A 57283-nucleotide genomic window follows, 5' to 3' on the forward strand; every position below is an offset into this window, starting at 1 on the left:
GGCGACCGCCGCACCGCCATGTATGGCGTGGCCGGTCCCGTGGAACCGGCGCGCAAGGATTTGAACGTGTTCATGGCGTCCGGCATGGCGCCCACCGGCGATTTCTTCGCCATGTTCGACGTGCCCTTCCTGCATGGCCAGGGCTGGACCGAAGCGCATGACGCGGCCGGCGCCGACGTCGTGGTGTTGAGCCGCAAACTGTCGGAAAAACTGTATGGCAACGACAATCCCGTCGGCCGGCGCATTACCCTGATGGGCTATGAATACCAGGTCACGGGCGTGATCGACCGCTGGGATCCGATTCCCCGCTTCCACCGCATCATCGGCAGCAATGGCGGCGCGTTCGGCAGCGAAGATGAATTCTTCATCCCGTTCTCCACCGCGATCCGCCACCAGTACACGCACAACGGCAGCATGAATTGCACGGCGGACCGCGATCCCGGATTCGACGCGCTGCTGAAATCCGAATGCACGTGGATCCAGTTCTGGTTCGAACTGCACTCGTCGGCCGACCGCCCGGCCCTGCACAGCTGGCTGAACGCCTACGCCGCCGAGCAGAATAAACTGGGCCGCATGAAGCGCAACGCGCCGACGCAGATGTACAACCTGATGGAATGGCTGGAATTCCTGAAAGTGGTCGGCAACGACAACAAGCTGTCCGCATGGCTGGCATTCGGTTTCCTGCTGCTGTGCCTGGTCAACACCATCGGCCTGCTGCTGGCGAAGTTTTCCGTGCGGGCGCCGGAAATCGGCGTGCGCCGCGCACTGGGCGCCTCGCGCAAGGAAATCTTCTCGCAATTCCTGATCGAGACCACGGTGGTCGGCCTGGCCGGCGGCGTGCTTGGCTTGCTGCTGGCCTTCGGTGCGCTGGCGCTGATCGCCATGCAATCGAAACAGTTGACGGTGGTGGCGCAAATGGACTGGTTCATGCTGCTGATGACGTTCGTGATGGCCGTGCTGTCCGCCATCCTGGCCGGCCTGCTGCCGACGTGGCGCGCGTGCCAGGTGACGCCGGCCCTGCAATTGAAATCGCAATAAGGAGAGTCGCACCATGGAATTCCGTCCCATTTTGTCCGCACTGCTGCGCAACAAGACCGGCCCCGTGCTGGTGGCGATCCAGGTGGCATTGAGCCTGGCGATCCTGGCCAATGCACTGCATATCGTGAACATCCGCCAGGCCGTGGCCAACCGTTCGACCGGCATCGAACAGGAACACGATATCTTCCACGTGCAGGTCAGCCCGTTGCGCGAACTGTCGCATGAAGAACAGCTGGCCCGCATCAAGTCCGATACCGCCGTATTGCGCGCGGTGCCGGGTGTGCTGTCGGTGGCCAATACCAGCCAGACGCCGTTGTCCCGTTCCGGCAGCTACAACAGCGTGTCGGCCGACCTGAAGCAGGACAAGGAATCGGGCGTGGCCGCGTTTTATATCTCGGCCGACTCGCTGGTGAAGACGTGGGGCCTGAAGCTGATCGAAGGCCGCGACTTCAATGAAGCCGACGTCGTGGAAATCGACCAGAAAACCAGCAAGGAATTCCCGAAAACCATCCAGATCACCAAGGCCATGGGCGAAAAAGTGTGGCCCGGCGCCACGTCGTTCCTCGGCAAGACCCTGTACATGGGTGTCGGACCGGAAGCGCGTCCCGTGCGCGTGATCGGCGTGATCGACACCTTGCAATCGCCCGGCGGCCAGGTGGGCGCCGATGGCGAAACCAGCACTATCGTGGCCGTGCGCCTGACGGGCGACCGCAATGCGCAATACACGGTGCGGGCGGAACCGGGCCAGCGCGACCGCGTCATGAAGGAAGCGGAAGAAGCGCTGCGCCGCGCCGCCAACAACCAGGTGGTGTTGAAACTCAAGACCCTCGATGAAGACCGCAAGGAACGCTACCGCGCCGACGTGGGCCTGTCGTGGATGCTGGTCACGGTCAGCGCCCTGCTGCTCTTGGTCACGGCCAGCGGCATTGTCGGCATGGCCAGCCTGTGGGTGACGCAGCGCCGCAAGCAGATCGGGGTCCGCCGCGCACTGGGCGCGCGCCGCATCGACATCCTGCGCTACTTCATCACGGAAAACATCATGATCACCAGCATCGGCGTCTTCACGGGCGTGCTGCTGGCGTTGGGACTGAATCAGTTGCTGGTCAGCGCGCTGGAAATGGCGCGGCTGCCGGCCACTTACATGCTGGGCGGCGCGGCGATCTTCTGGGCGCTCGGTATCGGAGCCGTGTATGGCCCCGCGTGGCGCGCGGCGTCGATCTCGCCGGCGATGGCGACCCGCAGCGCGTAACCCGCGCAGTACGCCCTGAATGTGGCATCCGCGCCATGTAACCGTATCCGGATTTCGGTTATGCTGGCGGGATGCCTACCGTACTGATCATCGATGACAACGCCGCTATCGCGGTTGCCCTGGACGTCCTGTTTTCCCTGCACGATATCGACACCTTGAGCGCCGCGTCGCCGGAAGAAGGCCTGGCGCTGCTGGCGCGCCAGGGCGCTGGCATTGACCTGGTGATCCAGGACATGAATTTCACGGCCGACACCACGTCCGGTGCGGAAGGCGTGGCGCTGTTCCGTGAAATCCGCCGGCGCCATCCCGACCTGCCCGTGATCCTGCTGACGGCATGGACGCACCTCGATGCCGCCGTCAACCTCGTCAAGGCGGGCGCCGCCGATTACCTGGCCAAGCCGTGGGATGACCAGCGCCTGCTGGCCACCGTCACCAACCTGATCGAACTGGGCCAGGCCAACCGCGCGCTGGCGCAGCGCATGCACAGTGACATCCGCCAGCGCCGCGACCTGGAGCGCCACGATTTGCGCGGCATGATCTGGCAAGACCCCGCCACCGAACGCGTGATCCACCTGGCGTGCCAGGTGGCGAAATCCGATGTCCCCGTGCTGATCACGGGCCCGAACGGGTCCGGCAAGGAACGCATCGCGGAAATCATCCAGGCCAACTCATCCGTACGGGAAGGCCCGTTTGTCGTCCTCAATTGCGGCGCGCTGCCTTCGGAACTGATCGAGGCGGAATTGTTCGGCGCCGATGCGGGCGCGTACACGGGCGCGTCGAAAGCCCGCGAAGGCAAATTCGAAGCCGCCGATGGCGGCACGCTGTTCCTCGATGAAATCGGCAACCTGCCGCTGGCGGGCCAGATGAAGTTGTTGCGCGTATTGGAAACGGGCCGCTTCGAACGGCTGGGTTCCAACCGCGAACGGCAGGTGCGCGTGCGCGTCATCAGCGCCACCAATGCCGACCTGCAAGCCATGATCCGCGCCGGCACCTTCCGCGAAGACTTGTTTTACCGCCTGAACGTGATTGAACTGGCGCTGCCGCCGCTGGCGGGCCGTCCCGCCGATATCCTGCCGCTGGCCCACCACTTCCTCGATGGCCGCAAGACGCTGGACGCCGGCGCGCAAGCCACGTTGCAAGCCCACACATGGCCGGGCAACGTGCGGGAATTGAAAAACGTCATGGCGCGTGCCTGCCTGCTGGCGGCCGGCGACGTGATCAAGGCGTCCGACCTGGGCTTGCCGGTGGCGGCCGCGCCCGTTGCCGCCGATGCGGAACCCGACCGCGACGCCATCACGCAGGCGCTGCGGCGCGCGCACGGCGTAGTGGCGCAGGCCGCCGCCGAGCTGGGCTTGTCGCGCCAGGCGCTGTACCGGCGCATGGAACGGCTGGGCATCGCCCGCTGATGGCCGGGCGCGTGCGGCACCCGAAGGGCGTGCGCCTTTCCCTGCTGACCCGCTGGTCGGCGCTGCTGGCCACGCTGCTGACCCTGGGCATCCTGATTGCGCTGGCGCTGACGCGGCTGTTGCCGGACCAGCCGGTGCTGGTGGTGGCGATCTGTCTGCTGGCGGTGATTCCCCTGGCGATGATCACGATCCGCGCCCAACTCGAACACATCCTGTCGCTGTTCCGCGCTCTGACGGGCACCGTTACCAGCTACAAGGACGGCGATTTTTCATTCAGCCTGCACTGGCCGCAAAACGATGAATTGAGCGACCTGGTGGCCGCGCACAATGAACTGGGCCGCGTATTGCGCGAACAGCGGCTGGGCCTGGTGCAACGCGAACTGCTGCTCGATACCATGGTGCAAAACACGCCGGTCGCCATGCTGCTGGCCAGCGAGGGCGGCCATATCGTGTATGCGAATATCGCGGCGCGCCAGTTGCTGAACCAGGGGCGCAAGCTGGAGGGAAACCGGCTCAACGATGTGCTGGACCAGTCCGCGCCCGCGCTGCGCGAAGCGCTGGCCCGGGGCGGCGACGGCTTGTTTACCGTGGACAGCAGCGATACCGCCGAAGGGGAAGGCGAGGATGTCTACCATCTGGCGCGCAGCAGTTTCAACCTCAACGGCCGCAAGCATGAATTGCTGTTGCTGCGCCAACTGACGCAGGAATTGCGGCGGCAGGAAGTGCAGACGTGGAAAAAAGTCATCCGCGTCATCAGCCATGAATTGAACAATTCGCTGGCGCCGCTGACGTCGCTGGCGCACTCGGGCGCGGAGCTGGTGCGGCGGGGCCAGACCGAGCGCCTGCCGCAAATCCTCGCCACCATCGAAGAACGCACACGCCACCTGGAAAGCTTCATTCTCGGCTATGCGCGCTTTGCCAAGCTGCCATCGCCCCGGCTGGAACAGCATGACTGGCCCGCGTTTATTGCGCGGCTGGGGGACCAGGTGGCTTTCACGCTGACGGGGGAATTGCCGGCCGAGCCGGCGTGTTTCGATGGCGCGCAAATGGAGCAGGCGCTGTTGAACTTGCTGAAGAATGCGCATGAATCCGGCTCGCAGGCCGATGGGGTGTCGCTGGACGTGCAGCGGGTGCAGGGCATGGTCCGGATTGCCGTGCAAGACCGCGGGCCCGGCATGAGCGACACGGTGCTGGCCAACGCGCTGGTGCCGTTTTACTCCACCAAGCGCAGCGGCACCGGCCTGGGCCTGGCCCTGGCCCGCGAAATCGCCGAAGCCCACGGCGGCCGCATCCTGCTGGCCAACCGCGACGGCGGCGGCCTGGCCGTCACAATGATCCTGCCCCTGCTCACCACTTGCTGATGTTGATTGGGGCCTGCCCCTTTGTTGATTGGGGCCTGGCCCCTTTAGCACTATCGTTCGCACTGCAAACGATAGTGCTAAAGGGGCCAGGCACCGAAATGTCGACTTGATGGGCTGGCTGGTAAACTGGCGGCATGAAACCGACTTCTTCCCGCTTTGACCTCCCCGGCCACCCGCCCGCCACCATCACTGAATTCGAGGGCGTCCGTTCGCTGCACCTGGGCACGTCCTGGGTGCAGGGCGCCATGCGTCTTGCCAAGCCCGATGCGATCGAGCTGGAATATGTGCAAATGATGATGATGTGGATGCTGTTCATGGAAAAGCCCCGCCACATCGTCCAGCTGGGCCTGGGCAGCGCGGCGCTGACCAAGTTTTGCTACCAGCGCTTCCCCGATGCGAAAGTCACCGCCGTCGACCTGAACCCGAACGTCATCGCCATTTGCCACGCCCTGTTCGGCCTGCCGCCGAACGATGCGCGCCTGAACGTGGTGGAAATGAATGCACTGGATTTCGTCATGAATCCCGCCAACCACGGCAAGGTCGACGTGCTGCAAGTGGATTTGTACGACGAGGAAGCGCGCGGCCCCGTACTCGATACGCCCGAGTTTTACCAGGCTTGCGCCGATTGCCTGACCGACAAGGGCATCATGACTGTCAACGTGTTCGGCGATTACATGAACTACGACAAGAACTTCCAGCACATGGAACTGGCGTTCGACGCCGTGGTTTGGCTGCCGGAAGTGCATGACGCCAACATCATTGCGGTGGCGTTCAAGCAATCGCCGGCCATCGACTTTTCCGACCTGTACGAGCGGGCCGCCACCATCAAAAAGCAAATGAATTTGCGCGCGAAAGGCTGGGTCGACGGCCTGAAGTCATGGATGCATGACCATGCGTGAAACAATCGCCAAGCAATTGCTTTTTTAATATGTATTAGCAACCAACCGGCAAGAATACGATATCTCACCACAGAAATCACTAGTGATTCACAAATAAAGTATCGTTTATTCAGCGAAAACACTTTATTACAACACTGAACAACTTAGAGGAAAGATAATGCTTTCACGCTCCAAGCGTGCGGAGTAGTATTTTTGCGCCAATGTTTACCCAACGTCATTGCGCACACAATACGTCACTAAAAATGGACTCCCCATGCAAAGAGCAACCAAGCCCGCCTTCCCTCCCCTGTTCCAACGCACGCTGATCGCCAGCGCCATCCTGCTGGCCGCTTCCCAGGCTTCCGCACAGACTGCTCCCGCCGCTTCCGGCGAAGAGCAGACCGTGGTCGTGCTGGGTTCGCGTTCGACGGCCAAGACCGCCCTGGACACGTCCGCGCCCGTCGGCCTGATTAACCTGAAAGACATGCAGAATGCCGGCCCGCTGGAACTGGGCAAGCTGCTGCAGACGCTGGACCCATCGTTCAACTTCTCCAGCACCTTCATCAGTGACGGCACCGACATCATCCGTCCCGCCACCCTGCGCTCGCTGGGCCCGGACCAGTTGCTGGTCCTGGTGAACGGCAAGCGCCGCCACCAGCAGGCGCTGGTCAACGTGCAGCAAACCGTGGGCCGCGGCTCCGCCGGCACCGACATCAACGCGATCCCGATGTCCGCGATCCACCATATCGAAGTGCTGCGCGATGGCGCCGCGGCCCAATATGGTTCCGACGCGATTGCCGGCGTGATCAACATCGTCCTGAAGAGCAACGTCAATGAGACGGCCTTCAGCGGCACCCTGGGCACCACGTCCAAGGGCGACGGCGACCTGTACTCGGCCAGCGTCAACCGCGGCTTCGCACTGGGTGAAAACGGCGGTTTCATCAACCTGACCGCCGAAGCGCGCGTGCGCGGCGAAACCAACCGCGCCGGTCCGGACACGCTGCGCGTGAGCCCTGCCCGCGTAACGCAGCGTATCGGCGACTCCGATGCGAAAGATGCGTACTTGTGGTGGAATGGCGCGCTGCCGATCGACAAGGACAGCGAATTCTATGCCTTCGGCGGCGTGTCGAAGCGTACCGGCGATTCGTCCGGCTTCTACCGTTCGCCAGGCGACGGCCGCACCGTGCCGGCCGTGTACCCGAACGGCTTCCTGCCGAACATCCGCACCACCGTGAAAGACTTGTCGTACGCGTTCGGCTACCGCCGCGACCTGGCCAACGAATGGAAGTTCGACATGTCGATCAACCATGGCGCCAGCGAACTGGACTTCCACGAAAAGCAAACCATCAACGTCTCGTACTGGTACGAGCCGAAACCAGGTGGCGGCATCTATGCGGAATCGCCGCTGGAAGCGGACACCGGCAAGCTGAAGTTCAACCAGACCACCATCAACGCCGACATCAAGGGCCCGGTGAAACTGGGCGGCGCGGAAATCTTCCTGGCCTCGGGCTTCGAATGGCGCCGCGACAACTATGAAATCGTCGCCGGCGACCCGGTGTCGTACCAGTATGGCCGCACCAACAATCCGAAGATCGTCATCAAGGACCAGACCGGCGGCGTCGCGGCGTCCGGCACCCAGGGCTTCCCGGGCTACACCCCGGCCACCGCCGTGGATTCCGGCCGCCACAACATCGCGCTGTACCTGGACGCGGAACACCGTCCTGTGAAGGAATTGCTGCTGGCCGGCGCCGTGCGCTACGAAGACTATTCGGACTTCGGCAGCACCGTCACTGGCAAGATCAGCGCGCGCTGGGACCCGTCCAAGCAGTTCGGCCTGCGCGGCTCCGCATCGACCGGCTTCCGTGCACCAGGCGTGCAGCAAGAGTATTACAGCTCCGTATCGACCAACCTGAATGCTGCCGGCCAGCTGACGGAAACGCTGACCGCACGCCAGGGCAGCGCCGTCACCAAGGCGCTGGGCATCGCGCCGCTGAAGGAAGAAAAGTCGCGTAACGCCAGCCTGGGCATGGTGCTGCGTCCGGCATCGAACATGTCGCTGACGGCGGACGTGTACCAGATCAAGATCAAGGACCGCATCGTCTTCTCCAGCAACATCGCGCCGGAAGCCGGCGGCGGCCCGATCGCCAACGTGCTGACGCCGCTGGGCGTGGGCCAGGCGCAATTCTTCACCAACGCGGTCGACACCAAGACGCGCGGCCTGGACATCGTGGCCGACCACACCACCAAGTGGACCGGCTCCACCCTGGTGCTGTCCGGCCAGTTGGGCTTCAACAAGACGGAAGTGACGAAGCGCCATTCGACGTCCAGCATCCTGACCGGCGCCCAACTGTTCGACCAGGCGCAAGTTACCCTGATCGAACATGGCCAGCCACGCAAGCACCACGTGGTCGCCGCCGATTACACCACCGGTCCGTGGAACCTGAATGCCCGCGCCAACTACTATGGCGAAGTATCGGGCGAAGGTTTCGCGCCGCTGCAAACCTGGTCGGGCAAATGGCTGCTGGACATGACGGGCCGCTACAGCTTCAGCAAGAAGACCAGCGTGACGGTGGGCGTCAACAACGTGTTCGACACCTATCCGGACAAGTGGGACACCGTGAAAGGCGCGCCATTCCCGCAACTGGGCTTCACGCACTGCTGGGAAACCTGCCCGTTCGGCATCAATGGCCGTTCGATGTTCGTGCGCTTCGACACGGCGTTCTGATCGTTTCCTGACGACGTAAACGCTGGAAAGCCGCAAGGCGCCGTGTGCGCCCTGCGGCTTTTTTCATGCTGGCTCCTGCGGTCATGGCCTTTCATCCGTGCCGATGGTTAAATTGACCGTCAACCAATTCAGGAGCAATCATGTATCGACTTCCGGCAGGACTCGTCCTGCTGACGGCCCTTGCCGCCTGTGGCGGCGGCAGCGGCGGCGGCGCCAGCGGCCAGGGCCTGCCCACGCAAGTGGCCGGCGCGCTGCAAAAATACGAGGGCGTCTGGATACGCCCGTGCGCGGCGCACAACCGCGACACCATGACGCTGGCGGCCAGCAATGGCGGCGCCACCTTGTCCTTCACCATCAAGACGGAATACTTTGCCAACGTCGATTGCACTGGCGCCGTGGTGGCGACCGGCACCTATGCGCAAGCCGCGACCGTGCTGCAATACACCGGCACCGTGAAGGACGCCAGTGTGCGCATGCCGAACGGCGAAACCGTGACGGCCAGCGTCGACCAGGGCAACGCCACCGCCACCACCACGCCCATCACGTTCACGGGCAGCGGCGTGACGTCGTCCACTGTCAATGGCAAGACTGTCTGGCACATCCAGTTCGGCCAGGGTTCGACCGACGTGCAAACCAACCTGGGCACCGGCGTCACCAGCGCGTCACTGGCGCTGCGCAATGGCGAATTGCTGGTGCTGTCCGTGTCGGGCAACAGCGGCAATACGTTTAATGTGGAAAGCCGGCTGACGCACTGAGTGCCGCCACCACGCGCCGCGCCAGCTCGTCCATCCGCTCGGCCGGCACCTGCGCATACCCCAGCATCAGCCCCTGGCACTGCGGCCTGTCCCCCACCGCATGCAGCGACATCGCATTGACGACGATGCCCTGTTCCAGCAAGCGCGCCGACACGGCCTGGTCATCCAGCACCGGGTCGGTAAACCGCAGCGCCAGGTGCATTCCCGCCGACGCGCCTTCCACCACGGCGGAGCCGTCCAGGTAACGCTCGAGCGCCGCCTGCAACGCATCGCGCCGCTGCCGGTACAGCCGCCGCATGCGCCGCAAGTGCAACGCGAACTGCCCGCTGCGCACGAACTCCGCCACCGCCAGTTGTTCCGCCACCCGGCCGCGCGCCGCCGATTGCGCGCGCATCTCCGCCAGCGGCGCGGCCAGCCATGGCGGCACCACGACAAAGCCGATCCGCAGCGCAGGGAACATGGTCTTGCTGAACGTGCCCACGTACAGTACGGGCGCGTCCGGCGCCAGCCCCTGCATGGCGGGCAGCGGTGGACCGTCGTGGCGGAATTCGCTGTCGTAATCGTCTTCGATGATCAGCGCTCCCGCCGCCCGCGCATCGGCAATCAGCGCCAGCCGCCGTTGCAGCGACATCACGGTTCCCAGCGGATACTGGTGCGACGGCGTCGTGTAAATCAGCCGGGGCGGCGCGTCGCGCCAGTGCGACGGCTGCGGCGCGATGCCTTCGCCATCGAGCGGGATGCCCCGCACCTTCAATCCCGCGCCGCGGAACGCGGCCAGCGCCCCCGCATAGCCGGGATCTTCCAGCCACACGATGTCGCCATCGTCGGCACAGGCCCGCGCGCACAGGTCGAGCGAACTTTGCGTGCCATCCGTGATGAACACCTGCGCCACATCGCACAGCACGCCGCGCGACGCGCGCAAGTAATCGGCCACGGCGGCCCGCAGCACCGGCTCGCCGCACGGGTCGCTGTAATTGAGCTGGCGCGGCGTCATCGTGCGCCACGCGCGCTCCAGCATGCGCCGCCACAATGGCAGCGGAAACGCATCCAGCGCGGGCACGCCAGGCACGAACGCCCCCATCATGTCGGCCGGTCCCAGCACGGGGCGCAGGTTGCGGGCGCGGCGCGACAGCAGCGCGTGCGGCCCCGCCTCCACCGGCGCAGCCGCTTCGGCCGACGCTTGGCTGGCAATGGCCGCCACCACGGTGCCGCGCCGGTCGCCCAGCACATAGCCTTCGCACGCCAGCTGTTCATACGCGTACAGCACGGAATTGCGCGCCACGTTCAATTCGCCCGCCAGCGTGCGCGACGACGCCAACCGCGTCCCGGCCGCCAGCGTGCCATCGCGGATGGCCGCGCGCAGGCATTCATGCAGCAAGCGCTGGCGTGACCAGCCCCGGCCGGCGTGGTTCTCGGTAAAGGCTTCGAACAGCAGCGTGTAATCCATGGGACTCCAAATCGGTGGCTCTAAAAATTTGCATACGACTGGACCTTATGAAAGGGCCAGATCGCCATTATAGTTGCCACTCAACCAACTTGAGAGGAGTCAATGAACACCCCGCCATCCAACCGGACCCGCGTACGCCGCGTCGCCAACAATGCCGCCTATGACAGCGCGACCGTGCACGCGATTGTCGACGATGCCTATGTCTGCCACATCGCCTTCACGGACGACCATGGGACGCACTGCATCCCGACGGCATGCTGGCGCGAAGGCAACCACCTGTACATCCACGGCTCGAACGGCAGCCGCATGCTGAAGCGCTTGATGGAGCAGGACGTGTGCGTGACGATCACCCACGTGGATGGCCTGGTGATGGCGCGTTCCGCGTTCAGCCACTCGATGAATTACCGCTCGGCGATGATTTACGGCCGCTTTGAAAAAGTCGCGGACGACGACAAGGCCGCGACACTGGAAGCATTCATGGAATCGCTGATGCCGGGCCGCCAGGCCGATATCCGTCCCGGCAGCGCCAACGAATACGCCGCCACCACGGTGCTGCGCATTGCGCTCGACGAGGCGGCCTGCAAGGTGCGCGCGGGCGGACCGACGGAAGAAGAGGAAGACGTGGATTACCCCGCGTGGTCGGGCGTGCTGCCGCTGACGCGCGTGCGTGGCGAACCTGTCACGGCGGAAGGAAACGGGGCGCCGGTACCGGCCTACGTCCACGCATGGTATCGGGGAGCCGGGGGCGCCTGACTTGCACCCGGGAGGCAAACTGCGATATCAATCCTGGTATCGCCTCCTACCCATAATTCATCGCGACCGATATCACTGGGGCGTATCATCTTGTCACCATAATAATAGGAGGAGACATGATACGCATTACCCTGGCATGTGCCGTTGCCGCGCTGCTGGCCGGTGCACCCGCTGCCGCGCAAACTATCCCTGTGACGATCGAGGTTGACGCTTCCCGGCCCGCCGGCGAACTGAAACCGATCTGGCGCTTCTTCGGCGCCGATGAACCCAACTACGCCACCATGAAGGATGGCCGCAAACTGCTGGACCACCTGGGGGCGCTGCGGCGCGGCGACGTCTTCTTCCGCGCCCACAACCTGCTCAGCACCGGCGACGGCACGCCCGCCTTCAAGTGGGGCAGCACCAATGCCTACACGGAAACCAAAGACGGCAAGCCGGTCTACGACTGGACCGTCACCGACCGCATCATCGATACCTATCTTGCGCGCGGCGTACGGCCCTACCTGCAAATCGGCTTCATGCCGGAAGCCATGTCCAGCGCGAAGCCGGGCACGCCTTACCAGCACAGCTGGCGCCCCGGCTTCGCCTACGACCTGATCGCGACCGGCTGGACCGCGCCGCCGAAGGACTACGCGAAATGGGGCGAACTGGCGTACCAGTGGACGCTGCACAATATCGAGCGCTACGGGCGCGATGAAATGAAGAAGTGGTATTTCGAGGTCTGGAACGAACCCAACTCGCGCTTTTACTGGAGTGGCACCCAGGATGAATTCAACAAGCTGCATGACTACGCCATCGCCGGCATACGGCGCGCGCTGCCCGATGCCTTTGTCGGCGGTCCGGATGTGGCGGGCCACGGAGGGGCTTTCATGGACGCCTTCCTGAAGCACGTGGTCTCCGGCACCAACCACGCGACAGGCGGCACGGGCACGCCGACCGATTTCCTGTCCTTCCATGCGAAAGGCGTCCCGCGCTTCGTCGACGGGCACGTGCGGATGGGTATCCGTGAACACTTGCACGATGTCGATACGGGCTTTGCCAGGATCGCCGCCATTCCCCAATTGAAGAACAAGCCGATTGTCATCGGCGAGAGCGACCCGGAAGGTTGCGCGGCCTGCCCCGGCCCGCAAAACGCCTACCGCAACGGCACCATGTATTCGAGCTATACCGCCGCCAGTTTCGCGCGCATCTGGGAACTCGCGTCGCGCCGCGGCGTCAACCTGGACGGCGCGCTGACGTGGGCCTTCACGTTTGAAGACCAGCCATGGTTTGCCGGCTACCGCCAACTCGCCACCAATGGCGTCGACCTGCCCGTGATGAACGTCTTCCGCATGTTCGCCAGGCTGGGGCAGGAAAGGCTGACCGCCAGCAGCAGCGCGATGCAGCCATTGGACGACATGCTGGCCAAGGGCGTCCAGGGCAACCCCGATGTCGGCGTGATCGCGACACGCACCCCGGCAGGCCAGCTGGCGATCCTCAGCTGGCATTACCACGATGACGATGTCGCCGGCCCTGACGCGGCAGTGAGGCTGGAATTGAAAGGCCTGGGTAAAGCAGGGACACGCAAGGTAACGCAATGGCGCGTGGACAAAGCCAATGCCAATGCCTTCACGGCCTGGCAAGCGCTGGGATCGCCGCAGTCGCCGGATCTCAAGCAGTTCGAGGCGCTGGAAGCCGCGTCAAAAATGGCGCAGGCGGAGCTGGCACCGCTGGCAGTCAGCCATGGCGCGGCCAGCATCAACTATGTGCTGCCACGCCAGGGTGTGACCTTGCTGGTGGTCGATTGATCCTTGGCTAATTGCCCGGTCCCAGCGCAATGGCCAGCTCGCCCGCCGTCGGATACGTGCAGCAAGCCAGCGCATAGCCGTTGCTGACATCCTTGTCGTCGAGGCAGAAGTCGGCCTCGCGGCGGCAATCCCCGGACAGGATCCTGACGCGGCAACTGCCGCAGATACCGGAGCGGCACTGGCTGCGGATCGGCACCCCGTGCTGCTCCAGGTTTTCCAACAAGCTCCTGGCGGGATCGGCCGGCAGGCCGTCTTCCCGGCCCGCGATGGCGATCATGGCGCGCGCCGCGGTGGACGGCGCAGCGGCCGGCGCGGGCTCGGGCACGGGTGCCTGCGGTGCGCTGAACGATTCAATCAGCAATTCGGCGTGCGGGTACAGGTCGCGCACGCGGCTGCGCGTCTCGGCGGCAAACTGGTGGCCGCCGCACAGCAGCACGGCGCCCGGCTCCGGCAACGCGCGCAGCATGTCGTCCGATGGACGTCCCGCATGGAAATGGCTCCAGCCCGAATCGATCGGCTGGCGCGTGATAAATACCTGCATGTCGAACCATGCGCTGGTCAAATCCAGTTCCAGCAATTCGTGCAGGAACGGCACGTCCTGCACGCGCGGGCAGCACAGGTACAGCGTGACACCGGGTACCGGCAGGCCCTGCTTCGCCCGCTCCGCCAGTTCGCGCAGCAGGGCAATCGGCAATGTCACGCCAATGCCGCCTGCCCACATCAAGACCTGGCTGTGCACCAGCACCGCGTCGACCGTGATCTCTCCGCCGGTGTAGAGCAAGGTGACGGCCGCGCCTTCCTGCAGGCTGGCGTGCAGGCGGTCGGCCACGCCCCGGGTGCCGGTGCGGCGCACGGCGATTTCAAACACGTCCGGCGCCGGCTTGCGCGTCACGGAATACATGCGCTGCTGTACGCCGCCCGCCATGTCGGCATATTCCAGCGCGACATAGCGCCCCGGGTCGATGTCATGGCACGGGCCGTGCGAGGCGGGCAGACGCAGCGCGAAAATTTTAACGTTGCCGGCTTCCAGCGCCGTACTGTCGCAGCGCACACTGATACGGGCATTCATACCGCCACCTCCAGCGCGTCGCCGTGCGACGCCAGTTCCGGCGCGTCCAGTCCGATGCGCGCAATCAGCGCCTGCACGGAACCGGTGTACACGCCAATCTCGTTTTCACGGCCGGTATCGGCCAGGATATCGGCGGCATGGGGAAACTCCAGCATCGAGAACACCTTGGCCCACGCCCCCATCTCATTATTGGCAAACATCTCGACCGTCTTGAGGATCACCGCGCGCAGGTAGCTGCGCTCGCGCTGGCTCAAACCATGGACCAGGTCCGTGGCGACGAAACTGAACACGCTGGAGTGGCTCCATTCATCCATCGCATGCGTCTTCGTGGTGCGATGGCAGACGCTCTGGATGCCGGCATCCTCGGCCATGGTTTTCAGGTAATCCGTGATCAGGGTTTCGCTGGCGCAGGCCATGGCGAAACGGGTCAGGCGCCGTTCCCATTCGGCGTTACAACTGGCCAGCACGGCGCGGCGCCACTCCACCAGGTTGAACGCCGTGAATTCCAGCGGCGCCAGTCCGCGCCTGGCGTAAATGTAGTTCGATGCCAGCAGCGACATGCGCGTGTGCAGCGCTTCATCGAGCAGCGCCTGCGACATCACATCCTGGATCACGTCGCGGTTGCGGCTGTTGGCCGGCGCCACCTTGATCAAGTCTTCGCAGGCGGGCGTGACGACGTCGCATTCGATATAGACGGTTTTCAGGTTGTATATGCCCCACGCATAGGACAGGCAGCGCGACTTCAACTCCTCGGGCGCGGAGCGCCATGCTTCGTGGTCGCGGAACGGCAGCAGCGATGCGCTGAAATCGTGCTTGGCGGGATCGAACTCCAGGTCCGCGTAGTGCACCGGCCCCTGGTTGACCGCCGCGCGCTGCTGCCACAGTGCCGACAGCTTTTTCAGCATCACGGCGACGGTATCGTTTTGTTCAGTTTGATGGGTATCCATTGGGTTCACCTCTGTTCATTCAAGTGGCGTATCAGGCAGGCACGGCTTGCGCCAGCCACGCGCTGAAGAAATGGCGCGCCTGTTCCTGCAATGCCGCACCATGGCGCTGGGCGTCGCGCCGCAACGCCGCCACGTCGATGCCGGCGCCCGCGATTTCACAGGCATGGCCGACCAGCCAGTGTTCGATTTTTTCCGCCTGCGCTTCGGGGTGGAATTGCAATCCCAGTGCGCGGGGACCGTAAGCAAAGGCCTGGTTCTGGCACACGGGGGTCGACGCCAGGTGCACCGCGCCTTGCGGCAACGTGAACGTATCGCCATGCCAGTGCAGCACGTCGGCCAGTTCGCCGGATAAATACCGCAGCGGCGAATCCCGGCCCGCGCCGGACAATTCCAGCGGCGCCCAGCCGATTTCCTTGACGCCCGACGAATACACCTTGCCGCCCAGCGCGGCCGCCATCAGTTGCGCCCCAAGGCATATGCCCAGGGTGGCCTGGCCGGCGGCCAGCCGCTGAGTCAACAGGGCCATTTCTTCGCGCAGGAAGGGATACAGGTCGTCTTCATAGACGCCGATCGGACCGCCCAGCACCACCAGCAAGTCGGGGGCCAGCGTTTGCACCTGGGCGGCCAGGCCCGGGCTCCATGCGGGCAGGTAATGCACCGCATACTCTTTGTCGTGCAGGACCGCTTCAAACGATCCCAGGTTTTCAAATGCGACGTGCTGGATGGCGACAACGCTTTTCATGATGTCGCTCCTTAGCGGTTGCGGCCGGCGGCATATTCGCCGTGGAACATCATCAAGCCGTCATCCATGCTGTACACCTTGGTGACGGTGTCGGTGGCGGTATCGATCTTGATCAGGTGGTCGGAAATAAAGCTCGACACGTAGACCGCATCGCCATCGAGCGTGGCGCTGGCCGTGTGGGCATTGCGGAAGTCGGCCGGCAAGCCTTTGCCCGGCGCCAGGCGCTTGATGAATTTCGGCGCGGCCGGGTTAGACACGTCCCAGATCGACACATAACCGTCGCGGCCATAATCGGAAGCGGGCGCATTGGGCTTGCGGCCCCACGAATCTTCTTCCGCCACGTACAGCTTGCCGTGCGCGAGCGCCACATCGGACGGCGAACGCAGCAAGCCGTGCTGCGGACCATTCTGGGAACCGATCACGCGCGTTGCTTTCATCTCCTGCACATCGATCAGCCACACGCTGGGCTCGATCACGACGTTGCCCGGCTTGGTGGCCGACGTCGGCCCCTGCTGCATGGTGCCGATGTAGGCGTAGCGGTCGGTCAGCCAGACCGCGTAGTGCGCCATGGCGCCATACATGTTCCCGCTGCCCAGCTGGATCTCGCCCATCACCTTGACTTCGCCCGTCTGCGTGTTGGGTTTATAGACACGCACGGTGCCCATGTCATAGTCATAGCCGACACCCAGGCCCACCGAGCCGGAATTGTTGAAATTCACGCCGTGCGTCTGGCGCGTCAGGTCGCCATCCGAATACACGGGAATCGGGTGCAGCTTGCCGCTGCCGGTCACCTTGAAGCCGCGCACCCGGTTGTCCGTGTAATGGGTGACGTAGAAATACTTCGAATTCGGCAGGAACGTCGGGCCATGGGTTTGCGTGAACGATGGCCGGGTCCACGGCATGATCGGTTGCTGCGGCGACACCTGGGTGATGTTCTTGAATTGCGACGGCGAACCGGGCTGCGCCAGCGGCAACGTCTGCAACACTTTCGCGTCGATGGTGCCGGCGTCCCAGTCGATGCGCTTCAGGTGCACCGTCACCACCGATGCCGTGTACGGCGGCACCGCGTCCGTCAGCATGTACACGGTCCGTTCATCGGCGCTGATCGCCGTATGCTGGCAGGCGGCGGGTTGCCAGCCATACACCGTCGGCAAGGCCACCTTGGCCATCTGGTCGGTCTCCGAATTGATCAGCACGAGTTCACAGCCTTTCATGTTCACGCCGGACAGGATGTGGCCCGCCAGCGCCGCGCCAGGCAGCGCCGCCAGTCCCAGTGCGGCGGCGAATACGCCGGAAATTGCCGAAGTCATTTTTTTCATGATGTAGCCCTATGTTTGGATGAGTTGATGTGCATTTGGTTTGATTTGGCATCAGAACGTTTTCAAGAACGTTATAAAAAATGCCATCAACAGTATGGAGTCCTAATAAAGTTGTGTCAGTCAGTTGGGCGACAATTTAACAATCTGTGCAAAATTACATCAGCGTGGCGCTTCGGCCAGCAACTGGCCGATCAGCGCGCCGACGGCCAGGTCGTCGACCTGCCCCAGTTGCTGGAAGCGCAGTGCACCCTGGCGGTCGATCAAGATCAGCGTGGGCGTGCCGCGCATGCCGTACTGGCGCATCGTGCGCGGCGGGCCGCCATGCCCGTCCGGCTGGTCGACACCGATGGGAAAGGCCAGCCGGTTTTCATCGATGAATACTTTCAGCGCAGCCGGTCCCATGACGTCGTGGTGTTCGAATACCGTATGCAGGCCGATCACGGCCACGTCGTCGCCATCGAATTGCGCATGCACGCGCTGCATTTGCGGGATACCGTGCAGCACGCAACCAGGGCACAGCATCTGGAACGCATGCAGTACCACCACCTTGCCGCGCAATTCGCTCAATGCGAGCGCTTGCGATGTGTTGAACCATTGCGCCACATCCAGCGCGGGAGCTTCGATCATGTCAATCTCCTGAAAAAAAGAAAAACCGCGCGTGCGGCTGTGGGCCGGACGCGCGGTCGTACCTGTACTTGCATGCCTGTGGGGGTTACGACCCTTTCACATCCGCCATCGACGCGCCGAAGTTGATGTGGAAGACACCGCCGTCCAGCACCAGGGCCGGCACCGATTTCACGCCGAGTTTTTCCGCTTCACCGATACGGTCGCGGGCATTGCCGAAGTGGACGACTTCCAGGTCGTACTTGTTGCGGTCAATGGCCGCCGCGACAGCTTCCTCGGCGGAGACACAAACAGGGCAACCAGCGTGGTAGAAAACTGCTTTGCTTTTCATGGTGATACTCCTTTCAGTGGGTAGGACAACAGGAATCCGCAAGCGCGGGGTTACTCGGCTTTGCCCGGCAAACTCAGGTCGCCGGACGCCACATCGAATACATTCACGACACACAGCAGCGGCTGGTGCGGGCTGGCGCCGACGCGCAGGCCGGCCGTCACGCCGTCGAACGCCACGCCTTTGAAATTGCTGACATCGTCGAACGGCACCCGCACTTTCACGGTGCTGGCGGCAAAGCGGGGCGCGTAGCCGGGGCTGTCGATCAGCAGCGGCACACCGGGCCAGGTCTTCGGCAACTTGGGCTTGGCGCCGGGCGGAATGTCCCTGACCTTCAGCGCGCCCTTGCCGCATGCCTCGTCCGGCGCCAGCACCACCCAGTGGCTGTGCCAGTCGTTGCCCTTGGTATCGAACAGCGGCGTGTCGTCAAAGTCAGGGTGCGTGGTCACGGCCAGCGCCAGGATGCCCGCGCCGGCTTCGAAGCCCACTTCGGACGGATCGATCCTGGTCGGCCATACATAAGAAAACACGTTGCTGCCTTCGAATTTGCCGGTCTTTTTCGGCTTCACGGCGCCTGCCGTACCGGTCACCGACATGGCAAACACCAGCTGGTTTTTCGCCGCGTCGACACTGATCTCGGCAGTGACGATATCGAAGCTGGCGTCCTTCACATTGCCCTTCTTGGCATTGACGACATGGGCGCCGGCAGGCTGGCAAGCCAGCGCCGCCAGCACGGCGAACACGGAAGCGACAGGGATGGTGCGAAACATATATTAGGACTCCTAACTATATAGGTCAAAAAAAATGGCGCTTGCATTACGTCTTGCGCCTGGGCCAACGCGGTATCGCGTCAACCCGCTTTCCTGATCGGCACGACTTTCTGCGTGCGCGCCACGTGTTCCGGGCAATCCAGCCGCAAATGCCGGTCTGCGAACGGCGCCCCCACCAGGTTGCAGTAATGGGGGAACTGCGGATCGTCATGCGGCTGGTAATAGCTGCACGTCACACACATGCGCGCGGTGGAAATCTCGCCCCGCTCCTGCATGTTCCTGATGAGCTTAACGATCAGGCTCAACAGCGTACTTTTTTCTTCCGGCGTCAACGCCAGCAAACTCATCGCCAGCAGCCCGCCGCTATCGCCGCCGGCCGCCGCCAACTCCCTGCCCCGCGGCGACAGCGACAGCGCCACCGCCCGGCGGTCGTCCGACGCCCGCCCTTTGTCCACCAGGCCCTTGCCCACCAGCGTACTGACCGCCTCGCTGGCCGTGGCCGGCGTGATGGCCAGTTGCTCAGCAATCACGGACAGCCGCAACGCTTCCTGCCGCGTGCTGAGCAAGGTCAGGATATCCGACTGCGTCGGCGTGATCCCTTCGGCAAATGCCCGCGCCCAGGCCTGGCTGCGCATCACGGTGGCAATCCGCGCCAGTCCGGTGGCGATGGTTTGCTCTATCGGTGCGCTAATGGTGTCGAACGGATTCATGCAAGGAAATTAATTAGTTGTACTAACTATATCCAACTCCTCCAGACATGTCAAACACTTTCAAATGCGTTGCCGTGTCACTTCCCGTCGCGACACTTCGGAAATTGCCGGCACCGCGAACTTGAAGCTGATCGCTTTCCAGCGCGCGGTCCTTTCGTGGCGACGGAATGATATTGGCTATGTCACCGCAAACCGTGGAAAGTGTCCAATTGCCGCTTTAAGCAGAGATTCCGCGGTATCGATGCGATGTGCATCAAGGATGCAGCGCCAGCCCAGGTAGTTCGGCAGGTAGCGCGTGGCGACACCGTGGAAACGGTGCAGCCAGGCCCGGAAACGGCTGTGGTAGGCGTTGACGTTTTGCACATGCAGCGCGCCGCGCGTGCGCACACCGGCGCGCAGGTTGACCGCATCATGGGTGATCCCGCTCTCGCGGGCAAAGGCGCGGTAAGCCGCGTTGGCGTCGGTCACCAGCAGGATGTCGGGATCGAGCGCCGGCCGCAGGCACTGGTGCAGGGCGGCGCCGGTGAGCGCACCGCGCCCGGTGACGAAGTCGAGCGTGCGGCCGTTGCGGTCGCGCGCCACCAGGATGCACACCTGCTCGTGTGAAATGCCGCGCCGGCGTGCGTGCCCGCCCCGGCGGCGCGGCGGCCGGTCCAGGTGGCGTGGTCCCTTCTGCGACTCCAGCAAGAACATTTCGTCGGCCTCGGCAATGCCATGCAGCAGCGGTGCGCGGTCAGTGCGCGGCAGCGCCAGGAAGCGGTGGCGCCAGCGGAACGTGGTGTTGCGGTGCACGCCGAGGCGGCTGGCGGCATGGCGCAGCGAGTGCGACGCCAGCATGCCGTCGAGGTAGGCCAGCCACCGTTCCTTATAGTGGAGCCTGGCCAGCGGCGTGCCGGTCAGCGTATTGAAGGTTTTACCGCACGTGCGGCAGCGGTAGCGCTGCAGGCCGCTTTCGCGGCCGTGCCGGTACCAGCAGGTGCCGGCGCAGCGCGGACAGCACAGTTTTTCCCGGGCCGCCTGGTCCAGCAGCCGGCCCACGTGCTGCCTGGCGTCGGCCTGCCCCAGCCGGACCTGCAGCTGGGTGCATTGCCGTGAAGTCAGTAACGCCAGTTGCGCCAACAGCGATGCGAATGCCTGCGTTTCCATGATCTGCCTCCAGCCCCGGGATGATATTGCTTGGACCGGGAACGAAAAGCAGAGTTCCACGAAAGTTGCAGACAGCGCCTTATTTTTCCGTCATGTTATACTCCGCGCCCATGGCCCGTCAGTTCCTGTTCTTCATGTTGACCATCGTCGCGCTCCAGTTCAGCTGGCTTGCGATCAGCGCCTATTGCGGCCATGAATCGGGCCGGGCCGCCCGGCATTTCGGCCACCACGAGCATACGGGACATGCCGACGAGACGACGGCCGCGATGAAGGAAAAGTCGCCGTCGCTGGCCAAGAAACTGACACCGCATACCGATTGCTCGTCGTGTTCGCACGCACCGCTGGCGCCCGCCAGCCTGGACACGGCGCTGGGCCATGGTTTGCTGGCGCAGATGTCGCAAACCATGCCGTTGTCCGCGCCGGCTTCGGCATATTCTCCTCCTCCGGAACGCCCTCAGTGGCACGCCGCGGCTTAAGCCCGGCGGCCTCCATCCTTTCCCCATCAGCTTGATCGCCGGCGCCCGTGCGCCGGCCGGATTGCCGCCGGATTTTCTTCGACCTTATTTTTCGGAGTTGTATCCATGCGATCCAGATATCTCGTGCTGGGCGCCACGTTCCTGTTGTCAGGCGCGTGGTTCCCTGCGTGCGCGGCTGCCCCGGTGGTGCCGCCACTGACCCTCGGACAGGCCATCGAACTGGCCTTGTCTTCCAACCCAAGCCTGCGCGTGGCCGGGCACAGCGCTGCCATCGCCGATGGCGCCCGGCTGCAGGCGGGACTGCTGCCCAACCCGGAATTGTCCGTGCTGCGCGAAGGCGTGCAACGCGCCGGCCGTACGCAGACCGTGCAAATCAGCCAGCCACTGGAACTAGGCGGCAAACGCGCCGCCCGCGTACGCGTCGCGGAGCTGGACCAGACGCTGGCGACGGACACGCTGCGCGTGACGGCTGCCGGCTTGCGGGCCGATGTCACGGCGGCGTATTTCGAGGTGCTGACGGCCCAGGAGCGTGCCACATTGGCCCAGGGCGCGCTGGAACTGGCGAATAAAGCCCGTTCCGCCGCCAGCCGGCGCGTTGCCGCCGGCAAGATTTCGCCGGTCGACGAATCCCGCTCCACCGTGGCGGCTGCCGGCGCACAGCTGGAACTGGCCACGGCGCAAGCGGAACTGGCCGGCGCCAGGCGGAGACTTGCGGCGTTATGGGGTGGCAGCCTGCCGCTCGAACAGCCGCTGATCCTTCCGGAGCCCACTTCACTGCCGCCGCTCGCCACACTGCGAGCCGGGCTGGAATCCACGCCGCAGCTGCAACGGGCCGCCAGCCAGGTGGCGCGTGAAGCTGCGCAAGTCCGGCTCGAACAGGCGCAGCGCATGCCGGACATGGCTGTCATTGTCGGCAGCAAGAAGGATACCGAATTGGGCCGGTCGCAGGCGCTACTGGGCCTGTCGATTCCCCTGCCCCTGTTCAACCGCCAACAGGGCAATCTGCTGTCCGCACTGCGCCGCGCGGAGCAGGCGAAAGCCGAACTCGCGGTGACCCGGCTGGAACTGGAACAGGGGCTGGCCGATGCGTACCAGCGCGCCGAACTGGCGCAACTGCAACTCGACACCATCCGCACCGGCATGCTGCCTGCCGCGAAAAGCGCACTGGACGCGACGGTGACCGGCTTCGAGCTGGGCAAATTCAATTTCCTCGATGTACTCGATGCCCAGCGCACGCTGTCCCAGGTGCGGACCCAATACCTGAACGCCATGTCCGAGCGCTACCGGGCCCTGGCCGACGTACAGCGCTACGCGGCGCCCGATCAAACAGAAAGCACCAAATGAAGCCATTCAACACCTATCAACCCATCCTGGGCGTCATCGCGGCCGGCCTGATCCTGGGCGCCATCATCCTGTCCGGGAGCGGCGCCGGCAATAGCGCCGGCATTGCAGCGGAACGCAAACCTGCCGAGGCGCAGGAACAACATGACGACGGCAACCGCGTCGCCATGACGGACGAACAAATCCGGACCGCGGGCATCGCGCTGGCCACGGCCGGTCCGGCCAGTATCGGCACCACCGTGGAATTCCCCGGCGAAGTGAAATTCAATGACGACCGCACCGCCCACGTCGTGCCCCGCCTGCCCGGCGTCGCCGAAGCGGTGCATGCCGACCTCGGCCAGAAAGTAAAGAAGGGGCAAGTGCTGGCCATCATTTCCAGCCCCGAGCTGGCCGACCTGCGCAGCGCCATGCTGGCCGCGCAAAAGCGGCTGGCGCTGGCGCAACTGACGTACGAGCGGGAAAAAAAGCTGTGGCAAGACCGGATTTCGGCCGAGCAGGATTACTTGCAGGCGCGCCAGGCTTTCCATGAAGCGGAAATCCAGGCGGACAGCGCGAGGTCGAAACTTGCCGCGCTGGGCGCCCATACCACCGATGGCGCGCTGAACCGCTACGTATTGCGGGCGCCGTTTGACGGCGTCGTGGTGGAAAAGCATATCGCGCTGGGCGAAGCGGTCAAGGAAGACGCCAACGTGTTCCTGCTGTCCGACCTGGCGACGGTGTGGGTGGAAGTCAACGTGCCGGCCAGGGACATCGAACTGGTCCGGGTGGGCGAACCCGTGACGATCCAGTCCGCCAGCACCGCGTCGGCCACGGCCGGCAAGATCAGCTACGTGGGCAGCCTGCTGGGGGAACAGACCCGCACCGCCAAGGCACGGGTCGTGATCGACAACCCGAACATGGCGTGGCGTCCCGGCCTGTTCGTCAATGTCGCCATGGCGCAGGGGCAAAAGCAGGCGCCGGTCGCCGTGCCATCGGAAGCAGTTCACACCGTGGACGGCAAATCCGTGGTGTTTATCCGGACGGCCGGCGGATTCCAGGCGCAGCCGGTCCGCACCGGCATCACCGACAGCCGCATGGTGGACATCCCCGAAGGGCTGGCCCCAGGCGTCTCCGTCGCCGCGGCAGGCAGCTTTGTCGTCAAGGCGCAGCAAGCCAAGGGCAGCGCCGCACATGACCATTGACGGGAGCCCAGCCATGTTTGAACGACTCATCCGCCTGGCCATCGGACACCGGTGGCTGGTGATGCTGGCCGTGCTGGGAATGGCGGCCATCGGCATCTACCATTACCAGCGCCTGCCGATCGACGCGGTGCCCGACATCACCAACGTGCAAGTGCAAATCAACACCAGCGCGCCCGGCTATTCGCCGCTGGAAGTCGAACAGCGCATCACCTATCCGCTGGAAAGCGTGATGGCGGGCTTGCCGAAACTCGAGCAAACCCGGTCCCTGTCCCGATACGGGCTATCGCAAGTGACCGTGATTTTCAAGGACGGCACGGACATTTATTTTGCGCGGCAACTGGTGACCCAGCGACTGCAGGAGGCCGGCGACAAGCTGCCGGCCGGTATCGTGCCGGTCATGGGGCCGATTTCCACGGGATTGGGGGAAATCTTCCTGTGGACCGTGGAAAGCGATCCGGGTGCGAAGAAGGCGGACGGCAGCCCCTATACGCCGACGGATTTACGGGAAATCCAGGACTGGATCGTCAAACCGCAGTTGCGGCAAGTGCCCGGCGTCACCGAAATCAATTCGATTGGCGGCTATGCCAGGCAGTACCACGTCACGCCCGACCCGGCGAAACTCAGTGCCCACGGCCTGGCATGGAAGGACGTGGTGTCCGCCATCGAGCGTAACAATGGCAACGTGGGCGCCGGCTTCATCGAACGGCACGGCGAGCAATTGCTGGTCCGCGCGCCGGGCCAGGTGCAGTCGCTGGACGATCTCCGCAACACCATCCTGAACAATGTACAGGGTGTGCCGGTCCGCGTGCGCGATGTCGCATCGGTGGAACCCGGGGCAGAATTGCGCAGCGGCGCGGCGACGGAAAACGGGCGCGAAGTCGTGCTGGGTACGGTATTCATGCTGGTCGGCGAAAACAGCCGCGTGGTGGCCCAGGCGGTGGCCCGCAAAATGGCGGTCATCAACAACACCTTGCCGCCTGGCGTCAAGGCCGTCCCCGTCTACGACCGCACCGTGCTGGTGGACAAGGCCATCAATACCGTCAGGCAGAATTTACTGGAAGGCGCGGTGCTGGTCATCGCCATCCTGTTCCTGTTCCTCGGCAATCTGCGCGCCGCCGTCATCACCGCCATGGTGATCCCGCTGGCGATGCTGTTCACCTTCACCGGCATGGCCGGCTACAAGGTCAGTGCCAACCTGATGAGCCTGGGGGCGCTGGATTTTGGCATCATCATCGACGGCGCCGTGGTGATCGTGGAAAACTGCGTGCGCCGGTTGGCCCACGCGCAGCAACAGCAAGGCCGCCTGCTGACGCGCGACGAGCGGTTCAGCGAAGTCTTCGCCGCCGCCCGGGAAGCGCGCCGTCCGCTGCTGTTCGGCCAGTTGATCATCATGGTGGTGTACCTGCCACTGTTCGCGCTGTCCGGCGTCGAAGGCAAAATGTTCCAGCCGATGGCATTTACCGTGGTCGCGGCGCTGGCCGGCGCCATGGTGCTGTCGCTGACGTTTGTCCCCGCCGCGGTGGCGCTGTTTATCGGCGAACGCGTGGCGGAAAAGGAAATCCGCCTGATGGACATGGCGCGCCGCACTTACGAACCCATGCTGGCCAGGGCGCTGGCCAGGCCAGCGCTGGTGGTGACCACGGCGGTGGTGCTGGTCGTACTGTCGGGACTGCTGGCCACCCGCATGGGGCGTGAATTCGTGCCCAGCCTGAATGAAGGCGACATTGCGCTGCAAGCCTTGCGCATCCCCGGCACCAGCCTGACGCAATCGCTGGACATGCAAAAGAAACTGGAAGCGGGACTCAAGGCCAGATTCCCGGAAATCGACCGCATCTTCGCCCGCACCGGGACGGCGGAAATCGCGTCGGACCCGATGCCGCCGAATATCTCGGACGGCTACATCATGCTGAAGCCGGAATCGGCGTGGCCCGCGCCCCGGCGCAGCCGCGCGGAACTGATCGGCGCGATCCAGGAGGAAGCGGAGAAGTACGCGGGCAACGCCTACGAATTTTCCCAGCCGATCCAGTTGCGCTTCAATGAATTGATTTCCGGCGTGCGCAGTGACGTGGCCGTGAAAGTCTTTGGCGACGACATGGACGTGCTGTCCGCCACCGGCCGGCAAATCGCGGCGGTCCTGCAACGGGTGCCCGGCGCCACTGACGTCAAGGTCGAACAGACCGATGGCTTGCCGATGCTGACCGTGCGCATCGACCGCGAAAAGACGGCGCGCTACGGCTTGAATATTGGCGACGTGCAGGAAACGCTGGCCACCGCGACGGGCGGCCGGCATGCCGGCACGCTGTTCGAGGGCGACCGCCGCTTCGACATTGTCGTCCGCCTGCCGGAAACCTTGCGCAACGACGTCGCGGCGCTGGGGCGGTTGCCAATCGCGCTCCCCCGCAATGGGGGGACGGGCGCCGCCTACATCCCGCTGGCGGAAGTGGCCAGCCTGGACTTTGCGCCCGGCCCCAACCAGGTCAGCCGGGAAAACGGCAAGCGCCGCATTGTCGTCAGCGCCAACGTGCGGGACCGCGATATCGGCGGCTTTGTGGCCGATGCGGAACGGGCGATCGCCGCCGGCGTCAGGATACCGCCGGGGTACTGGACCGGCTGGGGCGGCACCTTCGAGCAACTGCAGTCTGCCACGCAGCGGCTGCAACTGGTGGTGCCGCTGGCGCTGTTCCTGGTGCTGGCGCTGCTGTTCGCCATGTTTAACAACATCAGGGATGGCTTGCTGGTGTTCACCGGCATTCCGTTTGCGCTGACGGGCGGGATTGCCGCGCTGATGTTGCGCGGCATACCGCTGTCGATATCCGCCGCGGTGGGGTTTATAGCGCTGTCCGGCGTCGCCGTATTGAACGGGCTGGTGATGATTGCCTGCATCCGTGCGCTGCGCGACGAGGGTATGCCGCTGCACGAGGCGGTGGTCCGTGGTGCACTGGACCGGTTGCGTCCGGTCCTGATGACGGCGCTGGTCGCGTCATTGGGGTTTGTGCCGATGGCGCTGGCGACGGGGACCGGGGCGGAAGTGCAGCGGCCGCTGGCCACGGTGGTGATCGGCGGGATTTTGTCGTCGACGGCGCTGACGTTATTGGTGTTGCCGGTGCTGTACCGGCTGCTGCACGGGCGGCGCCTCCAGTCACCCTAAACCTGGTCCCACGCAGTCAAATCCCGTTCGGCCAGCCCGTCCGGGAATATCGACAGCACTTGCATGAAGCTGGCTTCCGGCTGCGCCGCCAGGTGCAGCCATTCCCCCGTGCACGGGTGCACGAACGCCAGGCCGGTGGCGGCCAGCATCAGCCTGCCGTGCCCGAAGCGCTCGGCAAAATACCGGTTATGGCGGCCCCGGCCATGGTTGGCGTCGCCGATGATGGGATGGCTGATGTGTTTCATGTGCCGCCGCAACTGGTGGCGCCGGCCCGTTTCCGGGTACAGCGCCACCAGGCTGTAGCGGCTGCTGGCGTAGCCCTCGATGGCGACGGGAATTTCCGTGACGGCCATGCGGCGGTAGCGGGTCAGCGCATCGCGTATTGGCGCCTCCTCTTCCTTGCCGCGCCGGTCTTCCGGTTCTTCGCGCAACGGGTGGTCGATGACGCCCTGTTCCGGGATCCAGCCCCGCACCATGGCCACATAGCGTTTGCGGATCTGCCCCTCCATCAAGGCCTTGCCCAGCCGGCTGGCGGTATCGGGATCGCGGGCAAACACCAATATGCCCGACGTGGGCCGGTCCAGCCTGTGCAGCGGATACACGTATTCACCGCCATTCATGGCGCGCGCATATTGCAGCGCGAATTCGGTTTCATGCGGATCGATGGGACTGCGGTGCACCAGCAGCCCGGCCGGCTTGTGCACGACCAGCAGCCACTGGTCGCGGTGGATTTCTGTGAGGGGATTGTGTTGAACCATGTTGCCATGTTACACGACCGCTTGTTTAACCCAGGCATGCGGCATCGTTTTGCGGCTCCGGCCTACAATCGGGCATCGCGCGCGTTCAAGGAGACCCCATGTGGCAGCAAGTGTGGCTGACGATACAGCAGGAATTTTCCGACCTGGGGGATGTCAGGGGGATTACCCAGGTCGTCATCCGGCTGCTGGTCGCCGTCGCACTGGGCGCCATGCTGGGGTACGAACGGGAATCGGTGGGGGCATCGGCGGGGCTGCGCACGCATATGCTGGTGTCGCTGGGCTCCGCCCTGTTCGTCCTGATACCGCTCCAGGCGGGCATGCAGGTGGCCGACCTGTCGCGCGTGCTGCAAGGTGTCATTGCCGGCATCGGCTTTATCGGCGCGGGCGCGATTTTAAAACTCAAGGATGAAAACCAGATCACGGGATTGACGACGGCAGCCGGCGTCTGGCTGACGTCGGCTGTCGGCATCGCGGCCGGCATGGGGCGGGAAGCCACGGCGGTGTTGAGCGCCGTGTTTGCGCTGGTGATCCTGTCGCTGGTCCACCACGGCGTGGAAAAGAAACGCAAAGGCCCGCCGCCCCATTCCGGCAATCCCAACGATTGATGCCGGAATGGACACCGCTTCAGCGCATCAACATGCCTTCGGCCATTTCGGCCAGCACTGTCCGCACTTGTTCGTGAAATGCCTTGATAACTTTGCTCATGATGCACTCCTTGCGTGAGGGGAATGTCACCATGCTAATGGCCATACAGGACAGTTTCCGCCCTGTTTCAAATCCGACCATGGCTTCCGGCTTTCGCGCACTGTCTCAAAAGTGTCTTTAAAAACAGTGCTTTACCCTGTCTCATTCTTAACAAACATGAAGTCGATGTTAAGAATTGAACAGCCATGTTGCTTAAATGCCTAAGCCAACCCGTCTAGACATCTCAATAAAGCCATTTTTGCAATTTTCCGTTGAAACATTTCATCTGGTCATGTGAGGATATGGTCACGGACGGGGTCACAAGCCCCGCCTCCAACAAAAAACCTACACGAACGGAGAGATACATGAACTGGAATCATGCGATGAAGTTTGGCGGTGCAGTAGCGGCGGCAACCCTGTGCTTCGGTGCCTACGCGGCAGACAACGGCATCGTGACCAAAGTCAGCATGGACAAACAATCGCTGGGCGCCAGCGACGATGTGGTGGTGAAAGTCACGATGACGAACACGTCGTCGACCCCACAGCAAATCCTGAAATGGCATACCCCGTTCGGCGATATCGAAGAAGCGCTGTTTGAAGTAACCCGCGACGGCGTCGCCGTTCCGTACGAGGGCATGCACGTCAAGCGTCCCGTGCCGACGGCCGGCGACTACTTCACCATCCAGCCTGGCAAGTCGCACACGGTGCACATCGAACTGTCGTCGATGTATAACATGAGCGTGACGGGCGAATACAAGATCCGCTACAAGACCAAGGGCCGCGACCTGTTCGTAGCGAATGGCAACAAGAAGGGCAACGCGGACGAAATCGCTTCCGACGCGGTGTCCGTGTACATCGAAGGCGCGCTGCGCCGCGGTGTGGTACCGGAAGCGCAGCCGATTCAATCGCTGGCCGGCAGCCTGTCGTACAGCAAGTGCAGCGCCTCGCAGCAAAGCACGATCGCTTCGGCCGTCGATGCGGGCAAAGCCATGGCCACCGATGGCGACGCGTACCTGGGCGCGGGCAAGACCGGCACCCGCTACACCAAATGGTTCGGCGCTTACACGTCCGCACGCTATACGACGGCGAAGTCGCACTTTGCCGCCATCAAGGATGCGTTTGAAAACAAACCCATCACCGTGGATTGCTCGTGCAACAAGACGTACTACGCCTACGTGTACCCAACCCAGCCGTACAAGATCTATGTCTGCAAGGCATTCTGGACGGCGCCAATGACGGGCACCGACTCGAAAGGCGGCACGCTGGTGCACGAAATGAGCCACTTCAACGCGGTCGCCGGCACCGATGACCACGTGTATGGCCAGAGCGGCGCCGCTTCGCTGGCGATCAGCAATCCAGACCAGGCGCTGGATAACGCGGACTCGCACGAATACTTTGGTGAAAACACCCCGGCCGGAAACTAACTAAGGCTGGTATGCGGTTCCCGGCAGGGGCACGGGAACCGTCTCTCCCTGCGTAGTACGCCCCCCTAACGACGGGCCTTCGCCCCTGCTCGCCCCATCCCAGCTTGCAGGGGTCTTTTTGTATCCGGCCCCAGGCCGGCCCGGTCAACGCCCCGCCATCGGCGGACTCTCGCCACGGAACGTGAAACTGACCGGCGGCACCGATACCCGCACCGTCCCTTCCGGCTTGCCCAGGTCCGGCACGGCGTAGCCCGCATAACTGAGCTGGTACGTGTGGTGGCCCGGCTTGAACGCGTAACTGTCCGTGATGTCCAGCGTATTGCTGTGGCGCGTACCCGGCGCGACCGTGAAATAATCGTCTGCCGTCAGCGGCCCGCGCTTGACCATCGGTCCCTGGTATTCCACCGGCTTGCCGGTCGCCGTATCGCGGATTTCAAACAGGCGGCCAAATAATTCCTTGTCCGTGGCAATCGCGTTGGGCACGTGCATGGGCTGGCCATTGGGATTGTCCAGCACCACGGTGACCAGCACACGGCCGCCGCTCGACGCCACCGTCAACGTTTCACTGAATGACTTCATCAGCTTGCCTCCGGCCTCGACTGCCAGCGGCGCGGCCAGCAGCAGCGCCGCGCAAGTGACACGGTAAATGACAGAATGGACCATTTTCACGGCTCCTTTTTCTGGTGACACCTCTGTTGCACTATAGGCCAAACCGCGTGGCCCTGCGTGGTTTTGACCGCGAAGCAAGTTCAGGGCGCTAGGCAATGTTGTTGCCGTTCACGGACGCCATGATTTCATCGTGGCGCTCGAGGTCGGACTTATGCAGGTACGCGGCGGTCGTCACGATGCTGGCGTGACCCGCTGTATCCTGCAGGGTTTTCAGTTGCACACCGTTGTTGGCGTGGTTGGTCAGCATGCTGTGGCGCAGCCAGTGGGCGGACGCCTGGCGCAGCGCGGCCGCGCTGTCGGCGTCGCCCAGCGACTCGGCGGCCACCGCCGCATCGGCAAACACGGCTTTCATGGCGTCCGCCGCCGCCTCATCCGTTACCCGCTGCAATAACGTGCCCCGGCTCGACAGCACCATCGGCGTGGTGTCGCCGCGCGACGTTTGCGGCGGCAAGCCATAGGCGACGCGGTAGCGCCGGAAGGCGTCGAGCATGTCGGGCGGCACGGGCAAGCGGCGCGCCTTGCTGCCTTTACCCATCACATCGAGCCACCAGCGGCCATTGCCTTCCGTGTAAAGCGCACCCATGTCCGCGCCGACGATTTCCGACAGGCGCGCCCCCGTATGCGTATAGGCCAGCAACAGGAAACGGTCGCGCTCGCGCCGCCGCAGCGTGGCCTGGCTGAGTGCTTCGCGCCGGTCCACGGCGGCCAACGCCAGGCGGATCGCATCCGGCGTCAGGTAGCGCGTCACGCGCGCCCCGGACGCCACGCGCACGTGGTGCACCAGCGCGCCGGGATTACGGTCGAGATAGCCGGTGCGTTCCGCGTAGCGCAGGAAACCTTTGACGGCAATCACGGCCTGGCGGCGGCTGGCGTCGGACAGCGGCCCGGAAAACGGCCGGTAGCGTGCATCGTTGCGGGGCCACTTGGTGGGAGAAATCCAGTCGGCAGGCGGCGCGCGCAGGAATTCCTTGTAACTGTTGATGTCCGCCACCGTCAATTCGCGCAGCGTCTTGCAGGCTTCTTCGCGGCACCAGGTCAGGAAGCGGAACAATTCCTTTTGCGAATTGGCGCGGGATGCGGGACTCAATTCGCCATGGCCAATATATTCACGGGCCAGTTCACTGTCCGACTGGGCAGCCGTCAACCGTCCCCCGCTGTCGCTGGCCTCGCGCGGCAGCACCATGGGCAAAGACGGATTGGATGCCGATGGCGCCGGCGGCTCCAGGTCGATCAAAGCGAATTTACTGGTCATTTATCCAGTATAACATACAGTATTTCATACAGTAGTTGCAAATTAACGTGACGCGTCACATTTTTACAAGGTAATATCGTTACGCGTCACGAATAATCAGGAGACTGCATGGATGAGCTGGAAAAACGGGGGCGCGGCCGCCCGCCGAAAGACGATGCATTAACGCCGGCCGAGCGGGCCAAGCGCTACCGCGACAACAAGCGGGCGGAAAAGCTCGCCATGGCGCTCAGCCGCGAACTGGACGAACACCCGCCAGATTCGCCACACCGCTTGTTCGTGGAACTGGACAGGGCACTGTCCCGGGTAGTAGAACTGGAACAGCAGCTGGAACAGGCGCAAGATGAAATCGCCCGCCTACGCGCACAATTAAAGTGACGCGTCACGCTTATTGCAGCGATGCTGCAACACCAGTGTTGCGTTTTTGGTAATGCACCAATGATTTTCAGTTAAGATGCAAAAACGCAACTTAAAAGAGGACCTGCAATGATCGTCGGCATCGACCTGGGCACCACCAACAGCTTGATCGCGGTGTGGGAAAACGGGCAAGCGCGCCTGATTCCCAACAGCCTGGGCGACGTCTTGACGCCGTCGTGCGTCAGCATCGATGACGACGGCAGTATCCTGGTGGGCCGCGCGGCGCGCGAACGCCTGCAAACCCACCCTGCCGCCAGCGCCGCCACCTTCAAGCGCCACATGGGCAGCGACAAGGTCACGCACCTGGGCAAGAAGGCGTTCCGCCCGGAAGAATTGTCCGCGCTGATCCTGCGTTCGCTGAAGGAAGACGCGGAAGCGGCGCTGGGACAGCCGGTGACGGAAGCCATCATTACCGTGCCCGCGTATTTTTCCGACGCGCAGCGCAAGGCCACGCGCGCGGCCGGGCAGCTGGCGGGACTGAAGGTCGAACGCCTGCTGAATGAACCGACGGCCGCCGCGCTGGCGTATGGCATCCATTTGCGCGACACCGAAAGCAAATTCCTCGTCTTCGACCTTGGCGGCGGCACGTTCGATGTCTCCGTGCTGGACTTGTTCGACAACGTGATGGAAGTGCGGGCGTCGGCCGGCGACAATTTCCTCGGTGGCGAAGATTTTGTTGGCGCGCTGGTGGAACGCTTCTTTGAACAAAACAAGATCCCCACCCCGCTGAAAAACGACGCGATTTTCATGCAGCGCCTGATCGCGCAGGCGGAACTGGCCAAGCGTACGCTGTCGGGCGCCCCCAAGGCCGAGATCAGGGTGCGCGAAGGCGCCGCCGAATATGCGATGGAACTCGACGAAGCCACCCTGGAAAAAGTGTGCGCGCCACTGCTGATGCGGCTGCGCGATCCCGTCGAGCGGGCGCTGCGCGACGCCAATATCCCGGTGGCGGAACTGGACAATATCGTGCTGGCCGGCGGCGCCACGCGCATGCCGGCCGTGCGACGCATGGTGGCGCGCATGTTCGGCCGCTTCCCGTCGTGCGAAATCAACCCGGACGAAGTGGTGGCGCTGGGCGCCGCCGTGCAGGCGGGCCTGAAGATGAACGACAAGGCGCTCGACGAAGTGGTGATGACCGACGTCGCGCCGTATTCGCTGGGCGTGTCGGCCTCGATGCAGCTGGACGTCAACAACTTTTCGTCCGGGCACTTCGATCCCATCATCGAACGCAATACCGTCGTGCCGGTCAGCCGCGTCAAGCGCTACTACCCCGTCCAGGATAACCAGCGCGTGCTGCAAATCGACGTCTACCAGGGCGAAGCGCGCATGGCGTGGGACAACATCAAGCTGGGCGAACTGAAAGTCGACCTGCCGGGCGGCAAGCGCGATGACAACGGCATCGACGTGCGCTTTACCTATGACGTCAATGGCTTGCTGCAGGTGGAATTGACGGTCCTGGCCACCGGCGACACCCATAGCCTGGTCATCGAAGGCAATCCGGGCTTGCTGACGGAACAGCAAATCAAAGAGCGCTTCGCGGCGCTATCCGCGCTGAAAATCCATCCGCGCGACCAGATGGAAAACCGCACGTTACTGGCGCGCGGCGAACGGCTGTACCAGCAACTCCGGGGCGACGCGCGCGAACACTTGAGCCGCCAGATCGTGCGTTTCGAACAGGCGCTGGAGACCCAGGATCAGCAAGTGATCGCGCCCGCCGTCAAGGGCATGTCCGAGTTGCTCGACTATTTCGAACACCAGCACTTCACCAACCCGGTGCCGTTCGGCGACGAGTAAGCCGATGAGCGACAGCGAGGATTTGCCCTGGTTTTTAAGGCGGCTGGCGCTGGACGGCTCGGCCGACCAGCGCACGATCCGGCGCGCCTATGCGCGTGAAGTCAAGCGCATCGACCAGGCCGCCGACGCGGAAGGGTTCCAGCAGTTGCGGGCCGCTTATGAAACGGCGTTGCAGTGGGAGGAATACCAGCGTTATTATGCGCAGCAGGGAGAGCGGGACGATGACGATGGCGCAGCCGGCGCCTCGCCGGAAACCGCGCCCGCCGCCGCGCCGGTGCAAGCCTTGGCCGCCCAGGACGCCGCCACAGCGAATGTTTCCAGCCTTGCCGCCGCCCCCGGCCCGATCGCGGTGGCCCCGTCCAGCGCCGGCGCCGATCTTCAGCCGGTCACGGAGACAGCGGCATCCGCCGCCGCGCAGCCGGATTTCCCGCTGACCATCGCCGACGTCGATCCCCAGCAATTAAGCGCGGACGTCTTTGAAGCCTTCATCGCCGGCTGCTCCGGGCTGGCGCAAGGCCGCACGCTGCATGACGCGCCGGCCTGGGAACAGCATTTGCGCACGTGCCTGCACGACGACCGGCTGGTGAACCTGGCGGCCCGCGCTATTTTCGAGGCGCGGGTATTGCACCTGCTGGCGGGTGGCTGGCGGCCCGGACACGAAACCTTGCTGGAAGCCGCCGCCGACGTCTTTGAGTGGCGCAGCGACCGCCACCGCTTGCGCCGCTTCGGCCATGCGGGCGCCATCGTCGACCGCGCCATCGATGAACGCAGCATGTTCGACAACCAGGACGGCGAGCTGAAGTCGGTCCAGCGCCAGGTGATACAGCGCTTGCGCGACAGCGACACACCGGACCCAGGCCAGTTGCGCAACGACATGCCGCACGCCGAACAGCTGGCGGCGCGCTTTCCCACGTGGCTGGAACTGGTGGCCAGCGCGGACAACCTGGAACAATGGCGCCTTGCGCATGCGGCATTGCCGGCCGTGGCCCAGCCGCCCGGCTACGGTGCCGTGCCGTCCGGCTGGCAAGTAGGAAACGTATCCTCGCAGCAGGCGACGTACGGCGATGCGCCGGCATACACCGGGCCCGATACCGCCGGCCCGAGCGCTGCGCAACGCATCAAGCGGATCGCCAAGCGGTTCGCGCTGGGTTTCGTGGCATTCAACGTGGCGATGGTCCTGCTGCGGGTCTTCGTCATCGATGACGCGCCGTCCGGCAAGTCGCCGCCGGCGGCCGTCGAGCGACCGAGGACCCGGCTGGATATCGAATACGAAGCGCTGGAGAAAAAATACGCGGCACACCGTGCCGAACGGGAAGCGCGCGAGGCGCTGCAACGCCAGGCGGCACAGGCCAACGCAAGGCCCGAGAAACTGCCGGAAGCAAAAGCACCCGTTGCCCCCGGCAAGGAACGCATCGCGGAAATCCGCAGCCGCATCCGCTACCGTTTGACGCACATGGAACCGCCGGGCGACTATCGCTCGGAATTCACCGTGCAACTGGACAGCAAAGGCAAGATTTCCAATGTCACATTGCGCAAGCCATCCGGCCTGCCGCAATACGACGCGGCGGTGGAACGGGCCATCCGCGACACGGAACCGTTCCCGCCGGACACCATGCCGAAATTCCTGCTGTCGTACGGCATGGAAATCGTCCTGAAACCCGCCGCGCCGGCGCAGGGCCAACCGGCGAACACGGCAACCGACACCGCCACCCCGGAAACACCGCCGCAGTAACGACGCTTCAGGCCGGATCGTCGGGCGCGCGGAACAAATCCTCCAGCGCCTTGCGGTCGGCTTCCTTGCGCACGCGCCCCGGCTTGCCCGTGTATTCCTCTTCGATATTGTCGCGGTAATAGCTCCACGCGGAACCGGACGTGGACAGCTTGCGCCACACTTCCGCCCCGACACCGGCGTAATCGATGGCCGTCCCATCGTCGAATTCCACCCGCAACTGGCGTTCGCGCGCATCGTAGCCGATGGCGCGCAGTTTGCCCGCGTTGATGCGTTTCATCTCCATTTTCACGCTCCCAAAAAAAATGCGCCACCCGTGAAGGTGGCGCATGCAATTACTTCTTGCCAGGTTCGGCAGGTTTTTCGCCGGCCGGCTTTTCATCCGGCGTGCCGAAGTCCAGTTGCGGCGGTTCGTCGTTCTGTTCCGGCTGCGTCCACTGTTCGTTGCCCATGCTTTCCTGGTCGATGACCAGGCCGGGCGGCGTACCGTCGCCGGCGGTGCCCTTGTCGAGGAAGGCCGTCACGGTGGACGGGAACACGGCCACCAGCAACACCATCACCAGTTGCAAGCCCACCCACGGCAGCGCGCCCCAGTAGATGTCAGACGATTTGACTTCCTTCGGCGCGACGCCCCGCAGGTAGAACAGTGCGAAGCCGAACGGCGGGTGCATGAACGACGTTTGCATGTTCACGCACAGCATGACCCCGAACCACACCAGCGCAGCCGATGCCGCCGCTTCCGGCGTGCCCATCGACGCCAGCAGCACCGGCGTCAGCACTTTTTGCGCGACGGGCGCCAGCATCGGCACCACGATGAAGGCGATTTCAAAGAAGTCCAGGAAGAACGCGAGGAAGAACACGAACAGGTTGACCACCAGCAGGAAGCCGATCCAGCCGCCTGGAATACCCTCGAACAGGTGCTCGACCCAGCGGCCGCCATCCACGCCCTGGAACACCACGGAGAAGCAGGTCGAACCGATCAGGATGAACACCACCATCGCGGTCAGGCGCATGGTGCTCTGGTAGCTCAGCACGATCAGGTCGCGCAATTCCTTGATGCGGCTGGCGCGGATCACCAGGTACACCACCATCACATAGACCACGGCCAGCACGGCTTGCAGCACCAGTTTGATGGGCGCGGCCATGCTCTTGCCTTCCACGTCGAACACCAGGTGCATGGCGCCGGCCACGACCAGCGCCGTCATGCCGATGCGGAACACGATCTTGTCGCGGCCCGTGAACGCGGGATGGCGGATCACGGCCAGGATCACGGCGCCCAGCGCACCCATGGCGCCCGATTCGGTCGGCGTCGCGATACCGGCCATCATGGTGCCCAGCACCATGAAGATCAGCACGGCGGCGGGGACGATGCCGCGCAGGCACTGCTTCCACAGCGGCCAGCCGGACAGCGAATTCGCATCGCGCGGCGCGGCCGGCAGCCAGTCCGGTTTCAAACGCGACAGGACGAACGTGTACAACGCAAACAGGGCGATCTGCACCAGCGACGGGCCCCAGGCGCCCAGGTACATGCTGCCCACGTCCGCGCTGGCGGTCTGGGTTTTCAACTGGTCGGCCAGCACCACCAGCACCAGCGATGGCGGCACCAGCTGCGTAATGGTGCCGGACGCGGCCAGCACGCCCGTTGCATAGCGCATGTGGTAGCCATAGCGCATCATGACGGGCAGCGAAATCATCGCCATCGCGATCACCTGCGCCGCCACGGTGCCCGTGATGGCGCCCAGGATAAAGCCGACGATGATGACGGAGTAACCGAGGCCACCGCGCATCTTGCCGAACAGCTGGCCCATGGAATCGAGCATGTCTTCGGCCAGCCGGCATTTTTCCAGGATGGCGCCCATGAACGTGAAGAACGGGATCGCCAGCAGCAAGTCATTGGCCAATACGCTGCCGAAAATCCGCTGCGGCACCGCCTGCATGAATGCGACGTTGAAATAACCCATCTCGATCGACATGGCGCCAAAGGCCAGGCCCACCGCCAGCAGCGAAAACGCCACGGGGAAACCCACCAGCATGAATACCACCAGGCCGCCGAACATCAGCGGCGGCATCATCTCCAAAGGAATCATTGCACCGGCCTTTCGTATTTATTATCGAGATGCGTCTTGCCGGCCAGTGCGGCGATACGTTTGATCAGTTCGGAAACACCCTGCACCGTCAGCAAGGCAAAGCCAATCGGTACGATGATCTTGATGGGATAACGGGGCAAGCCGCCGGAATTGCTGGACTGTTCCAGCACGTCCCACGACGGCATGAACAGCGACGTCCACGACAGCCATGCAAACAGCAGGCAGGCGGGGAACAGGAAGAAAATGATGCCGAACACATCGATCCACAGCTGCGCGCGCTCGGACACATGGCCGTAGACCAGGTCGACGCGCACGTGTTCATTGCGCTGGAACGTATAGGACGCGCCCAGCATCACGGCGGCACCAAATAAATACCACTGCATTTCCAGCAGCGAATTCGAACTCCAGTCGAAGCCGTAGCGGATCAGCGCATTGCTGGCGCTGATCACGCATGACGCCAGGATCATCAAATTGGCCAGTTGGCCGCAGCGGTATCCGATCTTGTCCAGCACGGATGACAGCCGTAATAAGCCCTGCATAATGGTCTCCCCAAATGGCATGCATCCGCTTGCAACACAGATACCGCCACTCGATATTGATGTAAAAGAATAGTTGTCAGGATACTAGCTGATACAACGCAGGTTGAACAGCCGCAACAACGCTATTTGCGTGATGCGTCACGTAAATTTGTGCCTGAAGGCAAAGTAGCGCCCTGCCGTCATGCCCTCCTCCACAATGGATTCAATCTGCTAGGAGGTCAAGATGGATGGTGAACGACCCAAGGATGGCGACGTGGTACGGCCGATCGGCTGGCGCCAGAAAATGATGGTGGTGGGAGCTGCCGTGGAGGCGCCCGGCGTGGAAGATGGCGTGCGCTGCCGCTGGCGCGACCGCGATGGGCCGCACGAACAAGTGTTCAGCGCCGGACAGCTGGAAATCGTGCGGACGCGGGCGGAATTCAAGACCCGGCCGCGCCGCACGGTATACCTGCGGCGCTGGCTGGTGCGAAGTTAAGACTTATCGCCCCATCGACACGGGCGACTCGGCGTCCCAGTAAAATGCCGTCGATTTGCTACCGTTGCTGCCCACCGTGATCGTGCGCTGCTGTTGCTGGCCGTCGACGTTGGCGGTCAGACGGTAACGCCCCGGAGGCAGTTGCGCATACAGCATCGGTCCGGCGTCATCCGTTTGCATGCGCACGTTGCCCCGCATATCGCGCACTTCCACCGCCACGCCGGAACGGTAATCGCCCGTCACGCGGTCGGCAAAGGTCATCTTGACGTTGAATTGCGGGCTCAGTTCCGCCATCGCCTGGCGTTCTTCGCTGCCGACGCCGCCCGTCACGTACGTGATGCCGTTGGATGACTTTTGTTCGATTTCCTGCGCGCTTGCCGTATAAGACAGTGCTCCGCATGCCAGCACCGTTGCTGCCAGCAGGCAGTTTCGTTTCACCTGGTTCATGATCAGCTCCCATCAGTGTTGATGCGGGCAGTATCAGCCATCGAACGTGCGGGCGGCGCGCGTGTGCCGCCCGGAAATCACGGGCGTTCGATCAGGATCGGCACTTCCTTGAACGCCGGGGTGTTCGATCCGCGCGCCGTCAGGCAGGGTGGCGACAGCGGCGTCAACTCGGGGAAATAGCCAAACACGTCGTCGCCGAGGATCGGATATTGCACCAGGCGGTACCCCGTCACGACCCGCTCGATGCCGTCCAGCGACGCGCCGCGCAGGTTGACGACGTCGCCATCGGCAAAACCCAGCCGCGCCAAGGTGGCCGCGCCGATGAACAGCACCTTGCGCGTGTGGTGCACGCCCCGGTAGCGGTCCACCTCGCCGCGGGGATCGTGGTAGACGGTCGTGTTGTATTGGCGGTGCGCCCGAACCGTGGCCAGGCACAGCACCTTGTCGCCATACACGGCGCGGGCCCGGTCCATGATGGTTTCCGCCGGCAACGCATGCGGGACAAAGTTCGCCTTGCCCGTATCGGTCTTCCAGATCCGCAGCGCCGCCGTATTCGGCAAGTGGAAGCCGCGGCGCTGGCGGATATTCTTGTTGTAATCGGCAAAGCCGGCGACAGCGCCATCGGCCACCTGCTCGATGTAATTGCGCGTGACGTCATAATCGCGGCCCATGGCACGCCAGTCGATCGGCGAGTCCGGCAGCGTGTGGCGCGCCAGCTCCGTCACGATATACGGTTCGGAGCGCAATTTGTCGCTGGCGGGACGGTTGCGGCCCGTCGACGCATGCACCATGCTGGCCGTGTCTTCCACGCTGACGAATTGCTGGCCGTTATCCTGTTCATCGTGCTCCGTCCGGCCCAGGCACGGCAACAGCAAGCCAATCCGGCCCGGGTACAAATGCGTGCGGTTCAGCTTGGTGGCGATGTGGACCGTCAACCGGCACCGCGACAGCGCGGCCAGGACGCGGGGGCTGTCCGGTCCCGCCACGGCAAAATTGCCGCCCAGTCCGGTGAACGCGTGCACCGAGCCGTCCAGCAAGCCATTAATGGCGCCGACCGCATCGAGACCGGCCTGCGCCGGCGGCGTGAAGCCGAACACGCGCTGCAATCCCTGCAGCCATTCGGCTTTCGGCCGGTTCGTGATGCCCACCGTGCGGTCGCCCTGCACGTTGGAATGGCCCCGCACCGGCATCACGCCCGCGCCCGGCTTGCCGACGTTGCCCCGCAACAGCATCAGGTTGACGAGCATCTGGATGGTTTCAATCGCATATTCGTGCTGCGTCAGGCCCATGCACCAGGTGGCGATGGTCGCGTCCGATTCGATGTAGACACGCGCCACCTGTTCCATTTGTGCGCGGCTCAAGCCGCTGGCCTGTTCGATGGCGTCCCACGGCTGCGTACGGATGACGTCCGCCATCGCATCGAAGCCCTGTGTGTGTTCGCCGATAAAGGCGCGGTCCAATACCGTGCCGCCCTCCGCCTCATCCGCAGCCAGCACGGCTTTGATGATACCCGTCAGCGCGGCCAGGTCGCCGCCCACGCGCACTTGGTAATACTGGTCGGCGATGGTGGTGCTGGCGCCGGTCAGCATTTCCGCCGGCGATTGCGGGTCCGTGAATTGCTGCAAGCCCCGCTCCAGCAGCGGATTGAACACGAGGATGCGGGCGCCGCGCTTCTTTGCTTCGCGCAAATCGCCCAGCATGCGCGGGTGGTTGGTGGCGGGGTTCTGGCCGAACACGAAAATGGCTTGCGCATGCTCGAAATCCTCGCGCGTCACCGTGGCCTTGCCCACGCCCAGCGACAGCCGCAGTGCGTCGCCCGACGATTCGTGGCAATAATTGGACGAATCCGGCATGTTGTTGGTACCGAACGCACGTGCAAACAGCTGGTAGGGAAACGCCGCTTCATTGCTGCTGCGGCCCGACGCGTAAAACACGGCGCGCTGCGGGCTGTCCAGGCTGCGCAGCGCTTCGCCGGCCAGGGTGAAGGCTTGTTCCCAGCCGATTTCACGGTACGTATCGGTGGCGGCATCGTATTGCATCGGCGCCGTCAGGCGGCCGATGGCTTCCAGCTGCCATTCTTCCCGCGTGCGCAACTCCGTGACCGTATGCTGCATGAAGTATTCCGGCGTGGCGCGCTTCGGCGTGGCTTCATGCGCGATGGCCCACGCCCCCTGCTCGCAAAAATCCACCGACTTGTCGTCGGGCGAATCCGGATACGCGCAGCCAGGGCAATCGATGCCTTGCGGCTGGTTCACGTGCGGCAGCGTCTTCAGCGCCGGCAGCGCGCCATTGCCTTGCAGCGCGCTGGCCGCGCCCCGTAACGAACCGAAGCCGCCGGCGGGTTTATCGTATGCGTGAATCGGGATGGTTTTCGAGTTGGTCATGGCAGCAGTTGTATAGCACAGTGGCGCGCACTGTATCATACGCCACGGCCAACACAAATGCCCCCAAGCCTGACCGCTACCCGGCGAACGCCTTGTCCGGATGCGCGGCCGCCAGCAACAGGTCGCGCCGCGGCGCCGGCGGATAAATCCACTGCGTATTGATCTGCATTTTCAGGGCCTTCGCCTCGGCGCCCGCCGTCCCGACGTCGCGCTGCCAGCCTTGTGTGAACACGGCGCCCCAGCCGCCCAGGTCCAGGCACGTCACGTAGGCGGGTTGGCGGTATGGCTCGGTGGCCAGGCCCAGCAGGTCGCGGGCCGCATTGTGGCCGGCATAGCGTCCCGTCACCAGCGCGTGCTGGCACGCCATCAACGTCTGGTGTCCGTCGTCGTCGGTGCGCGCCACGGCGGCATCGCCGGCGGCAAAGATGTGCGGTGCCCCGTACACCCGCAAATCGTTGCCGACCGGGGCCCGGCCCAGCGCATCCGGTCTGGCCGCCACTTGGCCCGCCAGGCCAGTGGCGCGCATGCCACCGGTCCAGATCACGGTCGACGCCGCGATGCGGGAACCGTCCGCCAGCACTACGCCCCCGCCATCCAATGCCGCCACAGTCTGGCCCAGCTCGCGTTCGATGCCGAGGCTGTCCAGCGCCTGTTCGATGACCGGGCGGGGACCCGCCCCCAGCGCCGGGCCGACTTCGCCGGCCTGCTCCACTAGCACGATGCGTGGCGTGGTCCCCGGCAGCAAGGCGCGCAGGCGGGCCGGCAATTCGCACGCGAGCTCGATGCCCGTAAAGCCCGCGCCGACCACGACGACAGTATGGCGCGCCGGCGTATCCGGCTGCGCCGCCAGTGTTTGCAGGTGGGCATCGAGCGCGGCCGCGTCGGCCGGCTGGTCGATGCTGTGGGCGTGGCGCGCCAGCCCCGGCACGGCGGGACGGTACATGGCGCTGCCGGCCGCCAGCAGCAGGCGGTCGTATGCAAGCGAGACCAATTGCCCGTTCGCGTCCGCCACTTCCACATACCCATCCTGCCGGTGGATACGCGAAACAAAGCCCTGCACATAACGCACCCCCGCCGCCTGCAAATGCGGCAGGATATCCGTGCTCCACGCGGTGGGATCGGCTTCGTGCAGGCGTGGCCGCATCCCCAGCCGGGGTTCGGGCGATACCAGCACCACGTCGACCTGTGTCGCCTGTTGTTCATCCAGCACCCGCGCCGCCGCCAGCGCGCCCCACAGTCCCGCGAATCCGCTTCCCGCCACCAAAATCGTTTGTGCCATGCCGTCCTCTTCATTGATTAATATAACTACGACTTGCTGTGTCGTAGTTAACGATATAGCACTTCCAACGCGTGCGCAAGCCTTGCCAGCGGCGTCGCCCGTCCGGTATCCTCAAAACTACGAGTCAAGAAGTCGGGGTTTTATATATGTCGCATATCAGTACCGGCGTGGAATATGCGCTGCACTGCCTGCTGTTCCTGGCGGAGCGGCCGGGCGGCGCCGAAGAAGCCAGCGCCAAAGACCTGGCGGATTTGCAGGGCATTCCAGCCGATTACGTGGCCAAGCTGTTCACCAAGCTCAGCAAAGGGGGATTGGTGCGCGCCACGGAAGGGATCCGGGGCGGCTTTGCGCTGGCGCGCGCGCCGGCCGCGATTTCCGTGCTGGACGTGGTCGATGCCATCGATGGCGGCAAGGCGCTGTTCGATTGCCGCGAAGTGCGGCAGCGCTGTGCCGTGTTTGAAGGGAATGAACCGGACTGGACCGGGGTGCCGCCCTGCACCATCCACGCCGTGATGCTGTCGGCGGAACAGCGCATGCGGGAGGAGCTGGCCAGCCATACGCTGGCGGACCTGGCGCACCGCGTCGCCACCGTCACGCCGCCCGCCTACAACCAGGCGGTGGTGCGGTGGCTGGATGGCCGGGCTGAGGGTAAACGCCCGGGCAAGCGGCCGGGCCCTGCCTGAACCCGGCCCGGCCGGAAATCACCGTTATTGCAGCGCTTCGGCGGGACCGAAGAATTCGAAGTGCGTCTGCGTTTCCGGCACGCCCAGGTCGCGCAGGTGCGATTTCACGGCTTGCATGAAGCCTTTCGGGCCGAGGAAATACGCGTCGACGTCGCGGTTTTCCGGCAGCCACGCGCCCAGTTGTTCCTTGCTCAGGTAACCGGTGGCGTGCGCCATGCCTTCGTCGTCCCGTTCATAGACGTAATGGCGGCGCAGTTGCGGATGTACGCCTGCCAGGTGGTCGATATGGCCACGGAATGCATGCACGCCCTTGTTGCGGGCCGCGTGGATGAAGTGCACGGGACGCTGCGTGCGCAACGCCGCCCCCAGCATGGCCAGGGTCGGCGTGATGCCCACCCCGCCGCTGATCAGGACCAGTGGCTTGTCGCTGTCTTTCAGCACGAAGTCGCCGGCCGGCGGGAACAGGTTCACGGTATCGCCCATCTGCACCTGGTTGTGCAGGTAATTCGACATCTTGCCGCCCGCTTCGCGCTTGACGCTGATGCGGTACGTTTCACCGTTCGGCAGCGCGGACAGCGAATAGTTGCGGCGCTGTTCGGCGCCATCGATGGTCGCCACCACGGTGGTGTACTGGCCCGGCATGAACGCCATGACCTTGCCGCCATCGGCCGGCGCCAGCGTAAACGACGTGATTTCATCGCTTTCCACCACTTTGCCCACCACCTTGAAGGCGCGCGCCCCGCGCCAGCCGCCTTCGGCCGCCGCGTTGGCGTCATAGGCTTGCTGCTCGGCGCCGATCAGGATGTCCGCCAGTTGCCCATACGCCGCACCCCACGCTTCCAGCACCGCATCGGTCGCCACGTCGGCGCCCAGCACTTCGCGGATCGCGCCCAGCAGCGCCGCGCCCACCATCGGGTAGTGTTCGCGCTGGATTTGCAGCGACACGTGCTTGTTGACGATGGTGCCGACCAGTGGGCCCAGCGCTTCCAGGCGGTCGATATTCGATGCATACATCAGGATGCTGTTGGCCAGCGCGCGCTGCTGCGTGCCGCCATGCTGGTGCGCCTGGTTGAAGAACGGGACCACTTGCGGATATTCGCGGAACAGTTTCTGGTAAAAGTGGCGCGTCAGCGTTTCACCGCCTTCTTTCAGGATCGGTACGGTGGCGGTGATGATGGCGCGGTGTTCTTGGGACAACATGATGGGTCAGCCTTTCTCGAAAAGGATTACTGTTGGTTATATTCTTGGTATTGGAAATGCGTTGACATGCGTTGCTCAGGCAGCCAGCGGTTCGTATTTGCTGGCTCCGCTCTTGATTTGCGTCAACTATAGCGGAGTTTTAGCTAACATGCAAATCATTTACATGTTTAATCCCGATAAAAACGCTCCGGTATGGAGCGTTCGTTCTTACAGTTCGCCGTATCGGGCGTCAGGTGCGCGCCGCACTCCGCACGCTGCCATACAGCCACAGGAAAATCGCCGTCGCGGCGGCAGCGCCGGCCAGTTGCGACAAGACGAAAGCCGGCGCGTCGGCCATCCGGATCGCGCCCGCTTCGCCCACCACCCTGGCCAGGGTCAGCGCCGGGTTCATGAACGCCGACGAGGAACTGAACCAGCAAGCGGCCATGACGTAAGCGGAGACGGCGAACGGCGCGATCACGGGACGCGCGCGGCCGCAGCCGATGAACACCGCCAGCAAGCCGAACGTGGCGACAAATTCACCCAGCCACTGGCCCGTGCCCGAACGCTGCTGCTGCGCCGCCACCAGCAAGTCCAGCCCGTACATGCCGTGCACCGCCGCCACGCCGGCCAGCGCGCCTGCCAGTTGCGCCACGATATACGGCGCCACATACTCGATGCGCAAATTGCCGCGCCACGCGTCGGACAGGGTCAGCACGGGATTGAAGTAGCCGCCGGAAATGCCGCCGAAGGTCAGGATCAGCACCGCCAGCCCCATGCTGGACACCAGCGTCGTGACCAGTTGCGCCATGGCCGCATCGCCGCCCGCCAGCCGTTGCGCTGCAATCCCGCAACCGCCGGAAATCGCCAGCAGCAATGCCGTTCCCAGGCTCTCCGCCACCATGCGTTTCCCGATGCCCATGCCCGTGTCTCTCCAATGTCAAGCGCGTGAATAAAGGGCGTACTGTAGGGCAGCCGATGGCAGCGTTTATCAGCGCCCGCCAATACTGTTTATCGCGGGCCGCGCCAACTGTACTTTGGTGCCGTGGAGCGGTCGCGACATGTCGGCAAATGACAAATATTTGACGTGAAATGACAAGTGATTCGGCCGGGGCTGCTCGACAATGACGCATTGATTATTTTTTATGCAGATAAGATGAATCCGACTCCCCTCCCCGCAGAAAAAGGTTTCCCCGTTGGCGCCCTGTCCGAACTGCCGCAACTGCTGCGCGATTTCGGGCTGGATCCCTGGGAGTTGCTGGAAGACCATGGCGTGCGCCGCGACATGATGCAAAAGCCGCTGACACCGCTGCCGGCGCTGCAGCACGGCCGCATCCTGCAAACAGCGGTCGAAGCGACGGGCTGCGCCCATTTGGGCTTGCTGCTGGGCCAGCGCGCCACCCTGGAAACCGCCGGTCCGTTGCGGCACCTGGTCTTGAATGCCGGTACGCAGCGCGAAGCCGTGGAAGCCGTGGTGCGCTTTGCGCAGCTGTGGCACCCGGCCATGCGCATCGACCTGTCGGAAAACAATGGCCAGGCGATGCTCGCGCTGTCGATGGAAGGCCGCTTCGCCGGCGAACAGCAATTACTGACCGCGTGCCTGGCGGCCATGGTCAAGCACCTGGAGGGCATCTTCGACCGCAACTGGCGTCCGGTACAGATCCAGCTGGCGCTCGAATTGCCGGCAGTGACGGACCCGTACCTGCGCTTCTTCCGCTCGCCCGTGCAATTCGGCATGGAGCGGCATGTCATCGTATTCAGCGCCGCCGGCCTGGATGCGCAACGCAGCCTCGCCGCCCCGCACCGCCACCTCACGCTGCAGCAACAGTTGACGGAGCAGGAAGCGAAGAACGCACCGGATTTCCGTACCCGCGTGCGCCACGTGATAGAAAGCCTGCTGCCGGCGGGCGACTGCAATGTGGAGCGGGTGGCCGAACTGTTTGCCATGCACCGCTTTACGCTGTACCGCTATTTGCAGGAAAGCGGCACCACGTTTGAAACCCTGCTGGCGCAAACCCGCGCCGACATGGCCACCACCATGCTGCAGCACACGGCCATGCCGATCGGCGATATCGCGCTGGCGCTGGGCTACAGCACGTCGACCAGCTTCGGCCGCGCGTTCACGCGCTGGTTTGGCAAGTCGCCGAAAGACTGGCGCAAGAGCATGCTGGGCATCCGCCGCAACCTGGCGCCGGCGCCGGAATTGCGGGCCGCCTGAGTTCCGGCAGGCTTCGGCAGCCTTGACACGGCGTGATGCAATTGTTTCAATGCCGGGATGTTGCTATCCTACCTGATTCATTACGCCGTCCTGCCTCCCACCAGTCTGCTGCTGATCGCCCTGTTGGGTTGGCTGCTGCGGCGGCGCCTGCCCCGCGCCGGCAAGTTCCTGTGGCGCGGCGCGCTGATCGTGCTGCTGGCGTTCAGCACCCGGCTGGTTGGAAACCTGATGCTGGCGCCGCTGGAACGTGCCACCCCGCCGTTGACGCCGCAGGCCGCAGCCGGCGCGCAAGCCATCGTGGTCCTGTCGGCGGGCGCCTTTCCCCAGGCCCCTGAATATGGCGGCGACGATGCGCCGGACGGCCTGGCGCTGGCGCGCATCCGCTACGCCGCCAGGGTGCAGCACGACACCGGCTTGCCGCTGCTGGTCACCGGCGGCAGGGTCGATGGCGACCAGGCGCAATCGCTGGCCGCCAGCATAGCCGATGCGCTGCGCAAGGACTTCCGCACGGACGTCAAATGGATCGAAGGCGCGTCCACCAACACGGCGGAAAATGCCGCGTTCAGCGCGGCGATCTTGCTGCCGGCCGGCGTCAAACGCATCATCCTGGTCACGCATGCAATGCACATGGAGCGCGCCGCGCGCGTGTTCCGCGCCGCCGGCCTCGAGGTGGTGCCCGCGCCCACCGCATATTATTCACACGGGCCGTTAGGTCCGTTCCAGTTGCTGCCCAGCGCATCCGGGCTGTCCGCCAGCTATTACGCCTGCTATGAGTGGATCGGATTGGCGTGGTACCGCCTGCGGCACTGACCCGGGCGTCATTACGCGGAGCGGGTGCGCACCAGGGCCAGCGCCTCGTCCAGCGCATCGTTTAATGCGGACAGTTCAATCGGCTTCGTGATATAGCGAAAAATGCCCGCGTCCAGCGCCGCATCGATGTCGTTTTGCATGGCGTTGGCGGAAATCGCGATCACGGGGGTACCGGCTGTGGCCGGATCGTTGCGCAGGCGGCGCTGTATATCCATGCCGCTGATATCCGGCAGATTCATGTCCAGCAAGATCACGCTGGGCATGCTGGTGCGGATCAATTCCAGGCCGCGCAGGCCGTTCACGGCCGTCAGCAGCCGCACGTCGGGGCGAAAGCGCAGTGCTTCTTCCACCAGCCGCAGGTTGGCCGGATTGTCTTCCACGTACACCAGCATGGGCAGCGTACCGTCTTCGGACGCTTGCACCGGGACGGGCGGCGCGGCAAACGCCTTGATCACGGCTTTTGCCGCCTGGGGCGCATCGGTCTGCGCCAGTTCGATGAAAAACACGCTGCCGGTACCGGGCGAACTGGAGACCTTGATCTGGCCGTTCATCAGTTCCACCAGCCGCTTGGTGACGACCAGGCCGATGCCGGTGCCTTCCTGCCCGCTGTTTTCCTGCCCCAGCCGGTTAAATGGCTGGAACAGCGCTTCCACCTGTTCGCTGCGCAAGCCTTGTCCCGTATCCTGGACGGAGATGCGCACCCTGGCGCCGTCGATGGACGCGCAATCGACGACGACGACGCCCATGTCGCGGTTATATTTGATGGCGTTCGACAGCAGGTTCAGGACCACCTGCTTGAGCCGCGTGCGGTCGGCCTGCACGTGCAACCCGGTTTGCGTGGGGAAGATCATGCGGATCCCCCGCTTGCTGGCCTGCGGCTCCATCATGATGCTCGATTCCGTCAGCAATTCATCGAGTCCCACCGGTTCCATCGACAGGGTGACGGCGCCCGACTCGATCTTCGACAAGTCGAGGATTTCATTGATCAGTTCGAGCAAATGCGTGCCCGCCTTCTGGATATAGCCCATGAATTCCTTGCGCTGTTCGGGCGACACCGGCAGCGCGTCGTTGTCCAGCAATTGTGCGAAACCGAGGATGGCATTGAGCGGCGTGCGCAATTCATGCGACATGTTGGCCAGGAAGCGGTCCTTGGCCTGGCTGGCGCGCTGCAGTTGTTCGCGCTGTTCGTGCAGCGTGGCTTCGATGCGTTTGCGTTCGCTGATGTCGCGGATCGCGCTCGACACCAGCGTCTCGCCTTCGGTTTCCAACGGGCTCAAACTGATCTCGACGGGGAATTCCGTGCCGTCCGCACGCAGCCCGTACAACTCCAGGCCCGCGCCCATCGAGCGCGGCCGTGGCGAATGGAAAAAACCGCTGCGCAAGTCCGGGTGGCCATGGGCGAAACGCTGCGGTATCAGTACTTCGATGCGCTTGCCCAGCAAGTCGCGCCGGTGGTAGCCGAACAGGTTTTCAGCCTGGCTGTTGACCAACACGATCTCGCCGCTGCTGTTGACGATGACGATGGCGTCGGGCGCCGACTCCAGCAAGCCGCGGAACTTTTGTTCAGCCTTGCGGCGGTCGCTGATGTCGCGGATCGCGCTCATCACCATCGCGCCTTCTTCCGTGTTGATCGGGCTGAGGGAAATCTCGACGGGAAATTCCAGCAAATCCTTGCGCACGCCGTACAGTTCCAGGCCCGCGCCCATGGTGCGGGTGCGGGGTTGCGTGAAGTAGCTGGAACGGTGGCCGACGTGCGAGCCGCGATAGCGCTCCGGCAGCAGCACTTCGATCGGCTGTCCCCGCAACTCGCCGCTCGGATAGCCGAACAGGCGCTCGGCCTGCGAATTGGCCAGCACGATCAGGCCGGTGGAGTTGGCGATGATGATGGCGTCCGGCGTGGATTCCAGCACGTCGCGGAAGCGCGCCTCCACTTGTTTCGCATCGCGCATGGCTTTCAGGCGCGTGATGTCCTTCTTGGCAAACATCACGAATTCGTTGCGGCCGGCAGCGTCGTAGACGGTCTTGCTGGAGACATCGACAAACACCGGCGAACCATTTTTCCTGCGCCGCAGGATTTCGTAATCCCATGCGCCGCCGCTGCGCTCCAGCGTCTGGAGGAAGGTATTCCAGTCCTGGCCGGGCATGCCGACCAGCTCATACAGTGAACGGCCGCTGGCTTCGTCGGCGGTGTAACCGAATACCTGTTCCGCTCCGGGCGACCAGTGCACCACACTGCCGCGTCGGTTGCATACCACGACTGCGCCCGGCAACTGCTGCAATACCATCTGGTCGAAATCAGTCGTCATGGTGTCCCCTGCATACGCAACAACCCGAGTATAGAGCGCCCGTTGCACCAGTCACAAGCAGGAACTACATGGCTGCGCACCTAAGCGGTGCATTGCAACAGAATGGCGCGTCTTTGCACGGTAATTGGGCTGGCATGGATCTTGATATGACTACTGTACCGTGACTGCCGGGATAAAAACATGCGTAACTTTTACAATGAAATGCACGATGCCGCGGCCGACTTGCCGGTACGCGAACATTACCGGGACTTCTGCCGCTGGCTTGAACAACAGCCACCGGAAACGCTGGCGCGCAAGCGCGCCGAAGCGGACTTGCTGTTCCGCCGCGTGGGCATCACATTTGCCGTGTACGGCGACGATGCCGGGACCGAGCGCCTGATCCCCTTCGACATCATTCCCCGCATTATTCCGTCGGGCGAATGGACCCAATTGCAGGCGGGGCTGGCGCAGCGCGTCAAGGCGCTGAACATGTTCATCCACGATATCTATCACGACCAGAATATCGTGAAGGCGGGGATCATTCCCGCCGAGCAGATTTACCGGAACGCGCAATACCGCCCGGAGATGCAGGGTATCAAGGTGCCCTCCGATATCTACGCGCATATCGCCGGCGTCGACATCGTCCGCGCCGGCAAGGGTGAGTTCTACGTCCTCGAAGACAACTTGCGGGTCCCGTCCGGCGTGTCGTACATGCTGGAAGACCGCAAGATGATGATGCGCTTGTTCCCGGAACTGTTCGCGCGCAACCGCATCGCGCCGGTCGACCACTATCCGGACCTGTTGCTCGATAACTTGCGCTCGGTCGCGCCGATGGGGGTCGACGATCCCACCATCGTCGTCATGACCCCGGGCATGTACAACTCCGCGTATTTCGAACACGCGTTCCTGGCCCAGCAAATGGGCGTGGAACTGGTGGAGGGCAAGGATTTGTTCGTGTCGGATAACGCGGTGTACATGCGCACCACGCACGGCCCGCGCCGCGTCGACGTGATTTACCGCCGGCTCGATGACGACTTCCTCGATCCGCTGGCGTTCCGCGCCGATTCCGCGCTGGGTGTGCCGGGCTTGCTGTCCGTGTACCGTGCGGGCCGGGTCACGCTGGCCAACGCCATCGGCACCGGCGTGGCGGACGACAAGTCGATTTATCCGTACGTGCCCGACATGATCCAGTTCTACCTGTCCGAGCAGCCCATCCTCAACAACGTGCCGACGTGGCAGTGCCGCCGCAAGGAAGACCTGGACTATACGCTGGCGCATTTGCCGGAACTGGTGGTCAAGGAAGTGCATGGCGCGGGCGGCTACGGCATGCTGGTCGGTCCCGCGTCCACGCGTGCGCAAATCGAGGAATTCCGCCAGCGCCTGATCGCCAAGCCGGATGGCTATATCGCGCAGCCGACCCTGGCCTTGTCGAACTGCCCCACCTTCGTCGAATCCGGCGTGGCGCCGCGCCACATCGATTTACGCCCGTTCGTCCTGTCCGGCAAAACCGTTTCCATGGTGCCGGGCGGCCTGACGCGGGTGGCGCTCAATGAAGGATCGCTGGTGGTGAATTCGTCGCAGGGCGGCGGCACCAAGGATACGTGGGTACTGGAGGGAGACATATCATGCTGAGCCGCACTGCCGATCATTTGTTCTGGATGGCCCGCTACACGGAGCGGGCGGAAAACACCGCGCGCATGCTCGACGTGCACGTGCAGGCCGCCATGTTGCCGCAATCGGCCCAGGATGCCGAACGCAGCTGGCGCGCATTGCTGGGGATTTCGGAGTTGCAGCAAGCCTATGACGGCCGCTACGGCACCGTCAACGCGCGCGACGTGATTGATTTCATGGCGCGCGACCCGTCGAACCCGTCGTCGATTGCCGCCTGTCTGAAAGAAGCGCGGGAAAATGCCCGCGCGGTACGGGGCACGCTGACCACGGAAGTATGGGAAATCCAGAACCAGATGTGGCTGGACTGGCAAAAGCGCGTGCCTTTGCTGGCAAATGATCCCAGCCAGGTATTTGAATGGGTCAAATACCGTTCGCACCTGGCGCGCGGCGTCATTCAGAGCACCATGCTGCGCGACGATGCTGTGCATTTCATCCGGCTCGGCACATTCCTGGAGCGGGCCGATAACACGGCGCGCATCCTCGATGTGAAATTCCACCGCACGGGCGACCAGACCCAGCGCGACTATTATTATTGGGCGGCCCTGCTGCGTTCCGTGTCCGGCTTTGAAATCTACCGCAAGGTGTACCGCGACGTCATCACGCCGGAACGCATCGCGGAATTGCTGATGCTGCGGCCCGACATGCCCCGCTCGCTGCTGGCCTGCATGGATGAAGTCGTGCACAACCTGGCGCAGGTGCGCAACGATGTGTCGGGCGCCACGGAACGCTATGCGGGACGCCTGCATGCCCAGCTGCGCTTTGGTTCTGTCGACGACATCCTGAAGGCAGGCTTGCACGACACGCTGACCGAATTCCTGGCCAATATTTATGAGTTGGGCAACCGCATCAGCCGGGACTTCCTCGTTCCGCTGGCTGCCTAGGAGCTGTCATGCAACTATGGATACGGCATGAAACCACGTACACGTACACGGCGCAGCAAGCGTACAGCATCCAGCAACTGCACCTGACGCCGCGCCTGGAGTCACATCAGCATGCGCTGTCGTGGCAACTCAGCGCGGCGGGCCAGTTGCACGCGTACACCGACGCTTACGGCAATTTGTCGCACATGCTGACCTTGAACGCCCCGCACACGGCGCTGACCATCGTGGCGGCCGGCACGGTGGAGACCACCGCGCCGCAGGGCGGGCGGGTCGCCAGCGGCGATGCGCTGTCGCCGCTGGCCTACACGGTGCCTACCGCTTTGACGGCCGTGACGCCGCCGATCGCCGCGCTGGCCGCCCGCTGCATTCCGCAGCCGTCACCCCTGCCCTGCACGGCCGACGCCATGCGGCTGGCCGAAGGCATCGCCGCCGCCGTGCGCTACCAGTCCGGCAGCACGGCTGTCGGCACCACGGCCGGCGCGGCGCTGGACCTGGGCACGGGCGTGTGCCAGGACCACGCCCATATCCTGGTCGCATGCTGCCATGCGCTGGGATGGCCGGCCCGTTATGTGTCCGGCTACATCGATCCGGGCAACAGCGGGCACGCGGCAAGCCATGCGTGGGTGGACGTTTGGACGGACGACGGCGCCGATGTGGGATGGGTGTCGGTCGACGTGACCCATGCGCGCCTGATGACGGATGCCTATTGCAGGCTCGCGGTCGGACGCGATTACGACAGCGCGGCGCCGGTACGGGGCGTGCGGCGCGGCGCCGGCGGCGAATCCATGGCGGCGACGGTTCAGGTGACGCAGCAGTGACGCGGCAGTGATGCAACACCGCAGGGTGCTAGAATCGGGCCCTGTTCAATCAGTGTGACTCAAACGGAAACAATGACTTATTGTGTAGCGATGCGACTCGATGCGGGCCTGGTCTTTCTCAGCGACTCCCGCACCAATGCCGGTGTGGACCAGGTCAGTACGGCCCGCAAGATGCAAGTGTATGAAAATCCGGGTGACCGGTTGATGGTGCTGATGACTGCGGGGAATTTGTCCATTTCGCAGTCGATCCGGGAATTGCTGGCCACCCACCAGGACGACGCCGGCCATACCATCTGGACCGCGCCTGGCATGTATGAAGCCGCGCGCATCGTGGGCGAGGTGGTGCGCCTGGTGCATGCGCGCGATGCGAAAGCATTGGCGGACTTCGGCATCGATTTCAATGTCAGCATGATCTTTGGCGGCCAGATCCGAGGCGAACGGTGCCGGCTGTTCCAGGTCTACTCGGCGGGTAACTTCATTGAGTCGCACTGCGAAGCCACCTATTTCCAGATCGGCGAAGCCAAATATGGCAAGCCCATCATCGACCGCGTGGTGAACCCGGACACGCCGCTCGACGAAGCGGCCAAGTGCGCATTGATCTCCATGGATTCCACGCTGCGCTCGAACATCTCGGTGGGTTTGCCGCTGGATTTGCTGGTGTATGCCAACGATACGCTGGCGGTCACGCAATTTGCCACCATCGATGAAAACAACCAGTATTTCCGCATGATCCGCAGCACCTGGGGCCAGCAATTGAAGACCATCTTCGAAGGCATCGAGGCCCCGGTATGGAATGCGGCCCCGGACACGACGGGTCACGTCCTGTCGTCCGCCGGCAAGCGCAGCCAGCCGATGCGCGCTCCCCTGCCCCCGGCGATGGAACCGCCCGGTCAACCCGCCGCGCAACTGCAGACCTTTGCGCAACAATTCCGCGACGGCCAGCAATAGCGCGCCGCAAATTGTCCGCACTTATCCGCGCCCCCGCCGCAGCCTGGTGGCGGGGTTTGCCGGGTGTGGGAACAACATGTTCGTTAATTGCAAATTTACGCAATACGGAACTCATCAGTGCTAATGGGCGGCGGCCGCCATAACGAATGGTTACAATTGTTACCCTGCTCAGCTCCCGTGCGTACCGGGCGGAAAATTCTGACGTGCTACACTCCCCTCCGTTGCAAAATTGCACTTGATGAAGTGGTATGCTATGCCCTGGTTCTGTGCAATGCAGCAAATAGCAAAAGTATAAAAGTTCTGTTGTTATCGGGAAATAAGTGATAACATGGCATGTGCCACTCACGAGCTCTGCCGGCAGGAAATAAGACAAAAGGCAAAATTTACGATGGAATTATTCAACAAATCAGGCGTTTTGGTCGCTGCGGTACTGGTTACGGTCGGTGTATTGATCGGCGCCCAGGCCAAAGATGACATGGTGCCCCCGGCCAGTGTGATTGAAACCACTGCCCGGAAGTTGAATACCGAAGGGAATTTTGTTGCGGAGCGGCGACTGCGCGAATGGGCCGGGCAAGGCTCGGCAGTGGCGCAGCGCGAACTGGCGCTGCATTACCAGCCTGACATGTCGCGTCGCGCGGAAGTGTTGCATTTATTGGAAGAAGCCACCCGTTCGGGCGACTCCCTGGCAGCCTCGCACCTGGCGCAGCTGCGCGCAGTGGCCCCCAATGGCAGCATCGACGACTTGAAGGAAGCCGCCGCGTCCCGTACCGCCGCCAATAACTGGACCCGCTACTAACCCGCCCCGGCCCGCATGGACCGCCTGCGAGCGCTCGAAGTCTTTGTCGAAGTTGTCCGTAAAGAGAGCTTTGCCCGCGCGGCGGAAGCGCTCGACACCTCCCCCGCCAACGTCACCCGCTACATCAGCGATCTCGAAGCCCACCTGCAAACGCGCCTGCTGAACCGCAGTTCGCGGCGCATGTCGCTCACTCCCAGCGGCGCGGCGCTGTTCGAGCGGGCCCGCGGCATCCTCGATGAAGTGGCGGAAACCGAAGCCATCGTCTCTTCCGCCGCCATGCAGCCGCGCGGCGTGCTGCGCATCAACGCGCCGCTGAGCTTTGGCGTACGGCACCTGGCGCCGTTATGGCCGCGCTTCATGGCGCGCTATCCCGACGTGCAACTGGATATCTCGCTGATCGACCGCGTGGTCGATATCGTGGAAGAAGGCTATGACATGGCGGTGCGCATTTCGCGTGCCGGCAGCGCCAGCCATGTGGCACGCAAGCTGGCCGTGTGCCGCATCGTCCTGTGCGCGTCGCCCGCCTACCTGGCGCGGCGCGGCGCCCCCAGCACGCCGGCGGACTTGCTGCACCACGATTGCATCGGCTACAGCTACCACAGCTCGGAAGAATGGCCGCTGGAGTCGGCGGCGGGCCAGGCGCACGCCGTCAAGCCGCCGTTCATCCTGCGCACCAACAACGGCGATACGGCGCTGGCGGTGGCGCTGGGCGGCCAGGGCATCATCGCGCAACCGACCTTCATTGTCGGCGACGACTTGCGGGCCGGGCGGCTGGTTCCCGTGCTACCCGGCTACCACCTGCCGGACATCGATATCCAGGCCATCTATCCCAGCCGCCGCCACCTCAGCGCCCGCGTGCGGGTCATGGTCGACTTCCTGGCCGAAGCATTCGGCGACGTGCCCGCCTGGGACCGGGCAGCGGACACTGCTTAGCGCGGCCTTGTGCGCGCGCAAAGGCGAGCAGGATTGCGCGCCTACCCTGAAGCAACCAATTGCCCAAGGAGAGCGCCATGCCAGACATGAATCCATCCCGCGTCGCCGCCACCCTGGCGGCAGTCATGCTGCTGACCACCGGTTGCGCCCGCGACCCGGACCCGGCCCAACTGATGGCGTCCGCCACCCGGCGCCAGGCCGCAGGGGACAACCACGCCGCCATCATTGAACTGAAAAACGTGCTGCAACGCGTACCGGCCCATGCCACCGCCCGCCTGCAGCTGGGCGATATTTACCTGGAAAGCGGCGACGTGCTGTCCGCCGAAAAGGAATTCCGGCGCGCCCGGGATGCGGGCGCCGCACCGGGCGCCGTACTGCCCCGCCTGGGCACGGTCCTGTTGCTGCAACAGCGCTACGACCAGGTGCTGACGGAATTGCTGGTCGACGATGCCTGGCCGGCGCCCGAACAGGGCGATATCCGCGCGTTGCGCGGCTATGCCCTGCTGGGCCTGCAACACCAGGCCGACGCCGCCAGGCTGTTTGCTCAGGTGCTGGCGGTGCAACCTGCCAATACGCTGGCGCGGCTGGGTGAAGCGCGCATGGCGCTGCAATCGGGCGCCGTGGACGCCGCCATGAAGGACGTGGCCGGCGTGCTGGCCGCCCATCCGGACAATGTTGACGCGCTGCGCCTGCAAGGCGACCTGTATCGGCGCGCCGGCAACCATGCCGGCGCGCTGGACAGTTATCGCAAGGTGATCGAGCTGCGCCCCGCCAACCTGCAAGGCCGGCTCGATGCCGCCAGCCTGCTGGTGGCGGACAACCGCATCGACGAAGCGCGCAGCGAACTGGCGGCCGCTAGCCGCATTGCACCTGGGAGCGCAGCCGTCATTTATACGCAGGCATTGCTGGCCATGCAGGAAAAAAAA

At 63.8% G+C, this 57283-nt stretch carries 51 protein-coding genes (2 of these 51 cut by a window edge); 29 read left to right on the plus strand and 22 right to left on the minus strand.

Translation table 11 applies throughout. The annotated features are described in order from the left end of the window. From GJ700_RS25760 to GJ700_RS25790, 7 genes are all read left to right on the plus strand, one after another. Positions 1-1038 carry the 3' portion of an ABC transporter permease gene (locus GJ700_RS25760; protein WP_154379368.1) on the plus strand. Its footprint begins 279 nt before the window's first position, so the window shows 1038 of its 1317 coding nt (coding positions 280-1317); its start codon lies off the left edge, out of view; the stop codon is at positions 1036-1038. Between the two features lie 13 nt (positions 1039-1051). Beyond that, on the plus strand, positions 1052-2287 hold the full coding sequence (locus tag GJ700_RS25765) for an ABC transporter permease (protein WP_154379370.1): 1236 nt from the start codon (positions 1052-1054) through the stop codon (positions 2285-2287). A gap of 71 nt (positions 2288-2358) precedes the next feature. Next, complete coding sequence (locus tag GJ700_RS25770; RefSeq protein WP_154379372.1) at positions 2359-3693, plus strand: sigma-54-dependent transcriptional regulator; 1335 nt, start codon at positions 2359-2361, stop codon at positions 3691-3693. Next, positions 3693-5054, plus strand: a complete 1362-nt coding sequence (locus tag GJ700_RS25775; RefSeq protein ID WP_154379374.1) for a sensor histidine kinase — start codon at positions 3693-3695, stop codon at positions 5052-5054. The genes GJ700_RS25770 and GJ700_RS25775 overlap by 1 nt, the downstream gene beginning before the upstream one ends. A gap of 134 nt (positions 5055-5188) precedes the next feature. After that, positions 5189-5953 carry a spermine/spermidine synthase domain-containing protein gene (locus tag GJ700_RS25780; protein ID WP_154379376.1) on the plus strand — a complete coding sequence of 255 codons (765 nt, stop codon included), beginning with the start codon at positions 5189-5191 and terminating at the stop codon, positions 5951-5953. Between the two features lie 253 nt (positions 5954-6206). After that, a complete protein-coding gene (locus GJ700_RS25785) occupies positions 6207-8657 on the plus strand; it encodes a TonB-dependent receptor plug domain-containing protein (RefSeq protein WP_154379378.1) in 2451 nt (816 codons plus the stop codon). A 140-nt stretch (positions 8658-8797) separates the two neighbouring features. Next, a complete protein-coding gene (locus GJ700_RS25790; RefSeq protein WP_154379380.1) occupies positions 8798-9412 on the plus strand; it encodes a hypothetical protein in 615 nt (204 codons plus the stop codon). Here GJ700_RS25790 and pdxR read toward each other — a convergent pair. Next, positions 9384-10859: a MocR-like pyridoxine biosynthesis transcription factor PdxR gene (gene pdxR / locus GJ700_RS25795; protein ID WP_154379382.1), complete on the minus strand. Its 1476-nt coding sequence runs from the start codon at positions 10857-10859 to the stop codon at positions 9384-9386. The genes GJ700_RS25790 and pdxR overlap by 29 nt on opposite strands. Positions 10860-10961: 102 nt before the next feature. On the opposite strand from pdxR, the gene GJ700_RS25800 reads away from it, so the two are divergent. Together GJ700_RS25800 and GJ700_RS25805 are read left to right on the plus strand one after the other, a co-directional pair. Continuing rightward, positions 10962-11612: a pyridoxamine 5'-phosphate oxidase family protein gene (locus tag GJ700_RS25800; protein ID WP_154379384.1), complete on the plus strand. Its 651-nt coding sequence runs from the start codon at positions 10962-10964 to the stop codon at positions 11610-11612. A gap of 116 nt (positions 11613-11728) precedes the next feature. Beyond that, entirely contained in the window at positions 11729-13399 is a 1671-nt protein-coding gene (locus GJ700_RS25805; protein WP_154379386.1) for a GH39 family glycosyl hydrolase, read from the plus strand. A gap of 7 nt (positions 13400-13406) precedes the next feature. Here GJ700_RS25805 and GJ700_RS25810 read toward each other — a convergent pair whose 3' ends face one another. The 9 genes from GJ700_RS25810 to GJ700_RS25850 form a co-directional block, all read right to left on the minus strand. Beyond that, on the minus strand, positions 13407-14468 hold the full coding sequence (locus tag GJ700_RS25810) for an iron-sulfur cluster-binding domain-containing protein (protein ID WP_154379388.1): 1062 nt from the start codon (positions 14466-14468) through the stop codon (positions 13407-13409). Next, positions 14465-15415 (minus strand): diiron oxygenase, encoded by a 951-nt coding sequence (locus tag GJ700_RS25815; protein WP_154379390.1) that lies wholly within the window; start codon positions 15413-15415, stop codon positions 14465-14467. Before GJ700_RS25815 ends, GJ700_RS25810 begins: the two co-directional genes overlap by 4 nt. 31 nt (positions 15416-15446) lie before the next feature. Beyond that, positions 15447-16157, minus strand: a complete 711-nt coding sequence (locus tag GJ700_RS25820) for a glutamine amidotransferase (protein ID WP_154379392.1) — start codon at positions 16155-16157, stop codon at positions 15447-15449. 11 nt (positions 16158-16168) lie between these two features. Next, entirely contained in the window at positions 16169-17476 is a 1308-nt protein-coding gene (locus GJ700_RS25825) for a YncE family protein (RefSeq protein WP_154379394.1), read from the minus strand. A 159-nt stretch (positions 17477-17635) separates the two neighbouring features. Then, entirely contained in the window at positions 17636-18103 is a 468-nt protein-coding gene (locus tag GJ700_RS25830; protein ID WP_154379396.1) for a peroxiredoxin family protein, read from the minus strand. Between the two features lie 85 nt (positions 18104-18188). Next, complete coding sequence (locus GJ700_RS25835; RefSeq protein ID WP_154379398.1) at positions 18189-18431, minus strand: thioredoxin family protein; 243 nt, start codon at positions 18429-18431, stop codon at positions 18189-18191. Positions 18432-18481: 50 nt separating this feature from the next. After that, positions 18482-19198, minus strand: coding sequence for a hypothetical protein (locus GJ700_RS25840; RefSeq protein WP_154379400.1), 717 nt, complete (start codon positions 19196-19198; stop codon positions 18482-18484). A gap of 80 nt (positions 19199-19278) precedes the next feature. Beyond that, positions 19279-19908, minus strand: a complete 630-nt coding sequence (locus GJ700_RS25845) for a MarR family winged helix-turn-helix transcriptional regulator (protein ID WP_154379402.1) — start codon at positions 19906-19908, stop codon at positions 19279-19281. A gap of 177 nt (positions 19909-20085) precedes the next feature. Continuing rightward, a complete protein-coding gene (locus tag GJ700_RS25850; RefSeq protein ID WP_154379404.1) occupies positions 20086-21054 on the minus strand; it encodes an IS1595 family transposase in 969 nt (322 codons plus the stop codon). A 110-nt stretch (positions 21055-21164) separates the two neighbouring features. Between GJ700_RS25850 and GJ700_RS25855 the strand changes: the two genes are divergently transcribed. From GJ700_RS25855 to GJ700_RS25870, 4 genes are all read left to right on the plus strand, one after another. Continuing rightward, positions 21165-21530 carry a hypothetical protein gene (locus tag GJ700_RS25855; protein WP_154379406.1) on the plus strand — a complete coding sequence of 122 codons (366 nt, stop codon included), beginning with the start codon at positions 21165-21167 and terminating at the stop codon, positions 21528-21530. A 105-nt stretch (positions 21531-21635) separates the two neighbouring features. Beyond that, a complete protein-coding gene (locus GJ700_RS25860; RefSeq protein WP_154379408.1) occupies positions 21636-22874 on the plus strand; it encodes a TolC family protein in 1239 nt (412 codons plus the stop codon). Next, complete coding sequence (locus GJ700_RS25865; RefSeq protein WP_154379410.1) at positions 22871-24052, plus strand: efflux RND transporter periplasmic adaptor subunit; 1182 nt, start codon at positions 22871-22873, stop codon at positions 24050-24052. The genes GJ700_RS25860 and GJ700_RS25865 overlap by 4 nt, the downstream gene beginning before the upstream one ends. Before the next feature lie 13 nt (positions 24053-24065). Beyond that, positions 24066-27200, plus strand: coding sequence for a CusA/CzcA family heavy metal efflux RND transporter (locus GJ700_RS25870; RefSeq protein WP_154379412.1), 3135 nt, complete (start codon positions 24066-24068; stop codon positions 27198-27200). On the opposite strand, the gene GJ700_RS25875 is transcribed toward GJ700_RS25870, so the two are convergent. Continuing rightward, positions 27197-27958 carry a pseudouridine synthase gene (locus tag GJ700_RS25875; RefSeq protein ID WP_154379414.1) on the minus strand — a complete coding sequence of 254 codons (762 nt, stop codon included), beginning with the start codon at positions 27956-27958 and terminating at the stop codon, positions 27197-27199. The two genes, GJ700_RS25870 and GJ700_RS25875, sit on opposite strands and share 4 nt — an antisense overlap. A 98-nt stretch (positions 27959-28056) precedes the next feature. Between GJ700_RS25875 and GJ700_RS25880 the strand changes: the two genes are divergently transcribed. Beyond that, positions 28057-28563 (plus strand): MgtC/SapB family protein, encoded by a 507-nt coding sequence (locus tag GJ700_RS25880; RefSeq protein ID WP_154379416.1) that lies wholly within the window; start codon positions 28057-28059, stop codon positions 28561-28563. Positions 28564-29007: 444 nt separating this feature from the next. Continuing rightward, positions 29008-30066, plus strand: coding sequence for a M35 family metalloendopeptidase (locus tag GJ700_RS25885; protein WP_154379418.1), 1059 nt, complete (start codon positions 29008-29010; stop codon positions 30064-30066). Positions 30067-30210: 144 nt separating this feature from the next. On the opposite strand, the gene GJ700_RS25890 is transcribed toward GJ700_RS25885, so the two are convergent. Both GJ700_RS25890 and GJ700_RS25895 read right to left on the minus strand, forming a co-directional pair. Then, positions 30211-30729: a hypothetical protein gene (locus GJ700_RS25890; RefSeq protein WP_154379420.1), complete on the minus strand. Its 519-nt coding sequence runs from the start codon at positions 30727-30729 to the stop codon at positions 30211-30213. A 94-nt stretch (positions 30730-30823) separates the two neighbouring features. Next, positions 30824-31987 (minus strand): tyrosine-type recombinase/integrase, encoded by a 1164-nt coding sequence (locus tag GJ700_RS25895; RefSeq protein ID WP_154379422.1) that lies wholly within the window; start codon positions 31985-31987, stop codon positions 30824-30826. Between the two features lie 108 nt (positions 31988-32095). Between GJ700_RS25895 and GJ700_RS25900 the strand changes: the two genes are divergently transcribed. The 3 genes from GJ700_RS25900 to GJ700_RS25910 all read left to right on the plus strand — a co-directional run bounded on the left by GJ700_RS25900 (position 32096) and on the right by GJ700_RS25910 (position 35927). After that, positions 32096-32362 carry a hypothetical protein gene (locus GJ700_RS25900; RefSeq protein ID WP_154379424.1) on the plus strand — a complete coding sequence of 89 codons (267 nt, stop codon included), beginning with the start codon at positions 32096-32098 and terminating at the stop codon, positions 32360-32362. Positions 32363-32470: 108 nt separating this feature from the next. Continuing rightward, entirely contained in the window at positions 32471-34195 is a 1725-nt protein-coding gene (locus GJ700_RS25905) for an Hsp70 family protein (RefSeq protein ID WP_154379426.1), read from the plus strand. A 4-nt stretch (positions 34196-34199) separates the two neighbouring features. After that, on the plus strand, positions 34200-35927 hold the full coding sequence (locus GJ700_RS25910; RefSeq protein ID WP_154379428.1) for an energy transducer TonB: 1728 nt from the start codon (positions 34200-34202) through the stop codon (positions 35925-35927). Between the two features lie 7 nt (positions 35928-35934). On the opposite strand, the gene GJ700_RS25915 is transcribed toward GJ700_RS25910, so the two are convergent. The 3 genes from GJ700_RS25915 to GJ700_RS25925 are packed head-to-tail and all read right to left on the minus strand — an operon-like array spanning position 35935 to position 38550. After that, positions 35935-36204 (minus strand): KTSC domain-containing protein, encoded by a 270-nt coding sequence (locus GJ700_RS25915; RefSeq protein WP_229507247.1) that lies wholly within the window; start codon positions 36202-36204, stop codon positions 35935-35937. A gap of 55 nt (positions 36205-36259) precedes the next feature. Continuing rightward, positions 36260-38011, minus strand: coding sequence for a TRAP transporter large permease (locus GJ700_RS25920; protein WP_154379432.1), 1752 nt, complete (start codon positions 38009-38011; stop codon positions 36260-36262). Then, a complete protein-coding gene (locus GJ700_RS25925) occupies positions 38008-38550 on the minus strand; it encodes a TRAP transporter small permease subunit (RefSeq protein ID WP_154379434.1) in 543 nt (180 codons plus the stop codon). Before GJ700_RS25925 ends, GJ700_RS25920 begins: the two co-directional genes overlap by 4 nt. 223 nt (positions 38551-38773) lie before the next feature. On the opposite strand from GJ700_RS25925, the gene GJ700_RS25930 reads away from it, so the two are divergent. After that, a complete protein-coding gene (locus tag GJ700_RS25930) occupies positions 38774-39025 on the plus strand; it encodes a hypothetical protein (RefSeq protein ID WP_154379436.1) in 252 nt (83 codons plus the stop codon). 3 nt (positions 39026-39028) lie between these two features. On the opposite strand, the gene GJ700_RS25935 is transcribed toward GJ700_RS25930, so the two are convergent. From GJ700_RS25935 to GJ700_RS25945, 3 genes are all read right to left on the minus strand, one after another. Continuing rightward, complete coding sequence (locus GJ700_RS25935) at positions 39029-39472, minus strand: carboxypeptidase regulatory-like domain-containing protein (protein ID WP_154379438.1); 444 nt, start codon at positions 39470-39472, stop codon at positions 39029-39031. Positions 39473-39549: 77 nt separating this feature from the next. Further along, positions 39550-41856 carry an FdhF/YdeP family oxidoreductase gene (locus tag GJ700_RS25940; RefSeq protein ID WP_154379440.1) on the minus strand — a complete coding sequence of 769 codons (2307 nt, stop codon included), beginning with the start codon at positions 41854-41856 and terminating at the stop codon, positions 39550-39552. A 76-nt stretch (positions 41857-41932) separates the two neighbouring features. Beyond that, on the minus strand, positions 41933-43135 hold the full coding sequence (locus GJ700_RS25945; protein ID WP_154379442.1) for an NAD(P)/FAD-dependent oxidoreductase: 1203 nt from the start codon (positions 43133-43135) through the stop codon (positions 41933-41935). Between the two features lie 146 nt (positions 43136-43281). On the opposite strand from GJ700_RS25945, the gene GJ700_RS25950 reads away from it, so the two are divergent. After that, positions 43282-43818 carry an RrF2 family transcriptional regulator gene (locus tag GJ700_RS25950; RefSeq protein WP_154379444.1) on the plus strand — a complete coding sequence of 179 codons (537 nt, stop codon included), beginning with the start codon at positions 43282-43284 and terminating at the stop codon, positions 43816-43818. A gap of 24 nt (positions 43819-43842) precedes the next feature. On the opposite strand, the gene hmpA is transcribed toward GJ700_RS25950, so the two are convergent. After that, positions 43843-45018 carry an NO-inducible flavohemoprotein gene (gene hmpA, locus GJ700_RS25955; protein ID WP_154379446.1) on the minus strand — a complete coding sequence of 392 codons (1176 nt, stop codon included), beginning with the start codon at positions 45016-45018 and terminating at the stop codon, positions 43843-43845. Between the two features lie 229 nt (positions 45019-45247). Next, positions 45248-45919 carry an aquaporin gene (locus tag GJ700_RS25960; RefSeq protein WP_154379448.1) on the minus strand — a complete coding sequence of 224 codons (672 nt, stop codon included), beginning with the start codon at positions 45917-45919 and terminating at the stop codon, positions 45248-45250. A gap of 234 nt (positions 45920-46153) precedes the next feature. Between GJ700_RS25960 and GJ700_RS25965 the strand changes: the two genes are divergently transcribed. Further along, positions 46154-47215: an AraC family transcriptional regulator gene (locus tag GJ700_RS25965; RefSeq protein WP_154379450.1), complete on the plus strand. Its 1062-nt coding sequence runs from the start codon at positions 46154-46156 to the stop codon at positions 47213-47215. Between the two features lie 57 nt (positions 47216-47272). After that, the gene (locus GJ700_RS25970; RefSeq protein WP_154379452.1) at positions 47273-48025 is read left to right on the plus strand and encodes a YdcF family protein; all 753 of its coding nucleotides are present in this window, start codon (positions 47273-47275) and stop codon (positions 48023-48025) included. An 11-nt stretch (positions 48026-48036) separates the two neighbouring features. Here GJ700_RS25970 and GJ700_RS25975 read toward each other — a convergent pair whose 3' ends face one another. Then, complete coding sequence (locus tag GJ700_RS25975) at positions 48037-50331, minus strand: PAS domain S-box protein (RefSeq protein WP_154379454.1); 2295 nt, start codon at positions 50329-50331, stop codon at positions 48037-48039. 180 nt (positions 50332-50511) lie between these two features. On the opposite strand from GJ700_RS25975, the gene GJ700_RS25980 reads away from it, so the two are divergent. The 7 genes from GJ700_RS25980 to prsT all read left to right on the plus strand — a co-directional run. Beyond that, positions 50512-51942, plus strand: a complete 1431-nt coding sequence (locus GJ700_RS25980; protein WP_154379456.1) for a circularly permuted type 2 ATP-grasp protein — start codon at positions 50512-50514, stop codon at positions 51940-51942. Next, entirely contained in the window at positions 51936-52862 is a 927-nt protein-coding gene (locus tag GJ700_RS25985; protein ID WP_154379458.1) for an alpha-E domain-containing protein, read from the plus strand. The genes GJ700_RS25980 and GJ700_RS25985 overlap by 7 nt, the downstream gene beginning before the upstream one ends. Positions 52863-52870: 8 nt before the next feature. Continuing rightward, positions 52871-53680, plus strand: a complete 810-nt coding sequence (locus GJ700_RS25990) for a transglutaminase family protein (RefSeq protein ID WP_154379460.1) — start codon at positions 52871-52873, stop codon at positions 53678-53680. A gap of 72 nt (positions 53681-53752) precedes the next feature. Continuing rightward, positions 53753-54628 (plus strand): proteasome-type protease, encoded by an 876-nt coding sequence (locus tag GJ700_RS25995; protein WP_154379461.1) that lies wholly within the window; start codon positions 53753-53755, stop codon positions 54626-54628. Positions 54629-54956: 328 nt separating this feature from the next. Beyond that, a complete protein-coding gene (locus tag GJ700_RS26000) occupies positions 54957-55424 on the plus strand; it encodes a hypothetical protein (protein ID WP_195764016.1) in 468 nt (155 codons plus the stop codon). Positions 55425-55439: 15 nt separating this feature from the next. Then, on the plus strand, positions 55440-56357 hold the full coding sequence (locus GJ700_RS26005; protein WP_154379463.1) for a LysR family transcriptional regulator: 918 nt from the start codon (positions 55440-55442) through the stop codon (positions 56355-56357). A 77-nt stretch (positions 56358-56434) separates the two neighbouring features. Next, positions 56435-57283: the 5' end (the start) of an XrtA/PEP-CTERM system TPR-repeat protein PrsT gene (prsT, locus tag GJ700_RS26010; protein ID WP_154379465.1), read on the plus strand. It continues 1938 nt past the right edge of the window; 849 of the gene's 2787 nt are visible here — the first part of the coding sequence; it begins with the start codon at positions 56435-56437; its stop codon lies beyond the right edge, outside the window.

The sequence above is a fragment of the Pseudoduganella rivuli genome (assembly GCF_009674485.1).
Lineage (GTDB): Bacteria > Pseudomonadota > Gammaproteobacteria > Burkholderiales > Burkholderiaceae_D > Rugamonas > Rugamonas rivuli_B.

Excerpts from the sequence above, each read along its gene's own strand:
- GJ700_RS25765 (WP_154379370.1), top strand. The coding sequence starts at position 1,052 with ATGGAATTCCGTCCCATTTTGTCCGCACTGCTGCGCAACAAGACCGGC.
- GJ700_RS25770 (WP_154379372.1), top strand. The coding sequence starts at position 2,359 with ATGCCTACCGTACTGATCATCGATGACAACGCCGCTATCGCGGTTGCC.
- GJ700_RS25775 (WP_154379374.1), top strand. The coding sequence starts at position 3,693 with ATGGCCGGGCGCGTGCGGCACCCGAAGGGCGTGCGCCTTTCCCTGCTG.
- GJ700_RS25780 (WP_154379376.1), top strand. The coding sequence starts at position 5,189 with ATGAAACCGACTTCTTCCCGCTTTGACCTCCCCGGCCACCCGCCCGCC.
- GJ700_RS25785 (WP_154379378.1), top strand. The coding sequence starts at position 6,207 with ATGCAAAGAGCAACCAAGCCCGCCTTCCCTCCCCTGTTCCAACGCACG.
- GJ700_RS25790 (WP_154379380.1), top strand. The coding sequence starts at position 8,798 with ATGTATCGACTTCCGGCAGGACTCGTCCTGCTGACGGCCCTTGCCGCC.
- pdxR (WP_154379382.1), bottom strand. The coding sequence starts at position 10,859 with ATGGATTACACGCTGCTGTTCGAAGCCTTTACCGAGAACCACGCCGGC.
- GJ700_RS25800 (WP_154379384.1), top strand. The coding sequence starts at position 10,962 with ATGAACACCCCGCCATCCAACCGGACCCGCGTACGCCGCGTCGCCAAC.
- GJ700_RS25805 (WP_154379386.1), top strand. The coding sequence starts at position 11,729 with ATGATACGCATTACCCTGGCATGTGCCGTTGCCGCGCTGCTGGCCGGT.
- GJ700_RS25810 (WP_154379388.1), bottom strand. The coding sequence starts at position 14,468 with ATGAATGCCCGTATCAGTGTGCGCTGCGACAGTACGGCGCTGGAAGCC.
- GJ700_RS25815 (WP_154379390.1), bottom strand. The coding sequence starts at position 15,415 with ATGGATACCCATCAAACTGAACAAAACGATACCGTCGCCGTGATGCTG.
- GJ700_RS25820 (WP_154379392.1), bottom strand. The coding sequence starts at position 16,157 with ATGAAAAGCGTTGTCGCCATCCAGCACGTCGCATTTGAAAACCTGGGA.
- GJ700_RS25825 (WP_154379394.1), bottom strand. The coding sequence starts at position 17,476 with ATGAAAAAAATGACTTCGGCAATTTCCGGCGTATTCGCCGCCGCACTG.
- GJ700_RS25830 (WP_154379396.1), bottom strand. The coding sequence starts at position 18,103 with ATGATCGAAGCTCCCGCGCTGGATGTGGCGCAATGGTTCAACACATCG.
- GJ700_RS25835 (WP_154379398.1), bottom strand. The coding sequence starts at position 18,431 with ATGAAAAGCAAAGCAGTTTTCTACCACGCTGGTTGCCCTGTTTGTGTC.
- GJ700_RS25840 (WP_154379400.1), bottom strand. The coding sequence starts at position 19,198 with ATGTTTCGCACCATCCCTGTCGCTTCCGTGTTCGCCGTGCTGGCGGCG.
- GJ700_RS25845 (WP_154379402.1), bottom strand. The coding sequence starts at position 19,908 with ATGAATCCGTTCGACACCATTAGCGCACCGATAGAGCAAACCATCGCC.
- GJ700_RS25850 (WP_154379404.1), bottom strand. The coding sequence starts at position 21,054 with ATGGAAACGCAGGCATTCGCATCGCTGTTGGCGCAACTGGCGTTACTG.
- GJ700_RS25855 (WP_154379406.1), top strand. The coding sequence starts at position 21,165 with ATGGCCCGTCAGTTCCTGTTCTTCATGTTGACCATCGTCGCGCTCCAG.
- GJ700_RS25860 (WP_154379408.1), top strand. The coding sequence starts at position 21,636 with ATGCGATCCAGATATCTCGTGCTGGGCGCCACGTTCCTGTTGTCAGGC.
- GJ700_RS25865 (WP_154379410.1), top strand. The coding sequence starts at position 22,871 with ATGAAGCCATTCAACACCTATCAACCCATCCTGGGCGTCATCGCGGCC.
- GJ700_RS25870 (WP_154379412.1), top strand. The coding sequence starts at position 24,066 with ATGTTTGAACGACTCATCCGCCTGGCCATCGGACACCGGTGGCTGGTG.
- GJ700_RS25875 (WP_154379414.1), bottom strand. The coding sequence starts at position 27,958 with ATGGTTCAACACAATCCCCTCACAGAAATCCACCGCGACCAGTGGCTG.
- GJ700_RS25880 (WP_154379416.1), top strand. The coding sequence starts at position 28,057 with ATGTGGCAGCAAGTGTGGCTGACGATACAGCAGGAATTTTCCGACCTG.
- GJ700_RS25885 (WP_154379418.1), top strand. The coding sequence starts at position 29,008 with ATGAACTGGAATCATGCGATGAAGTTTGGCGGTGCAGTAGCGGCGGCA.
- GJ700_RS25890 (WP_154379420.1), bottom strand. The coding sequence starts at position 30,729 with ATGGTCCATTCTGTCATTTACCGTGTCACTTGCGCGGCGCTGCTGCTG.
- GJ700_RS25895 (WP_154379422.1), bottom strand. The coding sequence starts at position 31,987 with ATGACCAGTAAATTCGCTTTGATCGACCTGGAGCCGCCGGCGCCATCG.
- GJ700_RS25900 (WP_154379424.1), top strand. The coding sequence starts at position 32,096 with ATGGATGAGCTGGAAAAACGGGGGCGCGGCCGCCCGCCGAAAGACGAT.
- GJ700_RS25905 (WP_154379426.1), top strand. The coding sequence starts at position 32,471 with ATGATCGTCGGCATCGACCTGGGCACCACCAACAGCTTGATCGCGGTG.
- GJ700_RS25910 (WP_154379428.1), top strand. The coding sequence starts at position 34,200 with ATGAGCGACAGCGAGGATTTGCCCTGGTTTTTAAGGCGGCTGGCGCTG.
- GJ700_RS25915 (WP_229507247.1), bottom strand. The coding sequence starts at position 36,204 with ATGAAACGCATCAACGCGGGCAAACTGCGCGCCATCGGCTACGATGCG.
- GJ700_RS25920 (WP_154379432.1), bottom strand. The coding sequence starts at position 38,011 with ATGATTCCTTTGGAGATGATGCCGCCGCTGATGTTCGGCGGCCTGGTG.
- GJ700_RS25925 (WP_154379434.1), bottom strand. The coding sequence starts at position 38,550 with ATGCAGGGCTTATTACGGCTGTCATCCGTGCTGGACAAGATCGGATAC.
- GJ700_RS25930 (WP_154379436.1), top strand. The coding sequence starts at position 38,774 with ATGGATGGTGAACGACCCAAGGATGGCGACGTGGTACGGCCGATCGGC.
- GJ700_RS25935 (WP_154379438.1), bottom strand. The coding sequence starts at position 39,472 with ATGAACCAGGTGAAACGAAACTGCCTGCTGGCAGCAACGGTGCTGGCA.
- GJ700_RS25940 (WP_154379440.1), bottom strand. The coding sequence starts at position 41,856 with ATGACCAACTCGAAAACCATCCCGATTCACGCATACGATAAACCCGCC.
- GJ700_RS25945 (WP_154379442.1), bottom strand. The coding sequence starts at position 43,135 with ATGGCACAAACGATTTTGGTGGCGGGAAGCGGATTCGCGGGACTGTGG.
- GJ700_RS25950 (WP_154379444.1), top strand. The coding sequence starts at position 43,282 with ATGTCGCATATCAGTACCGGCGTGGAATATGCGCTGCACTGCCTGCTG.
- hmpA (WP_154379446.1), bottom strand. The coding sequence starts at position 45,018 with ATGTTGTCCCAAGAACACCGCGCCATCATCACCGCCACCGTACCGATC.
- GJ700_RS25960 (WP_154379448.1), bottom strand. The coding sequence starts at position 45,919 with ATGGGCATCGGGAAACGCATGGTGGCGGAGAGCCTGGGAACGGCATTG.
- GJ700_RS25965 (WP_154379450.1), top strand. The coding sequence starts at position 46,154 with ATGAATCCGACTCCCCTCCCCGCAGAAAAAGGTTTCCCCGTTGGCGCC.
- GJ700_RS25970 (WP_154379452.1), top strand. The coding sequence starts at position 47,273 with ATGTTGCTATCCTACCTGATTCATTACGCCGTCCTGCCTCCCACCAGT.
- GJ700_RS25975 (WP_154379454.1), bottom strand. The coding sequence starts at position 50,331 with ATGACGACTGATTTCGACCAGATGGTATTGCAGCAGTTGCCGGGCGCA.
- GJ700_RS25980 (WP_154379456.1), top strand. The coding sequence starts at position 50,512 with ATGCGTAACTTTTACAATGAAATGCACGATGCCGCGGCCGACTTGCCG.
- GJ700_RS25985 (WP_154379458.1), top strand. The coding sequence starts at position 51,936 with ATGCTGAGCCGCACTGCCGATCATTTGTTCTGGATGGCCCGCTACACG.
- GJ700_RS25990 (WP_154379460.1), top strand. The coding sequence starts at position 52,871 with ATGCAACTATGGATACGGCATGAAACCACGTACACGTACACGGCGCAG.
- GJ700_RS25995 (WP_154379461.1), top strand. The coding sequence starts at position 53,753 with ATGACTTATTGTGTAGCGATGCGACTCGATGCGGGCCTGGTCTTTCTC.
- GJ700_RS26000 (WP_195764016.1), top strand. The coding sequence starts at position 54,957 with ATGGCATGTGCCACTCACGAGCTCTGCCGGCAGGAAATAAGACAAAAG.
- GJ700_RS26005 (WP_154379463.1), top strand. The coding sequence starts at position 55,440 with ATGGACCGCCTGCGAGCGCTCGAAGTCTTTGTCGAAGTTGTCCGTAAA.